28 protein-coding genes (1 of these 28 running past the window's edge) are annotated in these 57,671 nt (G+C 69.8%); 23 read left to right on the top strand and 5 right to left on the bottom strand.

The window, feature by feature from the left end; all coding sequences use genetic code 11:
• From NNI01S_RS14705 to NNI01S_RS14680, 6 genes are all read left to right on the top strand, one after another.
• On the top strand, positions 1–1,203 hold the 3' portion of the coding sequence (locus NNI01S_RS14705) for a form I ribulose bisphosphate carboxylase large subunit (RefSeq protein ID WP_063020662.1). The gene continues 240 nt to the left of window position 1, outside the view; the window shows 1,203 of its 1,443 coding nt (coding positions 241–1,443); the start codon falls outside the window, past its left edge; its stop codon occupies positions 1,201–1,203.
• Between the two features lie 20 nt (positions 1,204–1,223).
• Positions 1,224–1,646 (top strand): ribulose bisphosphate carboxylase small subunit, encoded by a 423-nt coding sequence (locus NNI01S_RS14700; RefSeq protein ID WP_063020661.1) that lies wholly within the window; start codon positions 1,224–1,226, stop codon positions 1,644–1,646.
• Positions 1,636–2,640: an AAA family ATPase gene (locus tag NNI01S_RS14695; protein ID WP_063020660.1), complete on the top strand. Its 1,005-nt coding sequence runs from the start codon at positions 1,636–1,638 to the stop codon at positions 2,638–2,640. Before NNI01S_RS14700 ends, NNI01S_RS14695 begins: the two co-directional genes overlap by 11 nt.
• 15 nt (positions 2,641–2,655) lie before the next feature.
• A complete protein-coding gene (locus NNI01S_RS14690) occupies positions 2,656–3,732 on the top strand; it encodes a class 1 fructose-bisphosphatase (RefSeq protein WP_063020659.1) in 1,077 nt (358 codons plus the stop codon).
• Positions 3,733–3,743: 11 nt separating this feature from the next.
• A complete protein-coding gene (locus NNI01S_RS14685) occupies positions 3,744–4,622 on the top strand; it encodes a phosphoribulokinase (protein WP_063020658.1) in 879 nt (292 codons plus the stop codon).
• An 83-nt stretch (positions 4,623–4,705) separates the two neighbouring features.
• Positions 4,706–5,107 carry a nuclear transport factor 2 family protein gene (locus NNI01S_RS14680; protein WP_063020657.1) on the top strand — a complete coding sequence of 134 codons (402 nt, stop codon included), beginning with the start codon at positions 4,706–4,708 and terminating at the stop codon, positions 5,105–5,107.
• Here the strand turns inward: NNI01S_RS14680 and dinB are convergent.
• Positions 5,104–6,345, bottom strand: a complete 1,242-nt coding sequence (gene dinB / locus NNI01S_RS14675) for a DNA polymerase IV (RefSeq protein WP_063020656.1) — start codon at positions 6,343–6,345, stop codon at positions 5,104–5,106. The two genes, NNI01S_RS14680 and dinB, sit on opposite strands and share 4 nt — an antisense overlap.
• Before the next feature lie 115 nt (positions 6,346–6,460).
• Here dinB and NNI01S_RS14670 point away from each other — a divergent pair, with 115 nt between their 5' ends.
• From NNI01S_RS14670 to NNI01S_RS14650, 5 genes are all read left to right on the top strand, one after another.
• A complete protein-coding gene (locus NNI01S_RS14670; RefSeq protein WP_084488800.1) occupies positions 6,461–6,841 on the top strand; it encodes a BlaI/MecI/CopY family transcriptional regulator in 381 nt (126 codons plus the stop codon).
• Positions 6,838–7,788: a M56 family metallopeptidase gene (locus NNI01S_RS14665; protein ID WP_063020655.1), complete on the top strand. Its 951-nt coding sequence runs from the start codon at positions 6,838–6,840 to the stop codon at positions 7,786–7,788. Before NNI01S_RS14670 ends, NNI01S_RS14665 begins: the two co-directional genes overlap by 4 nt.
• A gap of 18 nt (positions 7,789–7,806) precedes the next feature.
• Positions 7,807–8,916, top strand: coding sequence for a DNA glycosylase AlkZ-like family protein (locus tag NNI01S_RS14660; RefSeq protein ID WP_063020654.1), 1,110 nt, complete (start codon positions 7,807–7,809; stop codon positions 8,914–8,916).
• A gap of 113 nt (positions 8,917–9,029) precedes the next feature.
• Entirely contained in the window at positions 9,030–9,653 is a 624-nt protein-coding gene (locus tag NNI01S_RS14655; RefSeq protein WP_063020653.1) for a TetR/AcrR family transcriptional regulator, read from the top strand.
• Entirely contained in the window at positions 9,650–10,642 is a 993-nt protein-coding gene (locus NNI01S_RS14650; RefSeq protein ID WP_063020652.1) for an NADP-dependent oxidoreductase, read from the top strand. Before NNI01S_RS14655 ends, NNI01S_RS14650 begins: the two co-directional genes overlap by 4 nt.
• A 25-nt stretch (positions 10,643–10,667) precedes the next feature.
• On the opposite strand, the gene NNI01S_RS14645 is transcribed toward NNI01S_RS14650, so the two are convergent.
• The 3 genes from NNI01S_RS14645 to NNI01S_RS14635 form a co-directional block, all read right to left on the bottom strand.
• Entirely contained in the window at positions 10,668–10,829 is a 162-nt protein-coding gene (locus NNI01S_RS14645) for a DUF3140 domain-containing protein (RefSeq protein ID WP_157114792.1), read from the bottom strand.
• Positions 10,830–10,848: 19 nt separating this feature from the next.
• Complete coding sequence (locus tag NNI01S_RS14640; protein ID WP_063020651.1) at positions 10,849–11,067, bottom strand: hypervirulence associated TUDOR domain-containing protein; 219 nt, start codon at positions 11,065–11,067, stop codon at positions 10,849–10,851.
• Between the two features lie 233 nt (positions 11,068–11,300).
• Positions 11,301–12,170, bottom strand: coding sequence for an NAD(P)-dependent oxidoreductase (locus NNI01S_RS14635; protein ID WP_063020650.1), 870 nt, complete (start codon positions 12,168–12,170; stop codon positions 11,301–11,303).
• A gap of 142 nt (positions 12,171–12,312) precedes the next feature.
• Here NNI01S_RS14635 and NNI01S_RS14630 point away from each other — a divergent pair, with 142 nt between their 5' ends.
• The 6 genes from NNI01S_RS14630 (at position 12,313) to NNI01S_RS14605 (ending at position 49,622) form a co-directional block, all read left to right on the top strand.
• On the top strand, positions 12,313–12,672 hold the full coding sequence (locus NNI01S_RS14630) for a winged helix-turn-helix transcriptional regulator (protein WP_063020649.1): 360 nt from the start codon (positions 12,313–12,315) through the stop codon (positions 12,670–12,672).
• A gap of 167 nt (positions 12,673–12,839) precedes the next feature.
• Positions 12,840–34,421 (top strand): type I polyketide synthase, encoded by a 21,582-nt coding sequence (locus tag NNI01S_RS34500; protein ID WP_169812971.1) that lies wholly within the window; start codon positions 12,840–12,842, stop codon positions 34,419–34,421.
• Positions 34,418–46,525 carry a thioester reductase domain-containing protein gene (locus tag NNI01S_RS14620; RefSeq protein WP_063020647.1) on the top strand — a complete coding sequence of 4,036 codons (12,108 nt, stop codon included), beginning with the start codon at positions 34,418–34,420 and terminating at the stop codon, positions 46,523–46,525. Before NNI01S_RS34500 ends, NNI01S_RS14620 begins: the two co-directional genes overlap by 4 nt.
• The gene (locus NNI01S_RS33470; protein WP_063020646.1) at positions 46,522–48,366 is read left to right on the top strand and encodes a thioesterase domain-containing protein; all 1,845 of its coding nucleotides are present in this window, start codon (positions 46,522–46,524) and stop codon (positions 48,364–48,366) included. Before NNI01S_RS14620 ends, NNI01S_RS33470 begins: the two co-directional genes overlap by 4 nt.
• A gap of 16 nt (positions 48,367–48,382) precedes the next feature.
• A complete protein-coding gene (locus tag NNI01S_RS14610; RefSeq protein ID WP_039798180.1) occupies positions 48,383–48,799 on the top strand; it encodes a cupin domain-containing protein in 417 nt (138 codons plus the stop codon).
• 79 nt (positions 48,800–48,878) lie between these two features.
• On the top strand, positions 48,879–49,622 hold the full coding sequence (locus NNI01S_RS14605; protein ID WP_218019204.1) for an NAD-dependent epimerase/dehydratase family protein: 744 nt from the start codon (positions 48,879–48,881) through the stop codon (positions 49,620–49,622).
• On the opposite strand, the gene NNI01S_RS14600 is transcribed toward NNI01S_RS14605, so the two are convergent.
• On the bottom strand, positions 49,600–50,328 hold the full coding sequence (locus tag NNI01S_RS14600; protein WP_063020644.1) for a polyprenol monophosphomannose synthase: 729 nt from the start codon (positions 50,326–50,328) through the stop codon (positions 49,600–49,602). The two genes, NNI01S_RS14605 and NNI01S_RS14600, sit on opposite strands and share 23 nt — an antisense overlap.
• A 116-nt stretch (positions 50,329–50,444) precedes the next feature.
• On the opposite strand from NNI01S_RS14600, the gene gmd reads away from it, so the two are divergent.
• Genes gmd through NNI01S_RS14570 form a run of 6 tightly spaced genes read left to right on the top strand, consistent with a single transcriptional unit; the run spans position 50,445 to position 57,657 of the window.
• Positions 50,445–51,467, top strand: a complete 1,023-nt coding sequence (gene gmd / locus NNI01S_RS14595; RefSeq protein ID WP_063020643.1) for a GDP-mannose 4,6-dehydratase — start codon at positions 50,445–50,447, stop codon at positions 51,465–51,467.
• Positions 51,464–52,717 (top strand): class I SAM-dependent methyltransferase, encoded by a 1,254-nt coding sequence (locus NNI01S_RS14590; RefSeq protein WP_218019203.1) that lies wholly within the window; start codon positions 51,464–51,466, stop codon positions 52,715–52,717. The genes gmd and NNI01S_RS14590 overlap by 4 nt, the downstream gene beginning before the upstream one ends.
• 1 nt (position 52,718) lies before the next feature.
• On the top strand, positions 52,719–53,666 hold the full coding sequence (locus NNI01S_RS14585) for a GDP-mannose 4,6-dehydratase (RefSeq protein WP_063020641.1): 948 nt from the start codon (positions 52,719–52,721) through the stop codon (positions 53,664–53,666).
• A gap of 1 nt (position 53,667) precedes the next feature.
• Positions 53,668–54,852, top strand: a complete 1,185-nt coding sequence (locus tag NNI01S_RS14580; protein WP_063020640.1) for a class I SAM-dependent methyltransferase — start codon at positions 53,668–53,670, stop codon at positions 54,850–54,852.
• 4 nt (positions 54,853–54,856) lie between these two features.
• Entirely contained in the window at positions 54,857–56,092 is a 1,236-nt protein-coding gene (locus NNI01S_RS14575; RefSeq protein WP_063020639.1) for a nucleotide disphospho-sugar-binding domain-containing protein, read from the top strand.
• Entirely contained in the window at positions 56,089–57,657 is a 1,569-nt protein-coding gene (locus NNI01S_RS14570; protein WP_063020638.1) for a glycosyltransferase family 87 protein, read from the top strand. Before NNI01S_RS14575 ends, NNI01S_RS14570 begins: the two co-directional genes overlap by 4 nt.
• Positions 57,658–57,671: the final 14 nt, after the last annotated feature.

Here is a 57,671-nt window from a genome sequence, read left to right as displayed (position 1 = left end):
AAGTGCTACCGCATCGACGAGGTACCCGGACGGCCGGGCGAGTACTTCGCTTATGTCGCTTACGATCTCGACCTGTTCGAGGAGGGGTCGATCACCAACCTGACCTCCTCGATCATCGGTAACGTGTTCGGGTTCAAGCCGCTGCTCGCCCTGCGGCTGGAGGACATGCGCATTCCGGTGGCGTACGTGAAGACGTTCCAGGGGCCGCCGCACGGCACCGTGATGGAGCGCGAATATCTCAACAAATTCGGCAGGCCGCTGCTGGGCGCGACGGTGAAACCGAAACTCGGGCTATCCGCCCGCAATTACGGGAGGGTGATCTATGAGGCGTGCAAAGGCGGCCTGGATTTCACCAAGGACGACGAGAACATCAACTCGCAGCCGTTCATGCGCTGGCGCGACCGCTACCTGTTCGCGATGGAGGGCGTGAATCGCGCGATGGCCGAGACCGGCGAGATCAAAGGCCACTACCTCAATGTGACCGCTGCGTCGATGGAGGAGATGTACGAGCGCGCGGAATTCGCCAAGGAACTCGGCAGCGTCGTGATCATGATGGATCTCACCGTGGGATTCACCGCGATGCAGTCGATGTCGCACTGGGCGCGCCGCAACGGCGTGCTGCTGCATCTGCATCGGGCGGGGCATTCCACCTACACGCGGCAGAAGACGCACGGCGTCAGCTTCCGAGTGCTGGCCAAGTGGTGCAGGCTGATCGGCGTCGACCATCTGCACGCGGGCACCGTGGTCGGGAAGCTGGAAGGCGATCCGGCGACCACCAAGGGGTTCTACGACACGTTGCGGGACAACCACATCCGGACCGAGCCGGCCAACGGGATCTTCTTCGACCAGTACTGGGCGAGCCTGCCCGGTGTGATGCCGGTGGCCTCCGGTGGCATCCATGCCGGGCAGATGCATCAACTGCTCGACCTGTTCGGTGACGACGTGGTGCTGCAGTTCGGCGGCGGCACGATCGGGCACCCGCTCGGCATCGCCGCGGGCGCGGAGGCGAACCGGGTCGCCCTCGAGGCGGTCGTGCAGGCCCGCAACGAAGGCCGCGACCTGCTGAAGGAGGGGCCCGAGGTGTTGCGCAAGGCGGCCGAGATCTGCCGTCCGCTCGACGTCGCCCTGGCGACCTGGGGCGATGTCACCTTCGACTACACCTCCACCGACGCGCCGGACGCCGTGCCGACGGCCAGCCGCTGACCGACCCGGAAGGAAACCCGATGTATCTCAGGCACGGAACGTTCTGCTACCTGCCGCCGCTGACCGACGAGCAGATCGCCGCCCAGGTGCGCTACGCGCTGCTCAACAGCTGGCCGGTGTCCATCGAGTACACCGACGATCCGCATCCGCGCAACGCCTACTGGGAGATGTGGGGCCTGCCGTTGTTCGATCTCGACGAGCCCGACGGTGTGCTGGCCGAGATCAACGCGTGCCGGGCCACCTTCCCGCGCCATTACGTGCGGGTGCTGGCCTATGACGCGCGCTACACCAGGCAGACGACGGCGCTGAGTTTCCTGGTGCAGCGGCCGCCCGACGAGCCCGGCTTCGTGCTGACCCGCACGGAGGGGCCGGATCGCAGGCAGAAGTACGGCCTGCACTCGTACGCGACGACCGTCCGCCCGGGAGAGCGGTATGGCGGCTGAGCGCAACGGCTCCGGATTCCGTCTGCACCGGCCGGGGACCGACGTCCCCGGCGCGGTGCGGACGGCGCCCGCTGAACCCGAGGAGCCGGAAATTCTGGGCGAGGACGCGGTGCTCGATCTGTCGGCCGACGTCGCCGGGCACGACGTCGAGGAGACGCTGCGCAAGCTGGACGCGGAGCTGATCGGGCTGGCCCCGGTGAAGCGGCGGGTTCGTGAGATAGCGGCGCTGCTGCTGATCGACCGCGCGCGCCAGCGATTCGGGCTGACCTCGTCGCGGCCCACTATGCACATGAGCTTCACCGGTGGACCGGGGACGGGCAAGACGACGGTGGCGCTGCGGATGGCGCAGATACTGCATGCTCTCGGCTACATCCGCAAACCGAAGGTGCACACCGTCACCCGGGACGATCTGGTGGGCCAATTCATCGGGCACACCGCGCCCAAGACGAAGGAGGCGCTGGCCAAGGCGGCGGGCGGCGTGCTGTTCATCGACGAGGCCTACTACCTGTTCCGGCCGGAGAACGAACGTGACTACGGGCAGGAGGTGATCGAGATCCTGTTGCAGGAGATGGAGAACGAGCGCGCCAGCCTGGTGGTGATCTTCGCGGGCTACCCCGACCGGATGGACCGCTTCTTCTCGGCCAATCCGGGCCTGTCCTCACGGGTGGCCCACCACCTGGAGTTCGCCGACTACACCCATGCGGAACTGCTGGCCATCGCCGAACTCATGGTGGCGGCGGAGAACTTCCATTTCGAGGACGCGGCGCGGATCGCGTTCGGGGAGTACCTGGAACGCCGGATGGCTCGTCCGCGCTTCTCCAACGCGCGCAGCGTGCGCAATGCGCTGGACCGCTGCCGGTTGCGGCAGGCCAAGCGTCTCGTCGAGTTGCGCAAGCCGCTGACCAAGACCGATTTGATCACGCTGACCGACCGGGATGTATACGGCAGCAGCGTGTTCACCGACCCCGGGCCCACCGCGCGAGCCCCACGGTGACGAGATCGAGGCGTTATGCCAGAAGGATTGAAGACCCTCACCCGCTACACCATCGAGCAGGAGCATCGCCATCCCGGATCTTCCGGTGAGTTCTCCGCGCTGGTGAACGTGATCGCGACCGCCACGAAGATCGTCGCCAATCAGGTCACCCGCGGCGCGATCGCCGGATCGCTGGGCGCCTCGGAGCCGGACAACCTGCCGCCGACGGTGCATCGCAAGCTGGACGCGATCAGCAACGACATCATGGTCGCCGAGACACAATGGACGGGGCATCTTTCGGCGTTGCTCTCCGAACAGATCAATGAAATCCATCCGGTGCCCGCGACGCATCGGCGTGGGAAGTATCTCCTGGCGTTCGATCCTTTGGACGGTTCGTCGAACATCGACGTGAACCTCCCGGTGGGCACCATCTTCAGCGTGCTGCGCGCACCCGCGCTCGGCGACGGTCCGGCCGCGGAGGACTTCCTGCAGGCCGGGGTCGAGCAGGTGTGCGCGGGGTTCACCCTGTACGGGCCGGCGACCATGCTGGTGTTGACGACCGGCAACGGCGTGGACGGGTTCACGTTGGACCGTGAGATCGGCGCGTTCGTGCTGACCCACCCGCGGATGCGTATTCCCGAGAACACCTCCGGGTTCGCTATCAACGCGGCCAACGAGCGATTCTGGGAGCGACCGGTGCGCCGCTACGTGCAGGAATGCCTGGACGGCGTGGACGGGCCGCGGGAACGGGATTTCAACATGCGCTGGGTGGCCTCGCTGGTCGCCGACACCTTCCACATCCTCACTCGGGGTGGGGTGTACCTGTATCCGCGCGACACCCGCCCGCCCGCGCGCCCGGGGCGGGTGGCTTTGCTCTACGGCGCCAATCCGATCGCGTTCATCGTCGAACAGGCCGGTGGCGCGGCGACGACCGGCAGCGAGCGGGTGCTGGAAGTGATGCCCGGCGACGTCCACCAGCGGGTGCCGCTGATCTTCGGTTCCCGCAACGAAGTCGAGCGCATCGAGCGGTATCACCGCGAGCCCGACGAGGGGCCCGGCTTCGACAGCTCGCTGTTCGGCAGGCGGTCGCTGTTTCGTCCGGCCCAGCGCTGAAGAGGAGAACCATGTCGGTCAAGCATCCGGTCGTCGCCATCACCGGGTCCTCCGGGGCGGGGACCTCCAGCGTGACCCGGACCTTCCAGGAGATCTTCCGCCGCGAGGGGATCACCGCGGCGATCGTCGAGGGCGATGCGTTCCACCGTTACGACCGCAACGAGATGAAGCTGGCGATGGCCGAGGCCGAGCAGAACCGCAATGTGCGGTTCTCGCATTTCGGTGAGGAAGCCAACCTGCTGAAGGAATTGGAGACGCTGTTCCGCGACTACGGCGAGACCGGCGTCGGGACTGTGCGCCGGTACCTGCACGACGAGGCCGAGGCCAAGCCCTACGGCCAGCCGCCGGGCACCTTCACGCCGTGGGAGGAGTTGACGCCGGGCAGCGACCTGCTGTTCTACGAGGGGCTGCACGGCGCGGCGGCCACCGCCACCGTGGATGTGGCCCGCTACACCGATCTGCTGGTCGGCGTCGTGCCGATCATCAACCTGGAGTGGATCCAGAAGGTCATCCGGGACAAGACCGAGCGCGGGTACTCCAGCGAGGCCGTGATCGATACGATCCTGCGGCGGATGCCGGACTACGTCACCTACATCTGCCCGCAGTTCTCCCGCACCTACGTCAATTTCCAGCGGGTGCCGACCGTGGACACCTCCAATCCGTTCATCGCGCGCAGCATTCCGACGGCGGACGAGAGCTTCGTGGTGATCCGGTTCGCCGACCCGAAGGTGATCGACTTCCCCTATCTGCTGTCGATGCTGCACGACTCGTTCATGTCGCGGACGAACTGCATCGTGGTGCCCGGCGGGAAGATGGAGCTGGCCATGCAGCTGATCTTCACGCCGCTGATCCTGCGGTTGATGGACAAGCGGCCGAAACGGTCGTATTGACCGGTCGCGGGTTCCGGAACGGGTGAATGTGGGCTACTGTCGAGCCGACCCTATTCACCTAGTTGCATATGCGGAGGTGCCGGATGAACGCGTTCCGTGCGGCCGTCGAGGCCGGGGACAGCGCGGCCATGGAGGAGTTGCTCGCCGAGAACGTGGTGTTCACCAGCCCCGTGGCGTTCAAGCCGTATCCGGGCAAGGCGATCACCGCCGCGATCCTGCGCGGGGTGATGCGGGTGTTCGAGGACTTCCGATATGTCCGGGAGATCGCCGGGGCCGACGGCCGCGATCACGCGCTGGTGTTCGAGGCGACCGTCGACGGCAAGACCGTGAACGGCTGCGATTTCCTGCATTTCGACGAGGACGGCAAGATCGACGACTTCATGGTGATGGTGCGCCCGCTCTCCGGCGCCCAAGCCCTGTCGGCCGCCATGGGCGCGCAGTTCGAGCGCATCCAGCAGGAAGCGCTGGCGGCCACCCGAGGCTAGTCGGGCAGGAGCGGTACCGAGAGGCCCTCGCCGCGATGCAGTAGGGCGGCGCGGGTGACGGCGGCGGAGCCGAAGCGCTTGCGCAAGTCGTCGAGGGTCGCGTCGAGGGTGTTGGCGGCGCGGGCCTGGAACGGCAGGGTGAGCTGGACGCTGTCGGCGTCGTCGAGGTTGGTCAGCGCCAGGCCGATCAGGGTGAGGCCGCGTTCCTGGATGAGCGGCATCGCGCCGGTGAGCAGACCGCGCGCCGCGAGCACGATCGTCTCGGTGTGATCGGTGGCCTCGGCCAGGGTGTGCGAGCGGGTGGCCCGGGTGAAATCGTCGAAACGCAGGCGCAGCACCACGGTTCGGCACACCCGGTCGGCGGCGCGCAGCCGTCTGCCCAGCCGATCGGTGAGCCCGTGCAGGTAGGCCTCGATCTCGTCGGGCGGACGGTGCTTGCGGCCGAGGGCGCGCTGGGCGCCGATCGAGCGCCGCCGCCTGCCGGTCTCGACGCGGCGCGGGTCCCGTGCCCAGGACAGGGCGTAGAGATGGCGGGCGGCGGCGGGCCCGAGAATCGCTCGCAGCGGGCGCTCACCCAGCTCGGCCAGCTGGCCCACCCGGGTGATGTCGTGCTCGTGCAATATCCGGGCGGTGACATCGCCTACGCCCCATAGTCTTTCGACCGGCAGCGGATGCAGGAACTCCACCTCGCGGTCGGGTGGTACCAGCCGCAACCCGTCGGGCTTGGCGACGGCGCCGGCCACCTTGGCGAGGAACTTGGTGCGGGCGATCCCCACGGAGATGGGCAAGCCGACCCGGTCGCGGACTTCCGCGCGTAACCGCGTCGCGATGGTTACCGGCTCGCCCGCGATCCGGCGCAGCCCGCCGACGTCGAGGAACGCCTCGTCGATGGAGATGCCCTCCACCACGGGCGTCGTGTCGCGGAAGATCTCGAAGACGGCTCTGCTCGCCTCGGCGTAGGCGGACATGCGTGGCGGCACCACGATGGCGTGCGGGCACAACCGGCGCGCCTGCGCGCCGTTCATCGGAGTGCGCACGCCGAACGCCTTGGCCTCGTAGCTGGCGGCCAGGACGACGCCGCCGCCGACGATCACCGGTTTGCCGCGCAGCCGCGGGTCGTCGCGCTGCTCGACCGACGCATAGAACGAGTCGAGGTCGGCGTGCAGGATCGATGCCTCCGCGCGCGCGAGTATCCGGGGTCGACCGGATCGGGAGACGGGCGCGTCGGGCACGAACATATGTTCGCATGGAGGTCCGACAGTCCCGGATCTACTGGTTGCCTCCGTAGTAACTCGTCGTGGACGGTAACCTGTTCCCACGGCGGGGTACAGCTCGGATGAGGGAGTCGGTACGGTGCGTGGATTCGGGGATCTGGAGGCGGTGATCATGGACCGCATCTGGGATCAGGACGCAGAGGACACAACGGTGCGCGAGATCTTCGACGAACTGTCGGCTCAGCGTGACATCGCCTATACGACGGTGATGTCGACCATGGACAACCTGCATCGGAAAGGCTGGCTGGCGCGCGAACGCGCCGGGAAGGCCTATCGATATTGGCCGACCCTCACCAGGGAAGAACACAGCGCCCGGCTCATGCTGGAAGCGCTCGGTTCCGGCGGACGTTCGGACCTGGTGCTCAGTCACTTCGTCGATCGGATCAGCGCCGAGGAATCGGCCGGGCTGCGTGCTGCGCTACGCAGACTGGCGGCGCGCAAGTCACCAGAAGCGCCGTGAGCCTGGCCCTCGCGCTGACGCTGTACGGCGGCGTCGTGGCGACTTTCGGTCCCCCGGTGTTGCGCAGTCTGACCCATCGCGGCATCGCGCCGCGACTGGGCGTGATCGCCTGGGTGGTCGCGATCGTCGGTGCGCTCAGCGCCTGGGGAATCGCGGCGGCAGTGCTGACCGTCGAGTTCGCCACCTACTGGGGACATCCGAAGGACGCGCTCAGCGCGTGCGCCTCGTTCCTGTGGACTCCGATGCACGTGCACGGCGACGCGGCCGGCCGGGCGGCGACGTTCGCGGTGGCTGCGCTGGTGGCCACCGGCACGTTCGCGTTGGTGGCGCGCGCGGTGGGTGTCGTCGTGGACATGCGCAGGCGCACCACCGTGCACGCGCGGGCGGTCCGCCTCGTCGGCAGGCCGGTGCCGGGTATCGGCGCGGTCGTGCTCGACTCGCCGGAACGGCAGGTGTACTGCGTGCCGGGAAGGCCCGACACCATCGTGGTCACCACCGCCGCCCTGGAGGCGCTGGACGGCGACCAGCTCGCCGCGGTGCTCGCCCACGAACGCGCGCACCTGTCCGGCCGGCACGCGGCGTTGACGTCGGTGCTGCGCGCGGTGGCCACCACGCTGCCGGGTTTGCGGTTGTTCACCGTCGGCGCCGCCGAGATCGCCCGGCTGCTGGAGATGTGCGCCGACGACAAGGCCGCCGACGAGCACGGTTCGCTGCCGCTGCTGGGTGGGCTGCTGGCCATCGTGGGCATCGTCGAACCCACGCCCCCGGGGGCGCTGGCCGCGGCGGGCACAGCGGTACTGGCCCGCGCCGAGCGGCTGGCCGATCCGGTCGGCGCGATCCGGCGCGCCACCACCCGCACCGCCTTGCTCGGCGTGATCACGATCACGGTCACCGGGTCCGCACTTGCCGCCGCCACGGTCGCCGGTGCCGGTGCGCTGCTGAGCTGAGTACGAGAAGGAGTGCGAGTGCGGGCCACCTGGGATCAGGTCTTCGCCTGGCGGTTGCATCGTCAGTATGTCGGGTCCCGCACCGACGGGGGCGCGGAAGCGATCGCCGCGCGACTGGGCGGCGTACAGGCTCAGGTCACCTCCGCGGCGGAACTTGCGGTCGCCCTGCGCAGCACGAAACCCGAGTCCGGCGCGCTGGTTCGCGCACTCGACGACGGCACGCTGATGAAGACCTGGGCGATGCGCGGCACTCTGCACGCACTGTCGCCAGACTTGGCTGCCGCCGCGCTCGCGCTCATCGGTTCCGCGCGCACCTGGGAGAAGCCGTCCTGGCAGAAGACTTTCGGCGCCTCGCCCGCGGAGGTCGCGGCGTTGACCGAGGCGGTCGCCGAGGTGCTCGCCGCCGCCGTGCTCACCCGGGAAGAACTCGTCGAAGCCCTGATATCCGCGCCGCAGTTCCACCGGCTCGGGGAAGAATTGCGCTCCGGGTGGGGTGCGCTGCTCAAACCGCTGGCCTGGCAGGGCGCGCTGTGCCATGGACCGGCGCGGGGCAGCAAGGTGACGTTCACCAGTCCGGCGCATCTGGTGCGCGACTGGCCCGGCCTGCCCGAGCCGGACGCGGCGGCGCGGGCAGCGATCCTCGCCTATCTCAGCGCCTACGGCCCGGCGACGCCGGAGACCTTCGATGCCTGGCTCAGCCGCAACAGCCTGCGCAAGACCACCGTGCGGCGCTGGTTCGCCGAACTGGGTGACCTGCTCACCGAAGTGGACGTCGAGGGCCGCCGCGCCTTCCTGCCGACCGGCCGGGCCGATGAATTGGCCGCCACCGCGCCGAGCCGGACGGTGCACCTGCTGGGCGCCTTCGACCAGTACGTGCTCGGGCCGGGCACCGGTGACACCGTCGTGCTGCCTGCAGCCCACTGTGCGAAAGTGAGCCGCACCGCGGGCTGGATCTCACCGATCGTCGTGGTGGACGGACGCATCGCGGGCGTCTGGGAGCTCGCCGAGGATGCTGTCGAGATCACCATGTTCGATGGGGCGCCGTTGCCGAGGCGCGGGCTGGACGCGGCCGTCGCGCACGTCGCGCTGGCGGCCGGACGCGAGAACCTCACGGTGCGGGCTGGGTAGCTCGCGCATGCGATGACGTCTCCTTCTGCATGAGTTCGTCCATTGAATTACGATCATAATATTATGATCGTAATGTAATGTCGATAGGGACACCGAACCCGAACGGAGCACCCATGGCCAGGTACGGCGCTGATCACAAGGACGCGACGCGACGACGGCTGATCGACGCCGCCGCACGCAGGTTCAAGCGCGACGGTCTCGACGGCTCGGGCATCGCGTCCCTGGTCGGCGACGCCGGGTTGACCAACGGCGCGTTCTACGGGCACTTCACCTCGAAGGGCGATCTTGTCGCGAATGTCGTCGCAGATCAGCTCGCGGCCCAGCGCGCGATGATCGAGGCGATGCCCGACGGGCCCGAGGGGTTGGAGCGCTTCATTCGCGAGTACCTGTCCCCGGCCCACCGCGATGACCGAGAAAACGGATGCCCGTCGGCCGCGCTGCTGGACGAGATCAGCCGCTGCGACACCCAGATCCGTGACGCATACACGACCGGCATACGGTCCGTCCTCGCCCTCATCGCACACCGCCTGGACCCGGCGGATCCCGAGGCTTCCTACGATCGGGCGACAGGGCTGTTCACCGCACTGATCTGCACCTTGCAGCTGGCCCGTGCGCTCACCGATCGCGAACTCTCCGATCGCGTCCTCGCCGCCGGCCTCACCAACGCCCTGGCGCTGGCCCAGCCGCGGGCAACCGTCTCGAGCTCGCCACAACAGGAAGGATGGAAGCACCGATGAAGGCATTCGTGGTCGACCACTACGGCGAGGACGGACTCGAGCCCGCCGACATCCCCACCCCGACGCCGGGCCGCAACGACGTCCTCGTCGACATCCGCGCGGCGGGCATCAACCCGCTGGACAAGATGGTGCGCAATGGCGAATTCAAGCGACTGCTCAAATACGAAACGCCCTTCGTCCTGGGGCATGACCTCGCTGGAGTCGTGACTGCCGTCGGGGAGGACGTGCACGAGTTCGAAGTCGGCGACGAGATCTACGCAAGACCAAGGGATTTGCGGATCGGAGCCTTCGCGGAGGCCATTGCGATCGACGTCGCCGACGTTGCCCGCAAGCCGGGCTCGCTGTCGTTCGAGCAGGCTGCCGCGGTGCCGCTGGTGGCACTGGCCGCTTGGCAGGCACTCGTCGAGACCGCCGCCCTTCAGCCTGGACAGAAGGTGCTGGTCCACGCGGGCGCCGGCGGTCTCGGATCGACGGTCATCCAGGTCGCCAAGCACCTCGGAGCCTTTGTCGCCACCACCGCGCACACCAAAGACCTCGACAAGGTCCGGGCGTTGGGGGCCGACGAGGTCATCGACTACACCACACAAGACTTCACCCGGGAGCTGTCCGGCTACGACGTCGTCCTCGACTCTCTCGGTGTAGCCAGCCTGCGGAAGTCGCTGACCGTACTCGCCCGCGGTGGTATCGCGATCAGCGTCGTCGGACCACCCGACCCGGGCTTCGCCAAACAGATCGGTCAGCCGCTGCTCGCACCCGTCATGTACCTGATGAGCCGCAAGATCCGCGCCCAGGCCAAGAAGCTGGGCACGCGCTACGCGTTCTTCTTCATGCGAGCCGACGGTAACCAGCTCGCGCATCTGGCCGCGCTCTACGACCAGCAGATCCTGCACCCCGTGCTCGACCGGACCTTCCCATTCGCCGACACCCCCGAGGCGATGGCCTACGTCGAGCACGGCAAAGCCAACGGCAAGATCGTGATCACACACTGACTCGCAATCCATCGGAGTGACAGCGTCAGGTCCGGGTGTCGCGTGGCCCCCGGTCGCGAGTCGACTCGCCGCCGCTCTCCGCTTTCTGTCCCACCGATTTCGACTCGTCGGTGTCGAGCCACCGGCGTAATTCCTTCGCCGTCATATCGACCACGTCGGCGAATTCGGCGCGTGCATCTTTCTTCATGGCGGTTCCGATTTCGCTGTCACTCGTTCCGTCGGCGGAGAGCGCCGGGTTTGTGCACCGCGTCCCGACCGCTTTTCGCACTGCGCACCCGATACTGCGGATCTTCCTCGGATGCCCGGACGGTCCGGCCCGCGGCCTCGGTATCGGAGGTGATCACCTCCTCCACCTCGCCTTCGGCGGTACCGCCGTGACTGCTCCACTCCACCTCGTCACCTTTGCTGAACGGTCGCTTGCTCATGGCCGATCCTTCTCTGTCCCGTTTCAGATGTAGACTTCGCGCACGTGGTACCCGTGCGTGTCTACCGGAAACGGATAGCTGAATCGGTGCGTGGTTGCGCATGCGCCGGATCGAGGAGCATCCGGCCGCGCCGGTCAGCAGGACTGCGATTGCTCGGCGCCGCGCGGGTTCATTGCCGCGACCGGCGCCGAGCAATTCGGCAAGCACGAGAAGGTGAATTCGCGGCGCGCGGGTCAGAGGAGTTCTTCAAAAGTGCGTTCGAACCCCAGCGCACCGCGGCCGTCTGCCACCTGACGGTCGAGAAGGTTTTTCAGGGGGGCGACGAAGTCGAGCGTGATATTCGCGTCGCGACTGGCGCGGTTGATCGCGTCGAGCGCGGCTTTGTGAAATGCGATCGATTGGACGGGGTCGGTGTAGGCGGCGGTGTCGATGACGGCGCCCTGGTGTGGCAGTGACCCGGTCATCGCGCTGACCCACCCGGCGGCTCGCCGGCCGAATTCCGCGGCGGAGACGCCGACCGAGCGCATCATCGCCGCACCGTGCAGGAAGCCGCCGAACATCGCGTACATGGTGGCGAGCAGGGCGAAGTCGTAGGTCGAGGCGAAGCCCGCGTCCTCACCGAAGTATTCTGCGGCGGCGAGCAATTCGAGAGTTTCGCGGTGCGCGTCGAAGACCGCCTGCGAGCCGCTGTAGAGGATGGCTGCGCCGGGCAGTCCGATCATGGGTGGCACCGCCATGATTCCGCCGTCGAGGTACTCGCAGTCGAGTCCGGCCGCCCAGGCGGCGAGTTCGCGCGCCTCTCCCGGGGCGGTGCTGGTGAGATTGATCAGTTGCCGTCCGGCCAGCCGGTCGGCCACGGGGTCGAGCGTGGCATGCACCGACGCGTGGTCGAGCAGGACCGCGATGATCGGACCGCCGGCATCGATCGCCTCGGCGAGGGTCGCGGCTCGGACGGCTCCGGCGGCGAGGAGCTCGGTGTCCTTGCCCGGGGTGCGATTCCAGACGGTCACCGGCACGCCGGCCTTCGAGAAGGTCGCGGCCAGTGCGCGGCCCATCGCGCCGAGGCCCAGGATGGTCGCCGGGGTCTTCGTGGTCTCCGCCATTGCGGGGTCAACTCCTTGGGATAGGGAAACGTCCTGGTCAGCGCGCTGCGACCAAGATTGCTCGCTATCCTGCGGGGAGGCAAGTACCTACTATTTTGTCCGGTACTTACCCATTGGTTTGTGAGCAGGTGGAGAGGTTGCGATGAGCACGAAAAGGTCGGGACCGTACTTCTGCGGCATCGACGCCGCGATGGACGTCGTCGGCGGGAAGTGGAAGGCACTGATCCTGTGGGAGCTGGACAACCACGGCGTCCGGCGCTTCGGCGAACTGCGTAAGGGGCTGCCGGGGGTCTCGGAGAAGATGCTGATCCAGCAACTGCGCGAGCTGGAGGAGGACGGCATCGTCAGCCGAACCGTGTATCGCGAAGTGCCGCCGCGAGTGGAATACCGGCTGACCGAGGTCGGGGTCGCGCTCGACGCCGCGCTGGAACCGTTGGGCGCGTGGGGACGCGACCGGATCGAACGGATCGGCGCGTCCCGCAGGCAGCCCCAGTCGGAGTGAATCCTTCAAAAGTGAATGTTTCACTCGGGCAACATCGTTGAGCGAAAGATCAAGCTACTAGTTGGTAACTTTAGTTACCTTTGTGCATACATCGTGTAATTGACGCATAACCGGGCCCGTCGTATGTTCCACGTCACAACTTTGGCAAGATGTGGGTGACGGCGCGGATGTCGGATGATGGGTATGACCTACGGGTCTTGCTGACGCGGGCGCTCCGCCGAATTCAGGAGCTGGAGGCGCGGCGGCAGCGTGAGCCGATCGCCGTGGTGGGTATCGGCTGCCGTTTTCCCGGCGGCGCGCAAACCCCGCAGCAGTACTGGGAACTGCTGTCCTCGGGTCGCGGCGCGATCGTCGAGGCGCCGCAAAACCGTTGGGCCGTCCTGGATTCGGAGCCTCGGCGAGCTCGGCGGCGGGCCGGTCTGCTGGCCGGGCCGATCGATGCCATCGATGCGGGCTTCTTCGGGATCGCGCCGCGCGAAGCGGCGTCGATGGATCCACAACAGCGACTTGCGCTCGAAGTGGCTTGGGAGGCAATGGAAGACGCCGCCCTGCTGCCCGACAGCCCGGCCGCGGCCCGCGCCGGAGTGTTCCTCGGCGTCAGCTGGCAGGAGTACCAGCGCACGATCACCCCGGACTGGGTGAAATCGGTGGACACGCACACGCTCACCGGCACGATGTCGAGCATCGTGGCCGGGCGGGTGTCCTACGCGCTCGGGTTACGCGGGCCCGCGGTGGCGATCGACACGGCGTGTTCGTCGTCGCTGGTAGCGGTGCATCAAGCGTGTCGCAGTCTGCGCGCGGGGGAGTGCGACGTCGCGTTGGCGGGTGGGGTGAATCTCCTGCAATCCGAACTCACCTCGGAGGCGCTGGCCCGCATGGGCGCGCTGTCACCCGACGGGCACTGTCGCCCCTTCGACGCCCGCGCGAACGGGTATGTGCGCGGCGAGGGCGCGGGTGTCGTCGTGCTGAAGACGCTGTCGCGGGCGATCGCCGACGGTGACGCGATCCGGGCGCTCATCCGAGGCTCGAGCGTGAACCACGACGGTCGTTCCATGGGCCTCACCGCGCCGAACCCGACGGCACAGCGGGAACTGCTGCGCGACGCGCTGGCCGACGCCGGGTGCTCTGCCGACCGGATCGGCTATGTCGAGGCGCACGGCACCGGCACGCCACTGGGCGATCCGATCGAGATCGACGCGCTGGCCGGGGTTCTCGGTGCGCCGCGCCCGGACGGGTCGGTGTGCCTGCTGGGTTCGGTGAAGTCGCAGATCGGTCACCTCGAGGCGGCCGCGGGCATCGCCGGGCTGATCAAGGTGGTGCTGCAACTGCAGCATGAGCGAATCCCGCCCCAGCATGATTTCGCCACGTTGAACTCGAAGATCACGTTGGACGGCACCGCGCTGGCGCTCCCGACCCGCGAGGTCGCCTGGCCGCGCACGGATCGACCCCGGCTGGCGGGGGTGAGTTCGTTCGGTTTCGCGGGCACAAACGCGCATGTCGTGCTGGAACAGGCGCCCGCATCGCAGCCCCGCGTGGTACCGGAGGGCCCTGCACTGCTTGCTCTTTCGGCGCGTACCCCGGCTGCGCTCGACACGCTCTCGCGCCGTTACGCGGAGCAGTTGCGTCGGCCGGAGACGCCGCTCGCCGATGTCGCTGCCACCGCGGCGCTGGGGCGCACACATTTCGCGCGTCGGCGCGTGGTCGTGGCGCGTACCGCCGAGGAAGCGGCCCGCGAACTCGCGCTCCCGTCAGGTCGGTCTACCGACTCGGATGCGGGGAGGCCGCGGATCGCGATGTTGTTCACGGGGCAAGGCGCACAGTATGCGGGGATGGGCGCGGCGCTCGACCGCAAGTACCCGGCTTTCCGCGCGGCGCTCGATCGCTGTGACCAGCTGCTCGAACCGCTTCCCGGCGGCATGCGGTTACGGACGGTGTTGTTCGAGGCGAGCGACGAGTTGCTGACCCGCACCGAATACGCGCAACCGGCGCTGTTCGCGATCGAATGGGCCTGCGCCGAATTGTGGTCGGCGTTCGGGGTGCGTCCCGACGTCGTGCTGGGGCACAGCCTCGGTGAACTGGTGGCGGCGACCGTCGCGGGAGTGTTCGACCTCGCTGCCGGATTGCGTTTGGCCGCCGAGCGCGGTCGCCTGATGCAGGCAGTGGAGCAGCGGGGGGCGATGGCGGCGGTGTTCGCCGCGCCCGCGCAGTTCGAAACACTCCTGGACGAGCTCGCGGCGAGTGTGTCGGTGGCCGCGGTGAACGGGCCCGGGCAGTTCGTGGTCTCCGGAGCGGTGGACGCGGTGGACCGGATCGTGCGCGCCGCCGGGGAATGGTCGATCCGCGCGGTGCGGCTTCCCGGTGCGACGGCCTTCCACTCGCCGCTGCTGGATCCGATGCTGGACGATTTCGAGGCCGAGGTCGCCGCGCTGGTGCCCGACCCGCGTGCGGCGGCGATTCCGCTGGTGTCGAATGTGACCGGCACGCGGATCGAGACTCGCATGGATGCCGCGTACTGGCGTGCGCACGCTCGCGGCACCGTCCGGTTCGCCGAGGGTGTGCGATCGGTCGCCGAGCTGGGCGTGGACGCCTACCTCGAAGTGGGACCGCACCCGGTGCTGCTGGAGTTCGGGCGGCCGACCGCCCCCGGTGCTCTGTGGCTGCCGAGTATGCGCCGAAGTGCCGGCGACGACGAAGTGTTGCTGACCGGCCTCGGCGAGTTGTACCGCGCCGGTGCGGAGATCGAATGGAGCGCGGTGGTACCCGAGGGTGCGCGACGACGCAACGACCTGCCCACCTACCCTTTCGAGCGGGAGCGGTTCGCCGTGCCGAACGCGAGCCCGTCGCCGAGCGCCGGATATCTTGCCGAGCATCGGTTCCGGGACCGCGCGGTGGTGCCCGCGGCGGACCTCGCGCTGCGCGCTTTGCGTGCGGCCGGAGGGACCGATCGTGAGCTGATCGACTTCGTGGCCGCGCGGCCGGTGCCGCTGGAGGAATTGGCCGAGCCGTTCGTGTCCGAAGCGGAGGACCGCACCGAAGTGCGGTTCCATGTCGAGAACGGCGATGTCATCGCCGTGTCCGCGTCGGTTCGAGCCGCTGAGGACCGGCCGGACGATGCCGCTGACCTGTCCGCGGCACAGCTCGCGCTGTCCACCGATTGGGATGCGGCGGACTTCTACCGCCGGTGCGCCGACGCCGGATTGACCTTCGGTCCCCGATTCCGCTGGATCACACGATTGTGGTCCGGCGAGGGCAGCGTGCTCGCGGAATTGCGGCGCCCGGTGGAACTCGCCGGCGAATCGGACGCCTGGCTTCCGTGCCTGCTCGACGCCGCGGTCCAGACCGGTCTCGCGCTCGTGGCCAGGGATACCGACGCGGCTCGACTGCCGGTCGGTATCGGTCGTCTGCGTTTGTCCGGCCAGGACGCGGGCGCCGGTGCGTGGGCGCTGGCCGAGCGCACCGGCCGCACGGTTCGCATCACGGTCTTCGATACCGCCGGAGCCGTGGTCTGCGATATCGAAGACGTATGGTTCGCCGAGTCCGGCACCGCCGGACAGTCGCAGGATCGGGATCGCATGTCCGGCCTCACGCATCGTCCGACGTGGACGGCCGCCGCGGTGTCGCCGCGCGGACGGGGACCCGCCGCCGCGTTGGTGGTCGGCGTCGGTCCGCAGGCCGACCGGCTCGCCGCCGCCTTGCGCGCCGCCGGTACCGATGCCGTGGCGGTCGAACGCACAACGGATCCGGCGGTCGGGACCGATGCCCGCGCGGTGATCTACCTCGCCGACACCGAGGCGGACGACAGCGCCGACGCCGCGCGGCGGGAAACGCATTTCGCCTTGGGCGTGGTGCGGCAGATGGCTCGGAGCGTCATCGACGCTCCGTTGTCCGTGGTGACCGTCGGGGCAACCGGCGCGCTGCCCGGGGAACCCGTGCGCCCTGCCGCCGCGGCGCTGTGGGGATTGGGCGCGGTGGCGCGCACCGAACTGCCCGAATTGCGCTGTCGCCTGATCGATCTGCCCATCGGCGCACACTGCGACGACCACCGCCTGGTGAGCGAAATCGTCTCGGGCGCAGACGAACACGCGGTCGCCCTGCGCGGACGGGACCGTTACACCCCGCGGATGCAGCCCTCCGACGACCTCGGCGCCATGCCTCGCCTCGATCGTGGCGGCGCGTATCTGATCACGGGCGGGCGCGGAGCGTTGGGGTTGACCGCCGCCCGGGTCCTGGCCGAAGCCGGTGCGGGCACGATCGTGCTGGCCGGTCGCAGCGCCCCGGTTCCGGAAGGCGAGCGGGAAGTGGCGCGGATCGCCGCCCTCGGCGCGCGCGTGGAGTCCGTGGTGGTCGACAGCGCGGATCGAGTGGCGTTGGCGCGTCTGCTCGCTCGCTTCGGGAACGGATTTCCGAGGCTGGCCGGGGTGGTGCATTGCGCGGGCGTTCTGGACGACGCCCTGCTGATCGAGCAGACCGCGGATCGCGTCGATCGGGTGTTCGCGGGGAAGGTCGCCGGTGCGTGGCACCTGCACGAGCTGACCGCGGACAGGTCGCTGGAGCTGTTCGTGCTGTTCTCGTCGGTCAGCGCCGTGGTCGGCACCGCGGGGCAGGGCAACTACGCCGCGGCGAACGCGTATCTCGATGCCCTCGCTCGCCTGCGCGCGGCGCGGGGCCTGCCCGCGGTGAGCATCGCGTGGGGCCCGTGGGCGAGCACCGGCATGGCCGAGGGACTCGGCGATGCGGCGCGACGCGCCTGGGCGGGTCACGGCGTTTCCGAACTGGCTGTCGAGGACGGCGCCCGAGCGCTGCGCTCGCTGCTGGCGGCCGAGGGCGTCGTCGCGGTATTCCCTGCGGCTGCTGCGGTTCCGGCGAAGGCGGAAGCGATTACTCAGCTCGATGCGCGAGAGGCCCGGGATCCGCAAGAGCCGGCGGAACTGCTGGAAATCGTGCGCACCCATGCCATGACCGCGCTGGGCCGCACGACGGCGATCTCCGACCGCGCGCCGCTGCGCGAACTCGGACTGGATTCGATGATGGCCGTCGAACTGCGCGACGCGCTCTCCGCCGATCTGGGGGTGCGGCTTCCGGCGACCCTGCTGTTCGATCATCCGACTGTCGCCGCGGTGTCCGAGGAGGTCGCCCGGATCAGTGCGAAGGCTGCCCGTCGCACGGCACGAGAGCAGGCCGAACGACGACCGATCACGCGCATCTCCGAGCAGCTCACCACCCCGGTGTACCCAACCGAACTCCCGGTTACACCTAGTACACCGAACGTGTCGCAGCTCACAGCAGGCGAAAACGGCGCTGCCCCGGACGATTACGCCGACGCGATCGCGATCATCGGCATGGGCTGCCGTTATCCCGGCGCAGTCCGCGGTCCCGCCGACTTGTGGCATCTGCTGGACACCGAGACCGACGCGGTGACCGAGGTGCCCGCGCACCGCTGGGATGCGGACGCCTTCTTCGACCCGGACCCGGACGCCGAGGGCAAGACCTACACACGCTGGGGCGGGTTCATCGACGGGGTGGAGGACTTCGACGCCGGGTTCTTCGGTATCTCCGTCGGCGAGGCGCGGATGCTGGACCCGCAGCAGCGTTTGCTGCTCGAAACCGCCTGGGAAGCGCTCGAACACGCAGGTTATCCGGTCGGCCGCCTGGAGGGCAGCCGGACCGGTGTGTTCGTCGGGCTGATGTCCAATGACTATGCCGAACGGATGGCGCGCGCCGACATCGCGCCCGATGCCTGGTTCGGCACCGGCAATCTCTCCAGCGTCGCTTCCGGGCGGCTGTCGTACTTCCTCGGCGCGAACGGTCCCAGCCTCACCATCGACACCGCGTGCTCGTCGTCCTTGGTGACGGTGCACACGGCGGTGCGCAGCCTGCGCAGCGGCGAATGCGATCTGGCGCTGGCCGGTGGCGCCACCGTGGTGCTCACCCCCTCGCTCGACATCTACTTCGCGCGGGCGCGCGGTCTGGCCGCCGACGGCCGGTGCAAGAGCTTCGATGCGCGCGCCGATGGCGTGGTCTGGAGTGACGGCGCGGGGATGCTCGTGCTCAAGCGGCTGGCCGATGCCCGCCGCGACGGCGATCGGGTGCTGGGACTGGTGCGCGGATCGGCGGTCAATTCCGACGGCCGCAGTCAGGGGTTGAGCGCACCGAACGGTCCGGCGCAGGAACGGGTCATCCGCGCCGCGCTCACGGACGCGGCGCTCGAGGCGCAGGACGTCGACTACGTCGAGACGCACGGCACCGGCACGGCGCTGGGCGACCCGATCGAAGTGAACGCTCTCGCCTCGGTGCTGGGGGAGAGTCGCACCGAAGCGACGCCGCTGTGGATCGGATCGGTGAAGTCGAACCTCGGCCACACCCAGGCGGCGGCGGGCATCGCGAACATCATCAAGGTGATCGAGGCTCTGCGGCACGAGCGCATTCCCGCCTCGCTGCACTTCCGTTCCGGCAATCCACATATCGACTGGGATTCGGTCGCGGTCCGCGTGGTCGCCGAACAGCGGCCGTGGCCACGGGCACAGCGACCGCGGCGGGCGGGGGTCAGCGCGTTCGGAATCAGCGGGACGAACGCGCACGTGGTGCTCGAGGAAGCGCCGCCGACATCGGACTCCGGAGCCGCCGACGACGCCGGACCCCATCTGCTGGTCCTGTCGGCGAAGAGCGCCGATGCGCTGCGTGCACTGGCGGCTCGCTACCGGGATCTGCTGGCCGCCCGCCCGCAGACCGCGCTGGTGGATTTGTGCGCGTCCGCCGCGGTGGGCCGAACCCACTTCGACGTGCGTGTGGCCATCGGCTTCGACACCGCCGCGCAGTTGCGCGCCGCGCTCGAGGATCTCGCCTCGGGGGTCGTCACGAGCGGTTCGGTCGTCGAGAAGTCGACCGGGTCGGCAGACCTGGCCCGCCGGTATGTCGACGGCTCGGACATCGACTGGGCGGCAGTGTATTCCGGTCGCCGGTGGCGCCATATCGATTTGCCGACCTACCCGTTCCAGCGCAAACGGCACTGGCTGGAGCTGACGCCGCGCCCAGCGGACACGCACTCCTCGCGCACCTTGCGGCTCACCCCGGAGATGTTCGAAGGGCACCGCCTGCACGGTGTGCCCACGGTGCCCGCGGCGTGGCTGTGCGTTCAGTTGGACGAGATGGCCGCTCAACTGCCCGGGTCCTGGGAAGTCACCGGGCTGCGACTGGTCGAGCCGCTGGCGGTCACCGCCGAAACGGTGGTGCGGGTCGAACTCGAGCACGGCCCGGACGGTTACGGTGTGCATTTCGTTCACCCCGATGCCGGATCGATCAGCTTTGCGCAGGCGAAACTGACTGCGGAAAAACAGGATTCGATAGCGCCGCCTGAGGCTGTGACGCTCGACCCGGATGCGCGGATATGGCCCGCCTACTACGACACGGTGGCCCGGCTGGGCCTGGACCTGGGTACCGAATACCGCTGCGCCCTCGAATTCCGGCGGCTCGGTGACACCGAAGCCGAGGCCGTGTTCCGGGTGCCTGCCGACCGCGCCACGGTGCTCGATCCGATCCTGCTCGACGCCTGTCTGCACACCCTCGTGGTGACCGCACGCGCCGAGGGGTTGTTCTTGCCTTCCAGGGTGGGTACAGCTCGATTCTTCGGCGGCCCGGCGGCCGGGGACGCAATTGTCCGGTGCCGGGTGCGGGTGACCGAGCAGAGTGCGCGCGTCATCGTCGGTGACGCCACGCTGCACTCGGCCTCCGGGCGACCGCTCGCCAGTGTGCACGGGGTCGAACTGCTGGCCGCGATGTCAGGGGCCGTATCGAACCCCGTATCCGACGAACCGGATTCGTCCCGGTTCACCCGTCTGCTGCATCACGTGGAATGGGTGCCCGTCGAGCGTGGGGCGTTCAGCACAGGGGAGCCCGCGGGCCGCTGGTTGATCCTCGCGGACAGCCCGGTCGGTGACGCCGTCGCCGCCGAGCTGGCTGCGCGCGGCGCGGAAACAGTGGTCGTTCGCCCGGATGATGCGGCCGATCCGTTTACGTCGGCGTTCCGCGGTGTCGTCTTCGGGTGGACCGCCGCGTCGGCCCAGACCCGCGTCGATGCCGTCCTGCGGCTGACGCGCGCAGTGGACGCGGCGGCGCACCGACCGTCGGCACTGTGGTTGCTGACCGTCGACGCCCAGCACGTCACTCCGGCCGACCGGCCGGATCCCGACCAGGCGCTGCTGTGGGGTCTCGGGCGCACGCTGGCCGCCGAGCATCCCGAGTTCGGGTGCCGGTTGCTGGATCTTCCCGCCGGATTCGCCGCGGACAGGATCGTCGACGGTCTGCTCAGCGACCGCTCCGGTGAGTTCGCGATCCGCGACGACCGTTGGCTGGCAGCTCGTCTCGCCGACGGGCCAGCGCCCTCCGCCGAGTACCGATTGGTCGCGGACCGCTCCGGCGAATTCGACCGGATGCGGCTGGTTTCCGGTCTCCGGCGGCCACCGGCGGCCGGAGAGGTCGAAATCGCCGTCGCCGCTACCGGTCTCAATGCCAACGACCTGTGGGTGGCCTCGGGCATTCATCCCCTGGGTGTGCTGCCGTTGGGTTCGGAGTGCGCGGGCCGGATCACCGCGATCGGCGCCGGTGTCGAGGGGCTCGCGGTCGACGACCGCGTCGTCGCCTTGGCGAGTGCGAGCTTCGCCAGTCACGTGACGGTCGACCAGGGCATGGTGGCACTGCTGCCGGATCACCTGTCGTTCACCGAAGGCGCGACGGTGCCCTACGCCTTCGCCGCCGCGTGGCATGCGCTGTTCGAGCTCGGCGGACTGCGCGCCGGGCATCGTGTGCTCGTCCACGGCTCCGCCGACGGCATCGGTATGGCCGCGGTCCAGCTGGCCGCGCACGCCGGTGCGCAGGTGTGCGTGCCCGGCGCGCTGCGTCGCTGGGCGCAGCACGCGGGCCTTCCGGTGACACACATCGACACTTGGCGCAGCCACGGGTTGGGCGAGCGCGTGCGTACGGCAACCGCGGGGCACGGACTGGATGTCGTGGTGCACACCCTCGGGGACGGTTTCGCGGCGCAGGCCCCCGAAACATTGTGCGAGGGGGGCCGATTCGTCGAGATCGTGGATCCGGTGCAGAGCGGCGCGATCGAGCGGCCCGACGGCGTCGGACATCGGGCTTTCGATCCGGCCACTGCCGACCCGCGGCAGCTGGGCGCCGGCCTGCGCGAGGTGATGGCGCTGTTCGAACAGCGTGCGCTGACCGCGCTGCCGCACGCGGTGCACGGCATCGATCGTGCCGCCGAGGCGTTCCGCGCCATGGCGCACCGAGATCATCCCGGCCGTGTCGTGGTGGCGGCCCGGGACTCCCCCGCTGCCGCGCGCGACGACCGGCTGCCGGAAGGCACCTATCTGGTGACCGGAGGTTTCGGCGGCCTCGGCGCCGCGGCCGCGCGGTGGCTGTGCGAGCGCGGTGCGCGACATCTGGTGCTGGTGGGCAGGCGCGCACCGGACGCGGCGGGAGCGCGCCTGGTGGAATCGCTACGCGCGACCGGTGTGCGCGTGACGGCGCGGCAGGCGGATGTCGGCGACCGCGCGGCCGTCGCGGCGCTGCTGCAGGGCGTCGCGGAATCCGGGCTCGCGCCCCTGCGCGGAGTCATCCACTGCGCGGGAGTGCTCGACGACGGCGTGGTGACCGAGCAGACGTGGTCGAGGTTCCAGACCGTGCTGGGACCGAAATATCACGCGGCGCGCCACCTCGACGAACTCACCCGCGACCAGCCGCTGGAACTGTTCGTCACCTACTCCTCCGTGGCAGGCGTGCTCGGCACCCCGGGCCAGGCGAACTACGCCGCGGCCAACGCCGCATTGGATGCGCTGGCCTGGCGCCGGCGTGCCGAGGGTCTGCCCGCGCTGAGCATCGCGTGGGGCCCGTTCGCCGATGTGGGTATGGCCGCCGATCGGGCCGATGTCACCGCGCGGCTCGCGCGGCGCGGGCTGCCGCCGCTGTACGAGGCCGATGCGGCCACGGCGCTGGAACATCTCCTCCGGTCCGGCAGCACCGCCCCGGGCGTCTTCGAGTTCGTGCCCGATCGGTGGTACGCGCAGCGGACGCCGCACGTCACGGCGGCCGCCCCGCCGCGGCCTCGGCCGGAGACCGCGGGCGCTCCGGAAACACCGGATGCTCTCGCGCCCTGGGAGGCTCTCGTCCAGCGCGTCGCGATGCGTGTGCTGGACCGAGCCGCAGCCCTCGACCCGGAAGTGCCACTGCACGACACGGGCGTGGACTCGCTGACGGGAATGGAGTTGCGGGCGGCGCTCGCCGCCGAGGTCGGGATGCCGCTGCCCGCCGGGCTCGTCTTCGACTATCCGACCGTGCGGGACATGGCGCAATTCCTGCACCGCAAGGGCGCGGCCGCTCCCGCTGCGGTACAGGACGAGATCGCCGAGGTGCCTCTGCCCACATCCTCACCGTCGGAGACGTCGTCCGCGGAACAACCTGTCGAGCAGCAGTTTTCGACCGAGCGCGAGCTCGGAAGCGACCAGGACGACGACCCGATCGTCATCGTCGGCATGAGCTGCCGCTTCCCCGGCGGGGTACGCACACCCGAGGACTTCTGGGAACTGTTGTGGCACGGCCGTGACGCGATCACGGAGGTGCCGCCGCAGCGTTGGGACATCGACGCCTACTACGACCCGGATCCGGCTGCGCTGGGCACGATGTACACCCGCTGGGGCGGGTTCGTGGACGGCGCCGACGAATTCGATCCCGCCTTCTTCGGCATCGGCGCGGCGGAGGCGCGGGCGATGGACCCGCAGCAACGCCTGCTGCTGGAAACCACCTGGGAAGCTCTGGAACGTTCCGGCCGCGCCCCCGGTGCGCTGGCGGGCAGCCGTACCGGCGTGTTCGTCGGGCTGTGCTTCAGCGAGTATCCGGCGACGCCGATCCGGGCCGTCGATCCGACCGCGATCGGGGCCTATTCGGTGATCGGTTCGGCGCCGAGCGTCGCGGCCGGTCGCCTGGCCTATGCACTCGGGCTGCAAGGCCCCGCGATGACGTTGGACACGGCGTGCTCCTCGTCGCTGGTGGCGATGCAGGCGGCCGCGGACGGGTTGCGCGCGGGCCGTTGCGATCTGGCAGTGGTGGGTGGCGTCAACCTCCAGCTGGCCGCGGAGACCACCATCGGCTTCTGCCGTCTGGCCTCGCTGTCGCCCGACGGACGGTCGCGGGCGTTCGACGCCGACGCCAACGGCTATGTTCGCGCCGACGGGTGCGGCGTGCTGGTGTTGACCCGGCTGTCGCAGGCCCGCCGGCACGGTGACCGGGTGCTGGCCGTCGTGCGTGGCGTCGCGGTGAATCACGACGGACGATCCAACGGCCTCACCGCGCCCAACGGCCCGGCTCAGCAGCGCGTTATCAGTGATGCGCTGCAGCGGGCGGGCCTGCGGCCGGAGGCGGTGGACTACGTCGAGACCCACGGGACCGGCACCCCGCTCGGTGATCCGATCGAGGCCACCGCGCTGGCCGAGGTGTACGGCGCGAGCCGTACGCACCCCCTGCTCATCGGATCGGTCAAGACAAACATCGGGCATACCGAGGCGGCGGCCGGTGTAGCGGGAGTCATCAAGGCCGTGCTCATGTTGCAGCACCGCCGGATCCCGCCGAGCCTGCACTTCCGCACACCGAACCCGCTGATCGACTGGGCCGGGCTACCGCTGGAAGTCGTGCGTGAGGCCAGGGACTGGCCGCGCACCGGCAATGAACCGGCGATCGGCATCAGCTCCTTCGGGATGAGCGGAACCAACGCGCACGTCATCGTGACCCAAGGCGACCCGGTGCAGATGCCGCGACCGGAAACACCGGGCGCGCAGGTGCTCGTCCTCTCCGCACGCGACGAAACCGCTCTCGCCGATATCGCGCGGCACTGGGCGGAGGAAATCGCCTCGGAGCGTGCCGCCTTCGGCGATCTCGCCTACACCGCCGCGACCGCGCGCACCCATTTCGACGAGCGGCTCGCGGTGGTCGCCGATACCGGCGCCGCCGCGGCACGGGAGCTGCGGGACCGGCCGCCGACCCTGATCCGCGGTCGCGCGGAGCGAACAGCACGTCCGAAGGTGGCGCTGCTGTTCACCGGGCAGGGATCGCAGTACCCCGGCATGGCCCGGGAATTGTTCGACTCCGAACCGGTCTTCCGCGACGCACTGCGGCAGTGCGACGCCGTGCTGGGGCCGATCGCGGACGGCATCGGACTGGTCGAAGCCGTCTACGGCGATCACGGGCCGGATCTGTTGCGGCGCACGGTCTTCACTCAGCCGGTGTTGTTCGCCGTCGAATGGGCGCTGTGGGAACTGTGGCGGGCATGGGGGATCAGCCCGGCCGCGGTGCTCGGGCACAGCGTCGGGGAATACGTCGCCGCCTGCGCCGCGGGCGCGATGTCCATGGAGGACGCCTTGCGGCTCGTCGCCGTACGCGGGCAGCTGATGCAGCGCCTGCCGGACGGGGGCGGGATGATGGCCCTCGACGCTCCCGCCGAACAGGTCTCGCCGCTGGTGGCACGGTACGAGCCCGAGGTGTCGATCGCGGGATACAACGGACCGGCCCAGGTGGTGGTCGCCGGACCGGAAGCCGTGCTCGACCGGTTGCGAGAAGAATTGTCGGCCAGCGGTTTCCGATCCACTGCCCTCACCGTGTCGCATGCTTTCCATTCCGCTGCGATGGATCCGATCCTCGACGACCTCGCGGTGGCGGCGGCCCGGGCGACGATGACCGATCCCTCGATTCCTCTGGTATCGAATCTCACGGGTGCGCCGCTGCGGGCGGGTGAACTGCGCCCGGAGTACTGGGTGCGGCACGCGCGTCAGCCGGTGCGGTTCGCCCAGGGGATGCGGGCCATGGCCGAGCTGGGGATCGGCGACTTCCTGGAAATCGGCCCGCAACCGACGTTGTCGACGCTCGGCGGGCGAGTGCTGAGTGACTCCGCACGGTTCGTCGCATCGCTGCGCCGCGGCCGCGGTGACCGCGAGACGATGATGACCGCGCTCGGACAGCTGTATGTCGCGGGTGTTCCGGTGGACTGGGAGCAGGTGCACCGGCCGCACGACCGGCGCCGGGTGCTCGCCCCGACGTATGCCTTCCAGCGGCAACGCTATTGGATCGAGCAGGGAGCGTTCGCGACGCCGGGCCTCTCGGCCGCAGGGCGTCCGGATGCTGCGATGCGTTCCCCAGCCGACGATGCGAGCCTCGCACCCTCGCGATCCGGGAGCTCTTCGCCACGAACCGAGGACGCGCCTTCTGCGGCTCCGGCCACCGTTGCCTCCGGGCAGCCGAGTAGTTCCATGGAGCCGAGCACGGCGGGCAGCACTTCGATGCGCGGGCCGAATGGGCTCTCGGAGCCTGGGCAGCCGGTGCGCCTCGCCCCGCTTTCTGAGCCCGCTGCCACGGCCGAGGCGTCCGTTCCGGCGCGGCTCGGCGCATCGCACGCGTCGAGCGACGCCGGCACACCGCACAGGGACCTTGCAGCGCGACCGGAAAACGCTGCGGTCCCCGCTCCCGCTGACCGGGCGACCGGTGCCGACTATCCGAATCCGTCAAGTGGGACAACGTCTTTCGACCTGATACTCGCTCCGGATTCGCCGCGCTACCTGGCCGACCATGTCGTGGATCAGTCTGTCGTCGTACCGGGTGCGTGGTTCGTAGCGTCCATCGCCGACCGGGCACGCTCGCTCGTCGCCGGTGAGGTCGTCGCGATCGACGACCTGGTGATCACCCATGGTCTCACCCTGACCGGCCCGCAATCGGTGCGAGTGGGCTTCGAGCCGACAGCCGACGGGTTGGCGGTGCGGGTGACGACCGAGGGTTCCGGCACGCACGCTCGCGCACTGGTCCGCACCGCGGCGCGCCGGATTCCGGACGGCGCCGGGCTGGCGGAGATTCTCGGCAACTGCCCGGAACACCTCGACGCGTCGACCTTCTACGAGTTGCTGGCCCGTGCGGGCCTGCCGTACGGACCGGCCTTCCGCCGGGTGGTCGACGTGCGCTTCGGCCGGCACGAATGCCTGGTCACGTTGGCGGATCCGGAGACCGGGACCGGCACCGAGACGGTGCATCCGGTGCTGCTGGACGCGGCGTTCCAAGCCACCTACGCGGCGATGTCCCCGCGCGCCGAGCAGCGGACGTGGGTGCCGTTCGCGGTGGATCAAGTGCTCGTCTCGGTTGTGGCGGGCACCGTTCGATTCGGCCATGTGCGCGTCGTCGAGCAGACGCCACAGCTGTGTGTCGCCGATGTTCGACTGCTCGATGAGGAGGGCAAGCCGGTGCTGGTCGCGAACGGATTGCGCGTGATGCCGACACCCACACCGCACTCGGGCGGGCAGTCCTCCGATGCGCCGCACGATCGGTTCCTCGCGGACACCTATCGCATGGACTGGCAGGGGACCGGGTCGCCGCTGCCCGCCTCGGCGGTCGGGCGCTGGCTGATTCTCGGCGCGTCCGGGGACTTCGCCGACAGGCTCGCCGACGCCCTACGGGCGCGCGGGGCGGAGTGTGTCCTCGCCCGGCCCGGTCACGGTTTCGCGTTCCGCGCCGACGACGAGTTCGAAGTCGACCTCGGCGTGCCCGCGGCGGTGCGCGCGCTGCTGGGCGCGGTGAGCGATGGACGCACACCGTTGCGCGGGATCGTCTCGGCGGTCGCGCTCTCGGCCGACGACGCGCCCGCGCCGGTCGTCGCCGAACGCCTGGTGGTAGGCGCTGTGCACCTCGTGCAGGCCGCGGCGTCGGCCGGGGAACCCGCGGTGTGGCTGGTCACCCGGCACGGGCAGCGGGTCGATTCCGTCGATCCGGTGGCGCCCGAGCAGTCCGCGCTGTGGGGCTTCGCCCGCACGGCGCAGCTCGAGCATCGCGAAATGGGTTGTCGGGTACTGGATCTGGATTGGTCGACCGATGCCGCAACCGCGGCCGACGCGCTCGTCGCGCCCGAGGCGCCCCGCCAGCTCGCACTGCGTCGGGGATGTCCTCTGGTGCCGCGCCTGGTGCCGGTGGAAGCCGTGCCGGACGTGTTTGCTTCCGGAGCGGGGCAGACCGTGCTCGTCACCGGTGGCCTCGGCGGGGTCGGCTTGCGGCTGGCCCGCTGGTTCGTCGACCGGGGGTGGCCGGAGCTGGTGCTCGCGGGGCGGTCGGCGCCGGACGCTCGAGCGGAGTCGGTCATCGCCGAGTTGCGGGAGCGGGGAGCCCGGATCCGGGTGCGGGCGCTCGACGTCGCTGATCGCGGCGCCGTGGCGGCCACGCTGGCTTGGATCGACCGCGAGCTGCCGCCGCTGGCCGGTGTGGTGCATCTGGCGGGGGTGCTGGACGACGGCGTGATCGCCGAGCAGACGACCACACGCGTCGGGCACGTTCTCGCACCGAAAACATTCGGGGCATGGCACCTGCACGAGCTGACCTCGGGCCGCTCCCTGCGTTTCTTCCTGCTGTTCTCCTCGGCCGCGGCGGTGGTCGGCTTGCCCGGCCAGTCGAGCTACGGCGCCGCCAACGCCTTCCTCGACGGAGTGGCCGAGTCACGCCGCGTCTCGGGCTCGTCCGCGCTGTCGATCGCGTGGGGTCCCTGGGCGGAAACCGGCATGGTCGAACGGCTCGACAACGGCGCCGTGCAGCGCTTGGCCCGCCGGGGTTACGGCATGCTGCGCCCTGCGCAGGCCCTCGACACGCTCGCCCGCCTGATCGGCTCCACCACGCCTGCGGTCACGGCGATGCCACTCGCGCTGACGGCGGTGACCGGTGCCGACGTGCCGGACGTGCTCTCGGATTCGCTGGTGCGCGTCGAAAACGAGGTCGCGACGACAAATGACACCGATCTGTCCGAGAGCATGGAGGCGCTCGTGCGGCGCTGCCTGGAGTTGGCGCCCGGCGATGATCTGGACCGGCCGCTGCACGAACTCGGCCTGGACTCGGTCGCGGCGCTCGAGATCCGCGACGAACTGTCACGCTCCAGCGGTCACCGCCTGCCCGCCACGCTGGCTTTCGAGTACCCCACCCCGCGCGCGGTGGTCGGCCTGCTGGTGCGGCTCGGCTCCGCCGGAAAGCCGTCCGCGCCGCCGTCGATCGAGAGACGTGGCGATTCCTCCGATCGGACGGCGGCGCGGACGCCCCCTGCCACGGCCCTCCCTCCGAGGACCTCGACCACATCGAACGGAGCCGTAGCCACTCGGCCGCAGACGGGCAACGGTTCCGCCGCAGCCGACGAACCCGCTGCCGATGGTGTCCCGGGGCCCGGTGACAACCCACCGGTGCACTCCGCACCGCAGCCGGTGACCCGGCCCGCTTCGGACAACTCGTTCGCGCCGCGGACCACGCCGACCGCGTCCGCCGTGCCGGGCTCCGGCCACCACACCGACGCGGTAGGGGATATCGCGATCGTGGGTGTCAGCGGGCGCTACCCGGGCGCCGACGGACTCGACGCGTACTGGCGGGTGCTGGTCGAGGGACGAGACTGCGTCACCGAGATCCCGCGGGACCGCTGGGACCACACCCGCTACTTCTTCCCGGATCGGCACAACCCGTTCACCGCCTACACCAAATGGGGCGGGTTCCTCGACGACGTCGACTGCTTCGACCCGCTGTTCTTCGCGATCTCCCCGCGCGAGGCGGAGATCTTGGACCCACAGGAGCGGCTGTTCCTGCAAACCGCATGGGCCGCATTGGAAGACGCGGGGCACTCCCGGGCCGATCTGGCGCGCGGCGGCCTGCGCCCGGAGCAGGCCGGTGTGTTCGTGGGCGTCATGTGGGGCACCTACCAGATGTTCGGGGCCGAGGAGTCCCGGCTCGGGCGCGGCACCTTGCCCGGGTCGACGTTCTGGAGCATCCCGAACCGCGTCTCCCACGCCTTGGACTTCCAAGGGCCGAGCATGGCGGTGGACACCGCCTGCTCGTCCTCGCTGACCGCGCTGCACCTGGCCTGCCAGAGCATCCGCACCGGCGAATGCAGGCTCGCGCTGGTCGGCGGGGTCAATCTGTCGCTGCACCCCTACAAGTTCGTCGCCCTCAGCCAAGGGCAGTTCGCCTCCACCGACGGCCGCTGCCGTTCCTTCGGCGCGGGCGGTGACGGGTATGTGGCCAGTGAGGGTGTCGGAGCGATGGTGCTGCGGCCGCTGGCCGACGCCGAAGCCGACGGCGACACCATCTACGGGGTCATCAAAGGTTCGGCGATCAACCATGGCGGCCGCGTCAACGGGTTCACGGTGCCCAATCCCGACGTGCAGGCGGCGGTGATCCGCTCGGCGCTGCGCGCCGGTGGGGTCGATCCGGCGTCGGTGTCCTACATCGAGGCGCACGGAACCGGCACCGCACTCGGCGATCCGATCGAAATCGCGGGCCTGGCGAAGGTTTTCGGTCGGTCGGGCCGGTCCGAGCTGCCGATCGGTTCGGTGAAGTCCAATGTCGGTCACCTCGAGGCGGCGGCCGGTGTCGCGGCGCTGACGAAGGTGCTGCTGCAATTGCGCTATCGGACCATCGTGCCGTCCCTGCACGCCACGCCGCCGAACCCGAATATCGACTTCGCGTCCACACCGTTCCGGATCCCGGGCCAGCCGCTGCCCTGGCCCGGCGGGGATCCGGCGCGGCCGCGCCGCGCGACGGTGAGTTCGTTCGGAGCGGGCGGGGCGAACGCCAACGTCGTGATCGAAGAGTACGTCGACCGCAGGCCGGAGACCCGGTTCAGCGGCGGGCAGGTCGTCCCGGTCTCCGCACGCGACGGCGAGCGCCTCGCGCAGTACGTGGCGGCACTGGACCGCTACCTCGCCGACCAACAGCCGAACCTCGCCGACCTGGCCTACACCATGCAGGCGGGCCGTCAGGCGGGCGGCGTCCGCGCCGCCTTCGTCGCCCGCGACATCGACCAGTTGCGCGCCGCGGTCCGTGCGTGGGTCGACGACGCACCCGGCGCCAGGTCGTGCCGGGACGCGGGGGAGGACTCCCGGATCGCGCGCTGGCTCGGCGGCGGCGACATCGAATGGGCTGGCGTTCGCGATCCCGGACCCCGGCGCCGTATTCCCGCGCCGACGTATCCCTTTGCACGAGAGCGGTACTGGATTCCGGACGTCGCGACGGCGCCCGGGTCCGACCCCATGCCCACCTCGCAGAGCGCGCTGCGTCCAGGACCGGATGCCGCGCCGCAGTTCGCGCCGAGTCGGCAGACCGGGCCGGGTGCTGATCCGGTGGCGCGCTCCGTCCCCCGAGAGCAGTCCACGTCCGGGCCGGACTTCACATCGCTGCCGCAACCGACGCCCAGGCAACCATCGGCGGCGAGCCCCAGCTTCGTGCCAGCGCCTACCCTGGATCCAAGGTCTACGCGCACGCCGGAAACTCCGCAATCCGCACCAGGGCAATGGTCCGGCGCAGGGCTGCCGCAACTATCGCCGGACCCGTCCGCAGCGGAATTCGGTCCGGCGCAATCTCCGTCGGCTGCGTGGCCCGCACCCGATCAGCAGCCTGCGACGACCTGGGCACCCGCCTCGCCGGAACGGCGATTGCTGGTTCCAATCTGGCGGGAAGCTCCGCTGTCCATCGGCGACCTGCGCAGTCGCCGCGCCCTGGTGGTCTACGACGCGCGCACCCCGCATGCCCTGACAGCGGCGCTGGTCGACGCTGTCGGCGACCCCGGGCGTCTGGTGCGGCTGTCGGACCTGCCGGGAGACCTGAACCGTGCCGATTTCGGTGCGGGCGCCGCTGTGGGCCGTGAGCTGGCCGCGCGCTATCCCGACACCGACTGCGTACTCGATGTGTGCGACCTGGTTCCCGCACCGGCGAGCCGGGCCACCGGCGATCTCGGCCGGATGGGGCTCTACCAGGGTGTGATCGAGGCGCGCACCGGTTCGCTCGTACTGGTGCACGCCGCCGCCGGGCATCCCGGCGCCGGCGGGCCGGAGTCGGCGCCACTGGGCGGTCTGGTCGCGGCGCTCGCCGAGGAAATCCGGGACGTGCGAACCCGCAGCGTCCACGTGGTCGCCGAGCGGGAAGCAGTGTGCGCCGATCCCGCGCGATTGCTGGCGATCCTCGGCGCGGAGTGCGCCGACGACCGCGCCCCACGGGTGCGCTACCGCGACGGAAGACGCGAAGCCGTCGAACTCGCGGACGCCACGCCGCGCGCCGGTCTCGTGGTGGATCCCGCCCGCACCTACGTGGTCACCGGCGGCACCCGCGGCATCGGCGCGGAGTTCGCGGCCGCCCTGGTCGAGCGCGGCGCGCGCCGCTTGGCCGTCCTCGGCCGTGAAACGCTGCCGCCGGAACCGGAATGGGATCGGGTCGCCGCCGGTTCCGGGCCCGTGGCCGACAAGGTGCGGCGGCTGGTCGCGTTGCGTGATCGCGGCGTCGCGGTGCGGACCTACTTCGGCAGCCTCACCGACGAGACGGCGTTGTCCGGCTTCTTCGACCGCGTGCGGCGCGAGCTGGGCCCGATCGGTGGCGTGCTGCACTGCGCGGGCAGCGTTTCGAGCGAGAGTCCGGCGTTCGTGCGCAAGAGCGGACCCGCCGTCGCGACCGTCCTCGAACCGAAGCTGGCGGGCACGGCCGTCCTCGCCGATGTACTGTCCGCCGACCGTCCGGATTTCTTCGTGTTGTTCTCGTCGGTGTCGGCGGTGCTGCCCGGTTTGGCGGTGGGCCTGTCGGACTACGCGATGGCCAACGCGCACCTCGACCGCTTCGCCGAAGCCCAGCACGCCTCGGGTCGACCCTGGTTCCGGTCGATCAACTGGCCCTCGTTCCGCGGCACCGGTTTCGGTGAGGTGACCAGCGCGGCCTACCGGGCCACCGGCCTTCCCGCCCTGAGTGCCGCGGAGGGGTTCGAGCTGCTCGACGCGGCACTGGGGGTGCACGCACCGGTGGTGTTGCCCTACCACGGTGCGGCACTGCACCTTTCGACGCGCACGCACCGACCGGCACCGGAGGTGGCGTCGGCACCGGCCGCACGGCCCGCGCCGGTGAACGGTTCCGCGGCGGCGTATCAGGAATTGCTGCGAATCTTCTCCGACGAGCTGAAACTGGCCCCGGCCCGCTTCGAGGGCGACAAACGATTCGAGGAATACGGCGCGGATTCGGTGCTGATCGCCTCGGCGGTACGCCGGATCGAGCAGGTCGTCGAAGCGCCCTTCGATCCGGCGCTGGTGCTGGAGTTCCCGACGCTGGACGCTTTGGCGGGTCTGTTGACCGAGCAGTTCCCGGAACGTTTCGCGCCCGAAGCGCCACCGGATCCACCGGCCGATCCGCAGCCCGCACCGGATGATCGACCGCGCGCACCGCAGCCTCGGGCGCCCCAGCCCAGCGTGGCCACCTGGGCCGCCGATGCCCGCCGCGGCCGGGCGGCCGAGCCGATCGCCGTGATCGGCATCGGTTGCCGCCTGCCCGGCGGCGACACACCGGAAGCGTTCTGGCGCCTGCTCGCAGCAGGGGAATCCGGTATCCGCGAGGTGGACCCGGCTCGCTGGGATCCCGCGCGGTATTACCGCCCGGCCGGCGGGCCCGGGCTGACCAACAGCAAATGGGGCGGGTTCGTCGACGGCGTCGACCTGTTCGACCCGGAGTATTTCGGGGTCACCGACGACTTGGCCTGGCAGATGGACCCGTTGCAGCGGCTGCTGCTCGAAACGTCCGTGCTGGCCACCACCGACGCCGGATACCGGCGCGAGGAATTGGCGGGCAAGCGGGTCGGCGTCTACGCGGGCAGCCGGACAGCGAACTACTTCCACCGGATCCCGGTCCCGGACCGCCACACCGTCATCGGCATCGGCCAGAACTTCATCGCCGCGCGCATCTCCGACTATTTCGACTGGCACGCGGGCAATGTCGTGCTCGACAGCGCGTGCTCGTCGTCGTTGCTGTCGGTGCATCTGGCCTGCCAGGCGCTGCGGGCGGGCGAGGTCGACGCCGCGCTGGCCGGCGGTGTGGAGGTGCTGCTCGACGAGATGCCGTTCGTCACCCTCTCGGCGGCGGGCGTGCTCTCGCCGCACGGACGATGTGCGACGTTCTCCGAGGACGCCGATGGTTTCGTGCCCGGCGAGGGCGCGGCGCTGCTGCTGCTCAAGCGGCTCGACGACGCGCTGGCCGACGGCGATCGGATCTATTCGGTGCTGCGCGGCTCGGCGATCGGCAACGACGGGCACACCATGGGGATCACGACACCGAACATGCGGGCGCAGATCGAGGTGGTCACCGCGGCACTCGAGGTGGCGGGCATGTCGCCGGACGCGCTGTCGTATCTGGAAGCGCACGGCACCGGCACCATGATCGGCGACCCCATCGAACTGAAGGGATTGGCGACCGTGCTGGGCGACCGGTCGCGCGGTCCGGAGCCGTGCGCGGTCGGCAGCGTGAAAACCAATATCGGCCATCTGCTCTCCGCCGCGGGCATCGCCGGGGCGGTCAAGACGATCCTGGCCGTGCATCATGCGGCGCTGCCGCCGTCGCTGCACTGCGACAACCTCAATCCGCGTTTCAAGTTCACCGGATCGCCGCTGCAGGTCAACCGGGAACTGCGCCCGTGGCGGCCGGCCGACGGCAGGCCCCGCGCGGCGGGCGTCAGCTCGTTCGGCTTCGGGGGCACCAACGCCCATCTCGTCGTCGAGCAGGCGCCCGACGGGCACCGGCCTACGCGCCGCCCCCTGGATCCACCCGCATTCCGCAAGAGGAGCTTCATGCTGCCGAAAACGGTTCCCAGTACATCGACGGAGCCCGCGCCGCGGATCGTGGTGCCGATGACGCCCAGCGCACCCGCGCCGTCGTTCCTCCGCGTGGAGCCGCTGCGATGAGCGGGATCGACCTGGACAGCTTCGCCACCACCCTGCGAGCCGAGGACCCGGTGGTGCGTGACCACCGGGTGCACGGTGTGCGGATTCTGCCGGGCGTGGTGTATCTCGACATGATCCTGCGGGCGGCGATGACGGCGGGCTACCGGCCCGGCGACCTGACGATCCGGGAAGCGTTGTTCCAGCGTCCGGTCGCCCTCGCCGAGGACGGCGCGGCGCGCATCGCGTTCCGAGTCGATCGCCCGACCGGCCGCGTCGCCATCGATGTGCAGCGCTTGGACGCTGCGGGAGCGCCGGTCGGAGTGACCGAGCCGGTTGCGGAATGCGTTGTGATGCACGTCGTTTCGCCGGACGAGCCGCACGGGATCGATGTCACCGGTTTCCGGGCGTCGGCGCAGGCGCGCGGTCTGGCCGAGATGTATGCCCAGAGCGGTAGCCGGGGTATCGAGCACCGGGCCTTCATGCGCGCCACCGGGCATTTCGCCCGCCGCGACGACGTGGTCACCGCGACACTGGGCCTCGGACCCGAGGCGGCCGCGCATCTGCCCGGCTTCCTGCTTCATCCCACCTTCTTGGACGCCTCCACGATCGTGCCGTTCATCGACCCGCACCGGCTCGGTGTGGACGACGACAGCGCGTTCATTCCGATCTACTTCGGAGATGTCCGCGCCTGGCGGGCCACCCCCGAAGAGGTCTTCGTACGGGCCGCGGTCCGCGGCGGGCACGGTGGAGATCTCCTCGAAGCCGATGTAGCGCTCTACGCTCCGGACGGGTCACCGGTGGCGCGGTATCGGCTGACGTCCAAGCGTGTGCGAGGCAGCGCGGACATCCAGCGGTTGCTGACCCGGCCGGAGGCCGCCTCGCCGCCACCACCGGCCTCGCCCCCTCCTGCGGCCCCGCCCATCCCCGTGGGCCACACCCCCAGCGACCCGCGTGCGGTAATCATCGCCGACTTGGCTGCTCTCGTCGCGGGCGGAATCGGCGCCGACCCCGTCGGCATCGCGACCGACGTGGGCTTCTACGAGCTCGGCCTGGATTCCGGTCGCCTGCTGCGGTTGACCGCGGAACTGGAGGCGCGGGTCGGTGAGCCGCTCTATCCGACGTTGCTGTTCGAGTACCAGACCATCGAGGCGCTCGCCGGGCACCTCTCCGAGAAAGTCGGCGCGAACTACCGGCCGGGTGACACCGCCGTCAGCCCGGCGGCGCAGGTTCGAGTGGATGCTCGATCCGATTCCAGCGCACCGCCACCGATTACCAGCGCACAGCCGACAGAAGCGGTCGCAATCCCCGCGGCATCCGTGGCCGACGACCTGATCACCTTCGGATTCGACTGGGAGCCCGATCTCACCCCGCACGCACGTCACGAACCGGCCGCCCTGCTCGTCTTCGACAGCCCCGATCACCCTTACCCGCAGGGCCCGGCCACGGTCGTCCGCGTTCGCCCGGGCAACGAGTTCCTGTCGGAAGCAGACCAGTTCGTAGTCGACCCGGCGAACGCACAGCACATGCAGCGCCTGATCGCCGCTCTGGTCTCCCGCCGGGTGCGCTTCGACGCCGCGTTGTACCTGTGGCCCGAAGCGGCGCCGGACGCCGACCCGCAGTATGTGATCGAGCGGGTGTACCTGCCGCTGCGCGATCTGCTGCGCGCGATCGCGGCGGTGCCCGAACCGCCGGTGCGCCGGGTCCTCGCTGTCACGCCCGCCACCCCCGCGGGCGAATCGATTTGCGCCCTTCTGGGCGGTTCGGCGCGCACACTGCGGCTCGAGCAGCCGTATCCGATTCTCCGGGCTGTCCAGCGCGACCCTGCCGGTGCGATCGAGGACATCGTGGCCACCGAACTCGGCGTCGACGAACGCGACACCGCCACCGAGATCCGCTATCACGGCGGGCGACGCCAGGTCCGCCGGGCACGGCTGTTCAGCGACGCCACGCCGGGCTCCGGCGACGCGGTGCTGCGCCCGGGTTCGGTTGTCGTGATCACCGGAGGGTTCGGCGGAATTGGGCAGCAGCTGGCCCGCCGCCTCGCCGCCGAGTACGGCGCCCGGCTGGTGCTGGTGTCGCGCCGTGCGCTCGACGCGGCGGCTGCCGCCCTGCTCGCCGAACTGGGCGAGCTGGGCGCGGAGGCCGTGCACGTGCGCGCCGACGTGTCGGTGACCGCGGACGCCGAGCGGGTCGCCGCGATCGCCCACGCCACCTTCGGGCCGGTCGAGGTGCTCTATCACGGTGCGGGACAGCTGCGCGACGGACTGCTGGCGGGCACCGGCCGCGACGATGCGAGATCCGTGCTGGCGCCGAAGGTCTACGGTGTCGCGCATTTGACGCGGGCGCTGCCGGAGGTCCGCTTGACGGTGTTGTTCTCCTCGGTCTCCGCGGTGCTGGGCAATCCAGGGCAAGCCGATTACGCGGCGGCCAACCGCTACCTGGACGTCGTCGCCGAACAGCGCGATCGAGCCGGGAGCAGGACCGTCAGCGTCGGCTGGCCGTTGTGGGCCGAGGGCGGGATGCGCCCGCCCGCCGAACAGATCACCGCGCTGCGGCGGGCCGGTGCGGGACTGCTGCCGACCGCGGCCGGTCTGGATCTGCTGTTGTCCTGCGCCACACTGAACCGCGCGCAGCTGGCCGCGGTCTGGGGCGAGCCCGAAGCGCTGCGAGCTCGGCTGCAACCGGCAGCCGCACCGCCGACCGTCTCCGCCGCCGATCCTTCGCCTGCCGGGCATCGCCCGTCTGCCGACGAGCCCATCGCGGTCGTCGGGATCAGTGGTCGCTACCCGGGCGCGGAGGACATCGAGGAGTTCTGGCGCAACCTGCGCGACGGACACGACGCGGTCGGCCCCGTCCCGGCCGAACGCTGGTGGCTCACCGCCGTCCGGGACGCGCCCGGCGCGCCCCCGATGATCGGCGGATTCCTCCGCGACGTAGGCGGTTTCGACCCACAGTTCTTCCGCATCCCGCCGGTCCAGGCGCCGCTGCTGGACCCGCAGGAGCGGCTGTTCCTGCAGCAGGCGTACGCGGCGCTGGAGCACGCCGGCTATCACCACACCGACCCGGCCGTGCGGGACCGCCGCGTCGGCGTGTTCGTGGGCGCCACCTGGAGCGACTACCGGCTGCTCGGGGTGGCGGCCAGCCGCGAGGGCGATCCGGTCGCGGTGGCCTCGATTCCGTCGTCCATCGCCAACCGCACCTCCTATACCCTCGGCCTGCGCGGGCCGAGCCTGACCGTGGACACCGCGTGCTCGGCGTCGTTGACCGCGCTGCATCTGGCGCGGCGCAGCCTGCTCGACGGCGAATGCGACGCAGCGCTGGTGGGCGGGGTGAATCTGCTGCTCCACGAGGACAAATTCCTGCTGCTGCACAGCCTGGGCATGATGTCCGGCACCGGACGGTGCCGTCCCTTCGCCGCCGCGGCCGACGGTTACGTGCCCGGCGAAGGAGTCGGCGCGCTGTATCTGAAACCGCTGTCGGCCGCCCGCGCCGACGGTGACACCATTCACGGGCTGATCCTCGGCAGCGCGATCAACCACGGCGGCCAGACGTCCGGATACAGCGTGCCGCATCCCGGCGCGCAGGCCGAGGTGATCGGCGAGGCCCTGCGCGCCGCCGGGGTCGACCCGGCCGCGATCGACTACCTCGAGGCCCACGGCACCGGGACACCGCTCGGTGACCCGATCGAAATCGCCGGGCTGGCCTCCGCTTTCGGTAGATCACCCGAGGCCGGGCGCTCCCGCGCCCTCGGGTCGACGAAGTCCAACATCGGCCATCTGGAAGCGGCCGCCGGCGTCGCGGGCCTGACCCGGGTGCTGCTGCAGATGCGCCACGGCCGGATCGCGCCGACGCTGCACGCCGCACAGGCCAATCCGGCCATCGCGTTCAACTCGGTGCCGTTCCACCTGCCGCGCGACGCGGAGGACTGGCCGCGCCGCACCGTCGACGGCGTCGCCGCGGCGCGGCACGCGGGCATCAGCGCGTTCGGCGCGGGCGGCGCCAACGCCCACGTGGTGGTGGCCGAATACCTCGAGGAGCGAGTGCCCTCGGCCGGAACGGGTGAACCCGAGATCTTCGTGCTGTCGGCGCGCACTCCGGAGCGACTGCACCGCTACGCCGAGATCATGGCCGGGCACTTCCGCACCCTCGATCCCGCGGATTTCCACGACGCGGTGCGCACCCTGCAGGTGGGCAGACCCGCGCTGGCTCACCGCCTGGCGGTGGTCGCGTCCGCACCGATCGAGGTGGCCGACGCGCTCGACCAGTTCCGCACCGACCAGCTCGGTCCCGTGGTCACCGGCACCGTCGACGCGCAGACCCGGCCGCCGCTTTCCGCGCCCGCCGCCGACCACCAGGAGCTGGCCCGCCAGTGGGTCGCGGGCGCCGAAGTCGATTGGCGCGGACGCGGCGGGCCGCGACGTCGAATCCCGTTGCCGGGCTATCCCTTCGAGCGCACCGACTACTGGATCAGCACACCGCCGAGCTCCGGTTTCGACGCCGTGGTGGAGCGGTTCGAGGCGGCCGTCCAGCCCGCGGGCGTCGTGGAGCCGGGCAAGGCCGAACTCGGCCGCTACGCGGCGATGCGACTGTTCGCCACGCTCGCCGGCATGGGACTCACGCCGGGAGAGTGGACCGCGCGATCACTGGACGCGCGCCTGGGTCTACGACCGGAGTTCGACCGGCTGCGCACCAGCTGCCTGGACATCCTGCGACGACACGACCTCGTGCGCTCGCAGGACGGCCGGATCGTGGTGCCCGGCCCGCCGCCCGGAACCAGCGGAATGCGCGCCGACCTGCTCGCGCGCTTCCCGCAAACCCAGCCGTACGTGACCTTGCTGGACGCCTGCCTGGCCGCGTATCCGCGCGTGCTGCGCGGCGAGTTGTCCGCCACGGAGGTGCTGTTCCCCGGCGGGGATCTCGAACTGGTGGGCGCGATCTACCGGGGCAACGCCGCCTACGATTTCACCAACGGCTTGCTCGCCGCCTTGGTGTCGGCGGCAGCGCGGCAAGCGGGCCGGACGCGGCCGCTGCGGATCATCGAAATCGGTGCGGGGACCGGCGGTTCCACGCACGCGGTGCTCGACGCGCTCACCGAGCGCGGGATCGCGTTCGACTATCACTACACCGATGTGTCGCACAGTTTCGTCGCGCATGGGCGGCGCACCTTCGGCACACGCGACAACTTGCGTTTCGCGGTACTTGACATCGAAGCCGATCCCGTCGCGCAGGGATTTCCGGCGCACGAAGCCGATCTGGTGCTCTGCGCCAACGTTCTGCATGCGACGCGGTCGATCGATGCGACACTGCGCAACGTCCAGCGGCTGCTCGCACCCGGCGGCGTGCTCGCGTGCACGGAGGCGACCACCGACCTCGAGGTTCTCGCGCTGACCTTCGGGTTGCTGGAAGGCTGGCACGCCTACCGCGATCCCGAGGCGCGTATTCCGCACTCCCCGTTGCTGTCCGAGCCGCAGTGGCGGGCGGCGCTGACCGCGGCGGGTTTCACCGGGGTACGCGCGTGGGGGCCCGGCCTGTCCACGGATCCGGAGCCCAGTTTCCGGTTGCTGGCCGCGGTCGGCAGCACCGTGCCCGCCCCCGCGCTGTCCCAACCTGCGGACGCTGCCGCCGAGCAGTCCGAATCCGCGGTCGCCGCCGGTGCGCCGCTCCAACCCACGGGCGCCGTCGAGCCGACCGCCGCCGCGCGTCCCACGGTCGCCGTCGGGCCGACCCTCGATTCACGACTCCACCCGGCGGAAGCCGCCCAACCAGCGGCCGTTGCGCGGACCGAACCCGCAGTCGCGGGACATCCCGCCACGGTGACCGCACCCTCGCGGCCCGGCTCCGCCCCGGCACTCGAAGCCGAACTCGCCGCCATCGTCGCCGATGGACTCGGCGTGGCGCGCAGCGAGGTGCGTGCGGAACTGCCGCTGTCGGAGTACGGGGTGGACTCCATTCTCGCGGTGAAGATCATCGACCGGGTCAACGCGCGCTACGGCTTGGCGCTGCGTCCCACGGTGGTGTTCGACCATCCGTCGGTGCGGCTGCTCAGCGCTCGCATGGCAGCGGAGGGCGCCGAGGCGACGAGCGCGTCGGCGACTCCAGCGCCCGCCCCGGCATCTTCCATCTCGAACGTGCCGACGCCCGGCACCCGAACCGCCGCCGCGCAGACCGCGCGGCCCAGCGAGAGGTCAGCATCGATGGACGTCGCCATCATCGGCATGTCCGGGCAGTTCCCGGGCGCGGCGAACCTGGAGGAGTTCTGGCGCAACCTCGCCGCCGGGCACGACGCGGTGACCGAGATCCCCGCGACGCGCTGGCCGATCGCCGGCCACTTCCGGCCAGGACCGGCCACACCGGGCAAGACCTACTCCAAGTGGGGCGGCTTCCTCGACGGCGTCGAGCAGTTCGATCCGGCGTTCTTCGACCTGGTGCCCGCCGAAGCCGACTACATGGACCCACAGCAGCGGCTGTTCCTCGAGCACAGCTGGCTGGCCCTGGAAGACGCCGCCATCGACCCGAAAACGTTGCGGCGCAGCCGGTGCGGTGTGTTCGCGGGATCGCCGGGGTCGGACTACGCCACCCTGCTGCGCAACCGTGGAACGGTCGGCTCCCATCATCTGTTCACCGGCAACAGCCCGGCCGTCCTGCCCGCCCGGGTGGCCTATCACCTGGATCTCACCGGTCCCTGTCTCGGGCTGGACACCGCGTGTTCCTCGGCGTTGGTCGCGTTGCACCAGGCCTGCCGCAGCCTCGCCTCCGGTGAGTCGGAACTCGCGCTGGCCGGGGGTGTCGCGGTGTTCGTCACGCCCGAATATCACCTGCTCGCCTCGTCGATGGGCATGCTGTCGCCGCGGGGGCGGTGCGCGAGCTTCGACGCGGGCGCCGACGGTTTCGTGATCGCCGAGGGCGTCGGTGTGGTCGTGCTCAAGCCGCTGGCCGCAGCCGAACGCGACGGCGACCCGATCCACGGGGTGATCCGCGGGATCGGCATCAACCACGACGGCCGCACCAACGGCATCACCGCGCCGAGCGTGCGCGCGCAGACCGAGCTGGAACTGGCGGTGTACCGCAACGGCGGGATCGATCCGTCCACCATCGGTTACGTCGAAACACACGGCACGGGAACGCGATTGGGAGATCCGATCGAGATCGAGGCGCTCACCGCCGCCTTCCGGCACTACACCGGTGCGGTCGGCGCCATTCCGGTGGGATCGGTGAAATCCAATATCGGGCACGCCTCACACGCCGCCGGTATGGCCAGCCTGTTCAAGGTGCTGCTGGCGATGCGCGCCGCACAGCTGCCGCCGTCGCTGCACGTCGAAGCGGTGAACCCGCTGCTGCGCCTCGAGGAATCGCCGTTCTTCGTCAACACCGGACTGCGCGCCTGGGATGGTTCGCCACGGCGAGCCGCGATCAGTTCTTTCGGATTCAGCGGCACCAACGCCCACCTGGTGGTCGACGACGCCCCGGCCGTGGCAGCCGCCCGGCCCGCGATGCCGGGGGCACCGCAGGTCATCGTGCTCTCCGCGCGCAGCACGACGAGCCTGGCCCGGATGGCACGCGCTCTGCGCCGGTATCTGTCCGCGCATCCGGATGTAGTGCTCGCGGATGTCGCGCGCACGCTGGCGTTCGGGCGCAGCGGCTTCGAGCATCGCCTCGCGGTGGTCGGGGACACCGTGGACGCCGTCGCGGCCCGGCTCGCCGCCTTCGCCGAGGGCGATCGGCCCGCCGGTGTCTTCACCGGCACGATCGACACCCCGGTTGCGGACCGAACCGCAGCCACCGTGCTGAACGATCCGGCAGCGGCGGCACAGGCGTGGGTCGAGGGTGGGCGTGTGGAGTACGTGGGCTGGATCGATCCGCTCGCGCGCCGCATCCACCTGCCCGGATACGAGTTCGACCGGGAACGGTGCTGGGCGCCGGAGGTGGGTGCGCCTTCGTCCACGGAGGCCGCTGAGGTCGGGCGCTCGCCGCGAGGCGTCTTCCAACCGGCCGGCAGTGAAGCTCCGGCTCTCGGCGCACGACGTGGAGCAATCCCGTCGACCGACTCCGTACCGCGAGAGCTGCGTGCGTCCGACACCGCCGACACGATGCTTCCCGCCCCGCCCACGGTCGATCCGGTGCCCGAAAGCTCCTCGGCACGCTCGGAATCCGCCGCAGGGACACCCGCTGCGCCTCACGCCGGCGCGCTCCGCGACATCACCGACCGCGCGGCTGATGGACTCGCGGCTCCTGATGCCGCGCCGCGCGGTTCCGTACCCTTGCGCGAGTCCGCCGAGACCTACCTCAAAGGTCTGCTCGCCGAATACTGCCGACTCGACCCGCAACGGATCCGCACCCGCATCCCGTTGCAGGATTACGGCATCGACTCGGTCCTCATCAGCAAGATGAACGACCGGCTGGAAACCGATTTCGGCCCGCTGCCGAGCACCTTGTTCTTCGAATACCAGACCGTCCGCGACCTCGCGGGGTATCTCGCCGACGAGCACGCGCCGCGACTGGCCGTGCTCACCGATTCGACACCCGAGACGACCTCCTCCGGCGACGTCGTCGCGGCCGAGCACACGACGGCCTCCTCGAACTCCGCCGAGCCCGTTCTCGGCCGGGTCGACGACGCCGAGGACATCGCCGTCATCGGTATGGCGGGCAAGTTCCCGATGGCGGGAGACATCGAGCAGTTCTGGGCCAACTTGGTCGCCGGGCGCGATTGCATCGTCGAGGTCCCACCGCAACGCTGGGACCATCGCGAATACCTCTCCGACGACCCGGACGAACCCGGCACCACCTATGCGCGCTGGGGCGGGTTCCTCGACGACGTGGACAAGTTCGACGCCCGCTTCTTCGGCATCACCCCCAAGGACGCCGAGGAGATGGATCCGCAGCAACGGCTGTTCCTGGAAACCTCGTGGGCCGCTCTGGAAGACGCGGGCTACTCGCCGGATCGTGTGCGCCGCAGCGCCGCGGCCCGCGACCTGCCCGACGCCGGAGTCTTCGCCGGGGTGGGTTACGCCGAATACCAGGCGTTCGTCGGTGTGCCGATCTCAGGATATTTCGCGGTGGCGAACCGGGTCTCCTACCACCTCGGCTTCACCGGCCCCAGTCTCGCGGTCGACACCGCGTGCTCGGCATCGCTGACCGCGCTGCATCTGGCATGCGAGAGCCTGCGCCGCGGCGAAGCGGCCTACGCGCTGGCCGGCGGGGTGAACGTGTCGATCCACCCCGGCAAATACCTGCTGCTGGGTTACGGCCGCTGGGCCTCCACCGACGGTCGCTGCCGATCGTTCGGCGCGGGCGGCGACGGCTACGTGCCGGGCGAGGGTGTGGTCACGCTCGTGCTCAAACCGCTGCGCCACGCCATCGCCGACGGTGACCGAATCCACGGCGTGATCCGGGGCAGCACAGTCAATCACGGCGGACGCACCAACGGTTTCACCGTCCCCAACCCCGTCGCCCAAACCGACCTCATCGGCCGGGCGCTGACCGCGGCGCGTGTCGAGGCGGGCGACATCGGTTATGTGGAGGCCCACGGCACCGGCACCGCTCTGGGCGATCCCATCGAGATCGCGGCGCTGACCAAGGCCTACCGCCGCTCGACGGCCGAGCGCGGTTACTGCGGCATCGGCTCGGCGAAATCCAGCGTCGGGCATCTGGAGGCAGCGGCGGGCGCGGCGGGCGTGGTGAAAGCACTGCTGCAACTGCGCCACGACACCATCGCGCCGAACCTGCACAGCGACCCGCCGAACCCGGGAATCGACTTCGCGGCGACCCCCTTCCGGGTCATCGATCGGCCCACCCCCTGGCCGCGACCCGGCGACGGCAAGCCCCGGGTCACCGCCGTCAGCTCGTTCGGGGCGGGCGGATCCAACGCCCACCTGATCCTCACCGATGCCGAGCCCGTCGACCCGACCCCCGAAGACGGACGACCGAGGATCGTGGTGCTGTCGGCACGCGACGCCGACCGGCTCGCGGAGCTGGCCGCCCGCACCGCCGCGCGGCTGCGTGAGAACCCCATGCCGCTGCCCGACGTGGCGTGGACGCTGGCGGTCGGCCGGGCCACGTTCGACCATCGTCTCGCGGTGGTCGCCACCTCCACTGCCGAACTGGTCGCCTTGCTCGACAGCACCACCGACGCCGGCGCCCCGGCACCGGCCGAAGGCCTGCTGGTCTTCCACGGCGTGGCCCGCACCCACCGCGACCTCGACGAACTGCCCGGCGAGTCGGACGCCGACCGCGCCGAAGTGCGGGCGCTGCTGCGCTCGGGGAACCTGCCGCGAGTGGCCGAGCTGTGGGCCGGCGGATGGACCGTGGACTGGGAACAGGGCTATGCGAAGCCCTTCGGCCGGATCGTCGGCCTGCCCGGTTATCCGTTCGCGCGGCGCAGGTACTGGATCGTGCCCGAGGACTACCGCCGCCGCACGCACCCGGCGCCGCAGGTGGTCGCGAAGACGGTGGTCGCGCAGGAAGCCGAACCGCCGCAGGCGCAGCAGCGCAACGGGCATGCCACCAACGGCGCCGCACCGCAGGACATCCCCGGCGAATCGGTCGAGCCACCAGTGGTCGTCGCCCCCGAACCGGTCGTCACCGACCCGGCCGCCGACGGATCCGACAGCGCGTTGCGTGATCGACTCGCCGAGCACATCCGCGAGATCTTCGCCGATCTGACCAAGACCGACCCGGCCGATCTCGACCTCGACGCGGAATTCGCCGATTTCGGTTTCGACTCGGTGGCGACCGTCCGGATGCTCAACCGCCTGATGAAGCACTACGACGTCAAGATCCCCGCGGAGTCGACCGAGCTGCACCCGACCATCGCGTCGCTGTCGCGCTACCTGGTGGCCGAAGGCATCATCACCGGGGCGGCGCAGGAACAGGGGCCGCGTCCCACCTCGGTCGCCGCGGCCACGGCTGCTCAACAGGACATCCCCGTGGTGACCATGGACGCCCCGATCCCGGTGCGATCGGTGTTCATCACCGGCGTAACCGGTGTGCTGGGCGGCAAGCTGCTGCACGATCTGCTGACCCGCACCGACGCGCGGGTGACCTGCCTGGTGCGCGGCAAGACCGTGGCCGCGGCCGAGCGCCGGATCAAGCACTTCCTGAGCACCTACGATCCGGACGCGACCCTCGACGAGGCGTTCGCCGAGCGCGTCACCACGGTGCTCGGCGACGTAGCCGATGAGCGTCTGGGCCTGGACGAGGTCACCTGGCGGCGCCTGGCCGACGACGTGGACCTGACCATCCACGCCGCGGGCCGCACCACCTTGGTCACCTTCTACGACGCGCTGGCCCCGATCAACGTCGAAGGAACCCGTCGCGCAGTGGAATTCGCGCTGCGCTCGCGCGGCAGATACCTGGTGTACGTGTCCAGCTTCAGCGCGCTGGGCGACCGGCTCAACTTCAACAACCCGCCGTTCACCGAGCGTGACCTGGAACTGGGCCAGGGCTACGACCATCTGCCCTATCAGCAGACGAAGTACGAGTCGGAGAAGCTCATCCGGGCGGCGAGCGAGCGTGGGCTGCTGTGGGACATCGTGCGCCCCGGCAACATCATGGGCGACAGCCGCACCGGCCGCTACCCGTTCTCCGAGGTCAGCGTCAAAGGCGCGTACTACGACATCCTCAAGACGATGATCGAGACCGGCGAGACGATGCTGACGCCGGTGCACTGGGATATCACCCCGGTCGACTACGTCAGCGCCGCGATCGTGCACATCGCCACGCAGCGTCCCACCTATCGCGAGACCTACCATCTGACCAATCCGGACATCCGCCGCTACTACGACGTGGTGCGCTATGTCCAGCGCGCCGGGTACGAGGTGGATCTGGTGCCGCTCGAGGAATTCCACCGCAGGGCCACCGACCGCCAGATCTACCGGCTGGGCACCGACGAGGTCTACGACAGCCAGACCCTCGAGATGTTCAAGTACGGCATCGAGCTTTTCGGCACGATCCACTACGAGGAGAGCTCTTACGCCGACTGTGCCTACACCCGGCGGGTGCTCGGCGCGGCGGGCATCGACTGCCCGCCGACCGAGGACTTGGTGCGGATGTACCTGGCACACTGCGCCGAGGTGGGCTACATCCCCGCGCCGCGTGGCGCCGAGCCGACCGCGGAGGTGCTGCGATGAGCGCCGAGTACACGGTCGTGTTCCCGGGCCAAGGCGCTCAGCGCACCGGCATGGGGGCCGACTTCTGCGCCGAGTTCCCCCTCGCACGGGACGCCTTCGCCGAGGCGAGCGACGCGGTGAGCGAGGACCTGCTGCGGATCTGCACCGAACGGGATCCGCGACTGCATCGCACCGAGTACACCCAGCCGTGTGTGCTGACCATGGAGATCGCCGCCTACCGGGTGCTGGTGACCGAATTCGGCGGTCGGGCGGCAACTTTCGGCGGGCACAGTCTCGGCGAGTACGCCGCGCTGGTCGCGGCGGGCGTCATCGAACTCGCCGACGCAGTCCGGCTGGTGCGCACACGCGGCGCGCTGATGCAGCGCGCGGTGCCGGAGGGCGCGGGTGCGATGGCCGCGCTGATCCTGCCGGACATCGCCGGCTGCGGGGTGGCCGAACTGGTGGCCGAGGCAGGCGCCGAGGTGGCCAACGACAATTCGACCGACCAGCTGGTCATCAGTGGTGAACGTGACGCGGTCGCGGCCGCGCGCGCCGTGCTCGTCGAACGTCATCCGGATCTGCGGTTCGTCCCGCTGCGGGTGAGCGCGCCGTTCCATTCCCGCTGGATGCGCGGCATCGAGGGCGAATTCGCCGCACACCTCGCCGACTGTGCGCCGCGGCTGCGCGCCGACCGCGCGGTCACGGTGACCTCGAACTACACCGGGGAGTTCCACCGGCCCGAGACCCTCGTCGAGCATCTGGTCCGCCAGATCTCCGCACCGGTGCGCTGGACCGCGAACATGCGCGCACTACTGCGCGCGGGCACACCACGCTACGAGGTCGGCCCATCGGCGCCGCTGTCGAAATTCTTCGCGACGCTGGGCGCCCCGGTGACCCGGATCGCGACAGTGGGTGATCTGCGGGCCTTACTCGAGGGATCGGCCGCGGCAACCGTCGGCGCCACGGTTCTTCCGAGTTCGGCGGCATCGTCGGCCGTCCCCGGATCTGGAAGCGCCACCGGCGACACAGCTTCCGCGTTGGCCACCGCCGGCCCGGAACCCGCTGGGGTAGCGACCGCCGCAGCCGTCCGCGCCGCACCCCAACCGACCGACACGGGTGGGCTGACCATCCACCGCAAGACCGCGGGCGCCCCGGCCCTGCGGTTGTTCTGCTGGCCGTTCGCCGGCGGCAAAGCCGCCGCCTACACCCCGTGGCGGCACGGCCTGCCCGACTGGGTGGAGCTGTGCCCGATCGAGTTGCCCGCGCGGCAACGGCATCTGGCGCAGACCCCGATCCGCCGCTTCGCCGACCTCGTCGACGTCGCGCTGGCACGGGTCCTGCCGCTGACCGATCTGCCGTTCGCCTTCTTCGGCCACAGTCTCGGCGCGCTGGCCGCCTACGAGGTCGCCCGCCGCCTGCCGTCGGGGATCGCGCCGCGTGCGCTGTTCCTCGGCGGCGCGGTGGCTCCGCACCTGCCGCGGCCGGGTCGGTTGTCGCAGTTGCCGGATCACGAGTTCACCGCGGCGGTCGCCCATTACGGCGGGATCCCGCCGGAGGTGCGCGAGACCCCGGAGGTGATGGCGCTGTTCCTGCCCGCCCTGCGCAGCGACTTCGAGATCTTCGACGACTACCGGTTCACCCCCGCCGCCGCGCCCGCGTGCGCGGCGCATCTGTTCGGCGGCCGCGAAGACCGCCAGGTGGCGGTCACCCAGCTGGAGGCCTGGCGTGACGTCCTGCCGGGGCTGCGCTCCACCGAGTTGCTGCCCGGCGGTCATTTCTTTCTCGTCGAGCAGCGCGCCGCGCTGCTCGGCTCGCTCGCGGACAAGCTCGCCGCTGTCCGCCCCGACGCGGTATCCGCCTGATGAAGGGATGCAGTAAATGAAGGTCGAAGTCCTCACCCCGTCGTGCAACCTCGACACCGTCCGCGACGGGCGCGGCGGCATTTTCACCTGGGTCCCGCCCGAGCCCCTGCTCGAGTTCAACCTGATCTACATGCACCCCGGCAAGGTGCGCGGCCTGCACTACCACCCGCATTTCGTCGAGTACCTGCTGTTCGTCGAGGGCAACGGCGTGCTGGTGACCAAGGACGACCACGAGGATCCGGACTGCCCCGAGGAGTTCATCCATGTGGGCAAGGGCATCTGCACGCGTACGCCGATCGGGGTGATGCACACCGTGTACTCGATCACCCCGCTGACGTTCGTCGCCATGCTGACCAAGCCGTGGGACGAGTGCGATCCGCCGATCGTGCAGGTGGCGCCGCTGCCGCACACCTTGGAAGGCAACGGCGCATGAGCGGTGCGCCCGGACAGCGGAGAGGACTCCACGCCGGAGTGCGTGCGTGCCGGTGCGGTGCGTGGCGCAGCCTCGTGCCGTGCGGAAAGGACTCGCGGTGAGCCGGTTACGCGTGGCTGTGATCGGCGCCGGCGGATATGTGGGCTCCGCGCTGGTGGGAGCGCTCGAGCGCAGCGGCGAGGCGCAGGTGGTGCCGGTGGTGCGCGCCGACCACGAACGCCATCGCACGGCAGGTCGCTACGACGTGCTGATCAACGCCGCCTGCCCGTCGAAGCGGTTCTGGGCCGAGCACCATCCCGACGAGGACCGCCGCGAGACGGTGGACAAGACGCGCCTGCTGCGCGAACAGTGGCGCTGGGAGCGGTTCGTGCAGATCAGCAGCATCTCCGCGCGCACCCAGCTGGACACGGTCTATGGCCGCCATCGCGCGGAAGCCGAGGAGAGTTGTTCGGGCGCGGACACTCTCGTCGTGCGGTTGGGCCCGATGTATGGCGGGGACTACCGCAAGGGCGTGCTGGCGGACATGGCCGCCGATCGTCCGGTGTTCGCCAGTGGCCGTTCGCGCCAGAGCTTCGCCCCGGTGGATTGGTGCGCGGAGTGGATCGCAGGTCACCTCGACGACACCGGATTGCGCGAGGTCGGCGCACGCACCACCGTGACGCTGGCGCAGGTGCGTGACGCGGTCGGCTCCCGGTCGCAGTTCGCCAAAGGCCTTGTCGACGACCAGTTCCCGGTCACCGCCACCGGCCCCGACTGGCCGGAGGCGGCGGCGGTGATCGACTGGCTGGCCGGGCGGAGGGTCAGCGGTGTACAGACGAGGTGACGCGGTGCCTGCTGGGGCGCAGGTACTTCTCCGCGCACAGCACCAGCAGGAAACGCACGCTGGTCGCCACGTCGCGGGTGCGCATCTTGGACGCGCCCGCCGTGCGGTTGAGGACGTGGATCGGCACCTGCTCGATCCGGAAACCATTGGCGGAGAGAATGTAGAGGCTTTCGAAGAAGAAGGAGTATCCGGTCGACCGGACGCGATCGAAAGCCGCCACCGGAACGGCGTCCAGCCGGTAGTATCGGAATGCGCCGGTGGCATCGTAGGGCATCCGCAGCAGTGTCACGGTGAGAAAATGCCCGACCCGGGTGAGGACCTTGCGGAAGGGAGTCCAGTCGGCCAGGCTGTCCTCTTTCAGATACCGCGATCCGACCACGATGTCGAACCCGGCAGCGGCGGCGCGCAATGCCGGAAGATACGATGGCGGATGCGCGAAATCGGAATCCATCGTGATGATGTGCGCATATCCCTGCGCGTATGCCCAGCGGATACCGGCCTGGTGTGCGGAGCCCACGCCTTGGCGACCGGCCCGATGCAGCACATGGATGCGGGGAGCATGCTGTCGGGCCAGCTCATCCAGCAGATCTCCGGTGCCGTCCGGGGAATTGTCGTCGACGAACAGGACGTCGAAATCGGTGCCCTGTTCCAGGATCTGAGCGAGCAACGGGCCCACGTTGCGACGCTCGTTGTACGTCGGAATCATTACCAGAGTTTTTTCGGAGGCCGCGCTCATGCAATCGAATTCTAATACCGGTGGCAACCGAAAGATAGGTATTGCCCGCTTTTTGGCCACGCGTTAGTCTCGGGGTTGGAGGTTTGATGAGAAAGGCGCTGATCACCGGCATCACGGGCCAGGACGGGTCTTATCTGACGGAATTCCTGTTGCAGCAAGGATATGAGGTGCACGGGATTATTCGGCGTGCGTCGAATTTCAATACCGATCGCATAGACCATCTGTATTCCGATACGCATTCCCAACGCCGGCTGTTTCTGCACTACGGGGATCTGATGGATTCCAGCAGTCTCAACCGGATCCTGGAGGACGTGCGCCCGGCCGAGATCTACAACCTGGGCGCGCAGTCGCACGTGCACATCTCGTTCCAGATCCCGGAGTTCACCGCGGAGACCAACGCGATCGGTACGCTGCGCATCCTGGACGCGATCCGTAAGACGGGCATCGCGACGCGGTTCTACCAGGCTTCGTCCTCGGAGCTGTACGGCGGCCTGCACGACGTGGCGCTGAGCGAGCAGACACCGTTCCATCCGCGTTCGCCGTACGCGGTGGCGAAGCTGTACGCGTACTGGATCACGGTGAACCACCGCGAGGCCTACGGCATGTACACGGTCAACGGCACCCTGTTCAATCACGAATCCCCGAGGCGTGGCGAAGTTTTCGTCACCCGCAAGGTGACGCGCGGTGCGGTGCGCATCGCGCAGGGCAAACAGGACAAGCTCTTCATCGGCAATCTGGACGCCCGCCGGGACTGGGGATACGCCAAGGAGTACGTCGAGGCGATGTGGCTGATGCTGCAACAACCCGAACCCGACGACTACGTGATCGCCACCGGTGAGACGCACAGCGTGCGCGAACTGTGCGAGACCGCGTTCTCCGCCATCGGTGTCGAATTGATATGGGAGGGAACCGGTTTGGAGGAGAAAGGGATCGACCGGCGGACGTCGCGGGTGCTGGTCGAGGTCGATCCGACCTATTTCCGGCCCGCCGAGGTGCATCATCTCACCGGTGATCCGAGCAAGGCGCGCGAGAAGCTCGGATGGGAACCCCGTACGAGTTTCACCGAACTCGTCGAGTTGATGGTCGCCCACGATATGGAGAACGCGTGACGCAAGCAGTGGCGGTGCAGGGCTGCCGGGTGTGCGGGAACACCCGGCTCGAGACCGTGGTCGACCTCGGCACGATGGCTTTGACCGGGGTGTTCCCGGCCGGCGATCCGACCGAGGTGCCGCGCTATCCGTTGGAGTTGGTGCGCTGCGTGCCCGAGAGCAGCGACGAGTGCGGACTCGTCCAGCTGCGCCACACGGCAGATTTCGACGAAATGTATTCCCCCGGATACGGCTACCGCTCCGGGCTGAATCGCTCGATGATCGACCACCTCGCCCACCGGGTGACGCGCATCCGGCAGCGGGTGCCGTTGTCGCCGCAGGACGTGGTGATCGACATCGGTAGCAACGACGCGACGTTGCTGCGCGCCTACCCCGAAGGGTCGGCGACGATTCTGGGCATCGACCCGCTGGGGGAGAAGTTCCGCCGGTTCTATCCGCCGCACGTACGACTGGTGACCGGATACTTCACCCGCGAGCTGGCCGGATCGGTGCTGGAGGGCCGCCGGGCCAAGGTGATCACCTCCATCGCCATGTTCTACGACGTGCCCGACCCGCTGGAGTTCATGGGGGCGGTCTACGACAGCCTCGCCGACGACGGCGTGTGGGTCCTCGAACAGAGCTATCTGCCCGCGATGCTGGCCACCACCTCTTACGACACGATCTGTCACGAGCATCTGGAGTACTACACCCTCGACCAGATCGAATGGATGGCACGGCGTTGCGGATTCGTGGTGCTCGAGGTCGAACGCAATGGCGTCAACGGCGGCAGCTTCGCGCTCACCCTGGGCAAGCAAGGGGCGCCGTCACCTGCCGACGCCGCGGTGCTGGACCGGATGCGGCAGGAGGAGGCCGCGCTCGGGCTGCACACCTCCCAGCCGTACGCGGACTTCGCCAAACGCGTCGACCAGCACCGCGAACAGGTCCGCGATTTCTTCGACCGCTCCCGCAAGGCCGGCCTGCGCACGCTCGGTTACGGCGCCTCCACCAAAGGCAACGTGGTGCTGCAGCACTGCGGCATCGGCCCGGAGGACTTGCCGTGCATCGCGGAGGTCAACGACGACAAGTTCGGCAAGTTCACCCCGGGCAGCGCGATCCCGATCGTCTCCGAGGCACAGGCGCGCGAGCTGGCACCCGACCAGTTCTTCGTGCTGCCCTGGCATTTCCGCACCATGATGCTGGAACGGGAAAGCGCCTTCCGCGCGGCGGGCGGGCGGCTGGTGTTCCCGCTGCCGGAACTGGACGTGGTGTGAGATGACCGTCGTCGTCACGGGCGCGGCCGGGCAGGACGGCACGCTGCTGTCGGACCTGCTCGCCGCGCGCGGTGAACGCGTGCTGCGGATCGGCCGAGCCGGCCCCGTCGACATCACCGACGCGGCCGCGGTCGAGGAACTGATCGCCACCGAACGCCCCACACAGGTGTATCTGCTGGCGGCGGTGCAGCACTCCTCGCAGGACGAGCACGGCGACCCACACGAGCTGGCCCGCGCCTCCCATCGGGTGAACACGCTGCCGGTGCAGCACTTCGCGGAGGCGATCGACCGGCACCACACCGGCACCCGGCTGTTCTACGCGGCCTCGTCGCACGTCTTCGGCTTCGACGGCGCCACGATGTGCGACGAGCGCAGCGGACTGCGGCCGGACTCGATCTACGGCGTCACCAAGGCGGCGGGCCTGCTGGCCTGCCGCGCCTACCGCGCCCGCGGCGTCTTCGCGGCGGCGGGAATCATGTTCAACCACGAATCACCCTTGCGTGCCGAGAAATTCGTCACCCGCAAGATCGTGCGCGCCGTCGCCCGGATCCAGCGCGGCCGGGCCCGCACGGTCGAGGTGGGCCGGGTGGACGCGGGCGCCGACTGGGGATACGCACCGGATTACGTCGAGGCGATGACGCGCATCCTCGACCTCGACGAGCCGGACGACTTCGTCGTCGCCACCGGCGAACACCACACGGTCGCGCAGTTCTGCGCGGCGGCGTTCGGCATGGCCGGACTGGACTGGAACGACCATGTCCGCGAACGCTCCTCGGTGCTCACCCGCAGCAGGCAACCGCTGGCGGGTGACGCGACGAGGCTGCGCGAGCGGACCGGGTGGCGTCCTTCGGTGGATTTCCACGGCATGGTGCGCGCCATGCTCGTCGCCGAGGGCGCGCGCCTGGTGGAGCAATCGAGGCCGGTACGCACCGGCGGAACGGATGAATGACGTGACCTTGAACGACGAGAATGTCCTCGCCGCCCACTTGATCTCCGTCGCCGACGGGATCTACGAGGAGACCGCCGCGCGGATCGGCGAGATCGGCACCGAGACCGTCGCCGACGCGGTGCTCAAGGAGATCGCCTGGCGCGCGAACTACGGCCCCCGGCCCGGACAACCGGTCACGGCGGTGTTCGAGCTGACCCACGACGGCAAGCAGCTGGACTACCTGCTCACCGTGGGCGCCGACGACGCCGCCGTCACTCCCGGCACCCTGGAGGATCCGTGGCTTTTGGTGCGGCAGGATCTGGTGGAGCTGCTGCGCGCGGTCTACGGCCCGCCCGACGCCGCGCTCGGCACCCGCGCCATCGCGATCAAGGACGAGCCCGGACCGGGCAGTTTCGCCCCCGACGATCCGTGGCGGCTGGCCCGGGACGCCGCCGCGGTCGCCGCCGACCGCATCGTCACCGCCTGCCGCCCGCACCACTACGACCTCAACGCGCTGTCGCTGCACTTCGGTTCGGACAAGTGGGGCGGGCACTGGTACACCCAGCACTACGAGCGCCACTTCGCACCGCTGCGCGACAGCCGGGTGCGTATCCTCGAACTGGGCATCGGCGGATACGTCGCGCCGGATGTCGGCGGCGCGTCGCTGCGGATGTGGAAGCAGTACTTCCGTCGCGGCCTGGTGTTCGGGCTGGACTTCTTCGACAAGTCCGGCATCGCTGAGCCGCGCCTGCAACCGCTACGCGGCGATCAGGGCGATCCGGCGTTCCTCGACGAGCTCGGCAGTGCACTCGGACCGTTCGACATCATCATCGACGACGGCAGCCACATCAGCGGTGACGTGATCGCCTCGTTCGGGGCGCTGTTCGCGCACCTGCGGCCGGGCGGGCTGTACGTGGTGGAGGACACCCAGACCTCCTACTGGTCCGGTTGGGGCGGCAGCAGCACCGCCACCGATGATCCGGCGACCACCATCGGCTATCTGAAAACCCTGGTCGACGCCCTGCATCACCAGGAATTCGAGAAGGAATCCGGCCGCGCGGCAGGCGCTTTCGACAACTGGATCGGGGCGCTGCACTTCTACCACAACATCGTGGTGATCGAAAAACGCCGCAATGCCGAGCAATCGGCTCCATCATGGGTGCCTCGGCACACCAATCCGATGGAGTGGATGAAGCCGAAGGAGTGATCGGATGAAGTTTCTTGTCGTGCCGGTGCCCTCGTCGGGTCACTTGCTGGCGATGGTGCCGTTCTGCTGGGCGCTGCAGCTGGCCGGCCATGAAGTGCTGGTCGCCTCACGCGGCGACGTGACGGCCACGGCGCTGCGTTCGGGGCTCAACGCCGTCGAGCTGACCGCGCTGAACGTGCCGATGGACCAGCTGCGCACCCAGGTGAATCCGGGCATGTTCCCGCTTCCGCTGTTCGCCGATCGCGATCAGTCCAGCGGACAGGGCTTGTGGCAGGTCGCCGCGCAGAACTGGCACAACCATGCCCGCCGATACCTCGAGACGTTCGCGGAGGTGGCCACCGACTGGCAAGCCGACGTCGTCCTCACCGATCCGCTGGCCACCGTCGGCCGGGCGCTGGGCGCCGAACTGGATCTGCCGGTCCTGGTGCACCGCTGGGGCATCGACCCCACCGGCGGGCCCTTCGCCGCCCGCACCGCCGCGCTCGCCGCCGAGGCGGGCACCCGGCTGGCCGATCCGGTGGCCGTGCTCGACATCTGCCCGCCGCGGCTGCAGGCGCCCGACGCGGCGCCGGGCACCGCGCTGGGTTACGTCCCGTTCAACGGCACCGGCGCACTGCCGCCGTGGCACCGCGCCGAGCGCGGCCGCAAGCGGATCGCGGTGTGCATGGGCGGCAGCACGCTCGGCCTGACCGGTCCGCGGCCGCTGGAATCGGTGCTCGCGGCGCTGGACGACCTCGACGATGCCGAGGTGGTCGTCGCGCTCTCGGCCCGCGACCGGGCCACGGTCGGCGAGCTGCCCGGCCATGTCCGGGTCGTGGAAGAGGTTCCGCTGAACCTGTTCCTGCCCGGCTGCGATCTGCTCGTGCATCACGGCGGCTCGACCACCGGCCTCACCGCGGGATGGCTCGGGTTGCCGCAACTGGTGCTGCCGCAGATGTTCGACCAGTTCGACTATGCCCGCGGCTTGGTGCGCAGCGGGGCAGGGCTGGCCGCCGAGACCCCCGCCGGTCAAGGCGACATCGAAGCGCTGGCCACCTCGATCCGCGCGCTGCTGCGCGAGCCCCGCTTCCGCGCCGCCGCCGAACAGATCGGCGCCGACCTGCGTGCCGCGCCCGCACCGGGCGATGTGGTGTCCCAGGTCGTTCCGCTGCTGGCCGAGCACCGCAGCAGCGACCAGATAGACCGTCCGCGCGACCCGAAGCGGGCGACGCGGGAACCGAAAGCCGTAGGTTGCAGATGATATCCAGGACATGGACCCGATTCCGGGGTTCGCTCGACTACTTCGCCGCGATGTACGCGGTGTTCGTCGTCGGCATTCTCGTCCCCGTCGTGATGATCGCGCTCTCGCTCACCGGCCTACCCGGGCCGGTGACCGCGATGCTGGGCGTCGTATGCGCGGTGGCGTTGTTCGTGCTGTTCGTGCCGACTGTGCCCACCGAGTGGCGGGACGCGGTGCGCGGCAAACCGATCGTGGTGCGGGTGCTGTGGAGCGTGGTGATCCTGCTCGTGGTCGCGGTGCTGGCCCGGCTGACGCAGTTCATCCTCGACGCCGACAACGTGGACGCCTCCCTGTCGGCCGACGACGACTTCCTGGTCAAGAAGAGCCACCTGTCCGGTTATGTCAGCGGTGCGCTCATGGCCGAGCACGACCCGGCCGGTCTCTACGACCGTCACCGCTACGAATCGCCCCAGGCGGATTCCGTGCTGCCCGCGGTGACACCGCAGGATCGCGACGCCTACCTCTATCCGCCGCCGTTCCTGCTGCTGCCGCGGTTGCTGCTGCTGTTCAGCCACGACTTCGCCACGCTGCGCGCCCTGTACTACTCGCTGTACGTGGCGATCGTGCTGCTGGCCATGTTCGCCATCGCCCGCTGGATCGGCGGCAGGCAGGGCGGTGTGCTGGCGGCGTTGACGCCGGTGGTGTGGCTGAGCCTGCCGACGCTGGCGACCTTGCAGATCGGCAATATCCACGTGCTGGTGCTGTACGTGGGCGGCGCGGGCGCCATGGTCCTGTTCCATCTGCGGCGCAATATCTTCGGCGGTGCGGCGCTGGCTTTCGCGATCATCGCCAAGGTGTCCCCGGCGATCCTGCTGGTCTATCTGCTGGTCCAGCGACGGTGGCGGCCCGCGGTGTGGACCGCGGTGTTCGGCGGGCTGTATTCGCTGGCCACGCTGGCGATCTTCGGCTGGGAACCGTGGCGGCAGTTCCTGTCCGACGGCACCTGGCAGCGGCTGGCCAGCGGGGAGTTCCACCAGTTCGTGCTGGTCGAACGGGCCAACCAGCTGGTCAACTATTCACCGTTCGGGCTGCCGTACAAGGCGAACATCATGGGCTGGGACATCGGCGATCCGGTCGGGCCCGCCCGCGTGATCACCAACATCTACACCTTGCTGCTGCTGATCCTGGTGGCCGTCACCGCGATCCGCATCCACCGGCGGCTGTCCGCGGGCGCCGAGGGGCCTCGGGTGCGCGCCGAGCAGCTGGCCATCTGGCTTGCGGTGCTGACGCTGGCGTCGTTCCGTGCACCGTTCGGGCCGTGGGTGTACATCGCCGTCGGCGCGGTGTGGATGCTGGCGGTCTACGCCGGGCTGATGCGCGGCGGCAAACGCACCGTCGCCCTGCTCACCGTGGCCTGGCTGATCATCGCGGTCTACAACGAGAACGTCTACTTCACGCTGGTAGCGCAAACGGTCATCTACGTCGCCTGCTTCGTCGTGGCCTGGCGGGCGAGCGCGGGCACCGAGCCGGAACCCGCACCGCCGCGGAAAGACACGCCCCGATCCGAACGGGTCGGCGCGGCATGAGCGGTCAGGCCCGG

This window comes from Nocardia niwae NBRC 108934 = DSM 45340 (genome assembly GCF_001613465.1).
Classification (GTDB): Bacteria; Actinomycetota; Actinomycetes; order Mycobacteriales; family Mycobacteriaceae; genus Nocardia; species Nocardia niwae.
Note: the sequence above shows the minus strand (reverse complement) of the source record. Positions and strands in the feature narration are given on the sequence as shown.

Coding starts and splice junctions, on each gene's coding strand:
- NNI01S_RS14700 (WP_063020661.1), top strand. CDS start 1,224: ATGTATCTCAGGCACGGAACGTTCTGCTACCTGCCGCCGCTGACCGAC.
- NNI01S_RS14695 (WP_063020660.1), top strand. CDS start 1,636: ATGGCGGCTGAGCGCAACGGCTCCGGATTCCGTCTGCACCGGCCGGGG.
- NNI01S_RS14690 (WP_063020659.1), top strand. CDS start 2,656: ATGCCAGAAGGATTGAAGACCCTCACCCGCTACACCATCGAGCAGGAG.
- NNI01S_RS14685 (WP_063020658.1), top strand. CDS start 3,744: ATGTCGGTCAAGCATCCGGTCGTCGCCATCACCGGGTCCTCCGGGGCG.
- NNI01S_RS14680 (WP_063020657.1), top strand. CDS start 4,706: ATGAACGCGTTCCGTGCGGCCGTCGAGGCCGGGGACAGCGCGGCCATG.
- dinB (WP_063020656.1), bottom strand. CDS start 6,345: ATGTTCGTGCCCGACGCGCCCGTCTCCCGATCCGGTCGACCCCGGATA.
- NNI01S_RS14655 (WP_063020653.1), top strand. CDS start 9,030: ATGGCCAGGTACGGCGCTGATCACAAGGACGCGACGCGACGACGGCTG.
- NNI01S_RS14650 (WP_063020652.1), top strand. CDS start 9,650: ATGAAGGCATTCGTGGTCGACCACTACGGCGAGGACGGACTCGAGCCC.
- NNI01S_RS14645 (WP_157114792.1), bottom strand. CDS start 10,829: ATGAAGAAAGATGCACGCGCCGAATTCGCCGACGTGGTCGATATGACG.
- NNI01S_RS14640 (WP_063020651.1), bottom strand. CDS start 11,067: ATGAGCAAGCGACCGTTCAGCAAAGGTGACGAGGTGGAGTGGAGCAGT.
- NNI01S_RS14635 (WP_063020650.1), bottom strand. CDS start 12,170: ATGGCGGAGACCACGAAGACCCCGGCGACCATCCTGGGCCTCGGCGCG.
- NNI01S_RS14630 (WP_063020649.1), top strand. CDS start 12,313: ATGAGCACGAAAAGGTCGGGACCGTACTTCTGCGGCATCGACGCCGCG.
- NNI01S_RS34500 (WP_169812971.1), top strand. CDS start 12,840: ATGTCGGATGATGGGTATGACCTACGGGTCTTGCTGACGCGGGCGCTC.
- NNI01S_RS14620 (WP_063020647.1), top strand. CDS start 34,418: ATGAGCGGGATCGACCTGGACAGCTTCGCCACCACCCTGCGAGCCGAG.
- NNI01S_RS33470 (WP_063020646.1), top strand. CDS start 46,522: ATGAGCGCCGAGTACACGGTCGTGTTCCCGGGCCAAGGCGCTCAGCGC.
- NNI01S_RS14610 (WP_039798180.1), top strand. CDS start 48,383: ATGAAGGTCGAAGTCCTCACCCCGTCGTGCAACCTCGACACCGTCCGC.
- NNI01S_RS14600 (WP_063020644.1), bottom strand. CDS start 50,328: ATGATTCCGACGTACAACGAGCGTCGCAACGTGGGCCCGTTGCTCGCT.
- gmd (WP_063020643.1), top strand. CDS start 50,445: ATGAGAAAGGCGCTGATCACCGGCATCACGGGCCAGGACGGGTCTTAT.
- NNI01S_RS14585 (WP_063020641.1), top strand. CDS start 52,719: ATGACCGTCGTCGTCACGGGCGCGGCCGGGCAGGACGGCACGCTGCTG.
- NNI01S_RS14575 (WP_063020639.1), top strand. CDS start 54,857: ATGAAGTTTCTTGTCGTGCCGGTGCCCTCGTCGGGTCACTTGCTGGCG.
- NNI01S_RS14570 (WP_063020638.1), top strand. CDS start 56,089: ATGATATCCAGGACATGGACCCGATTCCGGGGTTCGCTCGACTACTTC.